This is a genomic window from Vogesella oryzae (assembly GCF_902829295.1).
In the GTDB taxonomy this organism is placed as follows: domain Bacteria; phylum Pseudomonadota; class Gammaproteobacteria; order Burkholderiales; family Chromobacteriaceae; genus Vogesella; species Vogesella oryzae.
On sequence record NZ_CADEPL010000010.1, the window covers coordinates 108,263 to 152,192 of the forward strand.

Sequence of the window (43,930 nt, forward strand, 5' to 3'; positions counted from 1 at the left end):
CTTACCGTGCCGACATCGATGGCTTGCGTGCCATTGCCGTGCTGGCTGTTATTGCCTATCACATCGGGATTCCCGGCCTGTCTGGCGGTTTTGTCGGTGTGGACATCTTCTTCGTGATTTCCGGCTACCTGATCAGCGGTCTGTTGCAGCAGGAGTTGCTGGCGCACGGGCGGGTGCAATTCGCGGCGTTCTTTGCGCGCCGTATCCGCCGGCTGGGGCCGGCCCTGGTGCTGGTAACCCTGTGTACCCTGCTGGCTGGGTATGTGCTGTTGCTGCCGGACAATGCCAATTCGCTGGGACGCGAGGCGCGGGCGGTGGTCACCCTGTCGGCCAACCACCACTTTCTGGCGCATGCCTTCGACTACTTCAATGCGGCCACCGATCTGAAGCCGCTGCTGCATACCTGGTCGCTGGCGGTGGAGGAGCAGTATTACCTGGTCTGGCCATTGCTGATGCTGGCGGCCTGGCGCTGGGGCGGCAACAGTTTGCGGGTAGTACGCCTGACCCTGGCTGCGGTGTTGCTGTCTTCCTGGCTGCTATGTCTGTACCTGTCATGGCACAACATGCCGATGGCGTTCTACCTGATGCCAACCCGGGCCTGGGAGTTTGCTGCCGGCGGCCTGCTGGCTCTGGCACCGGCTACCCGCTGGCGCGGCGAGGGCATGCTGGCCCTGCTGCTGGGACTGGCCGGCGCCGCGCTGACACTGGGTGCCATCCTGCTGTTTGACGAGCATCGCATGGTGTTTCCGGGTCTGGCCGCCAGCCTGCCGGTACTTGGCGCCGTGCTGCTGATTGCCGCCGGCGAGCTGTCTCCGCGCAACGCGGTCAGCCGGCTGCTATCAACCCGGGTGCTGACTGCCGCCGGTTTGCTGTCCTACAGCTGGTACCTGTGGCACCAGCCATTGCTGGCGCTGGGGCGCAGTTACAACGTCGGCGAGCGGGCATTGGGGCAGGATCTGTTGCTGGGCGGCGGGCTGTCGCTGCTGCTGGCCTGGCTGACTTATCGCTGGCTGGAGCAGCCGTTGCGCCAGCGGCGGCCCGGCGCGTTCCGTACCGACAAGCAGACGCTCAAGGCCGGTCTGGCGATGTCGCTGGCGGTGTGGCTGGCGGGAACGGCGGCAATGTATCTGCCGGCCAAGTACCCGTTGCCGGCGCAGCAGAAACTGATGCGGATGATGGCGGATGGACCGGCATTGCCTGGCGGCTGCGGCATGCCCAAGGACGGTGTGCCGCTGCCGGCGGCCAGCAGCTGCCGGGTAGGTGCGGCCAACGCCCCGTTGCGACTGCTGGCATGGGGGGATTCCCATACCGACCACTCGTTCCCGATGTATCAGCGTCTGGCCGAGCAGCAGGGCATCGCCATCCTGCGCCGCGTCTATCACGGTTGCCCGCCGCTGCCGGATGCGGTGCCGGTGGGCGAGGGCAAGGTGCGCAGCTGGTGCCTGCGACATAGTCGTGCCGTTATGCAGGAGCTGTCGCAGCTGGCGGCAAGCGGCGTGACCGGGGTGCTGATGAATGTGCGCTGGAATGGTTACACGGCGTTGCCGGTGGCCGGCAGCCTGTCGATTACCGGTCTGGCGGCGGCAAATGCCGACGGTAGCGCCAGGATCAGCGGCGCCATGCTGGCCGGCAGTGGCGAACTGGATCGCCCGCATTCATTGCAAGTGCTGCAGGCGAGTCTGGACAAGCTGGCCGGCGAACTGGCACAGCGGCGGCTGAAGCTGGTGCTGCTGGCGCCGGAGCCGGAATTCCGCCTGCCGGTGACCGAGTGCGTGCTGCGGCGCGGTGCCGATGCCTGCAACGTTGGCCGCACCGAAGTGGATGCCCAGCGGCGGGACATTGTCGCCATCCTGCAGCGGGTAGCCGCCAGGCATGCCAATGTGCGTGTGTGGGATGGCATAGCCCGTTTCTGTGATGCGACCACCTGTTATGCCGCCGATGGCGGGGTGCCGCGGTTCAGCGACCGCAATCACATGCTGGCGACCATGTCGCGCAGCCTGGCCGGCAGTTTTGCCGAGGATTTTTCCTGGGCCAGCCGCTAGATTGATATTTATCCGCTATTATCTGATGAAGTAATTCAATTTTGGCTATTGATCTATGTTGGCTATCATCGACTTGTGTTTGATAGCCAGCAAAGGCGCCGCCATGATCAAGACCATCACCTTCGCCATCTGCCATTTCAGCGTGGCATTCAGTGTGGCCTATCTGCTCACTGGCAGTTTCGGTGTTGCCAGCTTGCTGGCGCTGGTGGAGCCCATGGTCAATACCGTGGCCTACTATTTTCACGAAAAAGCATGGGACAAGCTGCGCGCCGGCAAGCGGCGGGTTGCGGATGACGGCACTGCGGGGCATCGCGGCCTGTTTCATGCACACTAAGCGCCGGGATCTCGGTTTAGTTAAATCGATAACTGCAAGCTTGCGTGCTTGCTAGTATGGCCATTCGTTCCTAGCGGATAGTTACCATGCTTGTTCCCGTTTCCTCTTCACCGGTCGCTCTCATCATCATCGACATGCAGCAAGGCATGCGTCGCATGCCGGCCGAGTCGCGCAACAACCCGCAGGCCGAGGCCGTCATCCTGCGTCTGCTGAGCGCATGGCGCGCGGCCGGGCAAACCGTGGTACATGTGCGGCATATGTCGCTGACACCCGGCTCGCCCTTCTGGCCTGGGCAGGATGGCGCCGAGTTCCAGCCGGAGCTGCAGCCGCTGCCGGGCGAGCATGTGCAGGAAAAGAATGTGCCGGATGTTTTCACCCACAGCCAGTTGGAACGCTGGTTGCGCGTGCGCGGCATTCAGCGCATCGTCATTACCGGGGTCAGCACCAACAACTCGGTGGAGGCTTGTGCCCGCAGCGCCGGCAATCTCGGCTTTGACACCCTGGTAGTAGCAGATGGCTGTTACGCCTACGCCAAAACGGATTTCGACGGCGTGCCGCGCAGCGCGCAGGAGGTGCATGCCATGGCGCTGGCCAATCTGCATGGCGAGTATGCGCAGGTGATCGGCAGCGAGGCGGCGCTGGCACTGCTGGCTTGAGCCAATAGCGACCAAGGTTGGCCGCAGGGGGGCAGTGGCGCTGGTGTAGAATGCAACAATTGTTTCTCTACCCGCCCGTGCCCCATGAACGACAAGCTGCTCGCCGGCCTTAATCCCGAACAACTCTCCGCCGTTACCTGGCCCGCCAAGAGCGCGCTGGTGCTGGCTGGCGCCGGCAGCGGCAAGACGCGGGTGCTCACCACCCGCATCGCCTGGCTGCTGTCCACCGGCCAGGCCAGTCCGGCCAGCGTGCTGGCGGTGACCTTTACCAACAAGGCGGCGCGCGAGATGCAGACCCGCCTGGCGGCGATGATTCCGGTCAACGTCAAGGCGATGTGGATCGGCACCTTCCACGGCCTGTGCAACCGGCTGCTGCGCATCCACTACCGCGATGCCGGCCTGCCGCAGACCTTCCAGATTCTGGACTCCGGCGAACAACAGTCCGCCATCAAGCGGCTGCTGAAGGCGCTGGATGTGTCGGACGAAAAATTCCCGCCCAAGGCGGTACAGCAGTTCATCAATGGCAACAAGGAAGCCGGTGTGCGCGCCCATGCGCTGCCGGCGGCGATGAACCCGTACGAGGCCAAGCTGATCGAGCTGTATGCCGCCTACGACGCGCAGTGCAACCGCGAAGGCGTGGCCGATTTCGCCGAGCTGCTGCTGCGCAGTTACGAGCTGCTGTCGCGCAACGAGGCGTTGGCCGCACACTACCGCGAGCGCTTCCGCCATGTGCTGGTGGACGAATTCCAGGATACCAACCGCCTGCAGTACGCCTGGCTCAAGCTGCTGGCCGGCAGCGACAACGCGCTGTTTGCGGTCGGCGACGACGACCAGTCGATCTACGCTTTCCGCGGTGCCGAAGTCGGCAATATGCATGCGCTGCTGCGCGATTACGGCATCAGTGCGCCGATCCGGCTGGAACAGAACTACCGCTCCGCCGGCACCATCCTCGATGCGGCCAACGCGCTGATCGAGCACAACGACGGCCGCCTCGGCAAACAGCTGTGGACCGATGCCGGTGCCGGCGATCCGATCCGCGTGTTCGAGGGATTCAGCGACGGCGAGGAAGCGCAGTTCATTGTCGACGAGGTGAAGTCCTTGCAGCGCGACGGCTGGAACCTGTCCGATATGGCGGTGCTGTACCGCTCCAACGCGCAGTCGCGGATTCTGGAGCACGTGCTGGTGCAAGCTGGCGTGCCGTATCGCATCTACGGCGGACTGCGCTTTTTCGAGCGCCAGGAAATCAAGCATGCGCTGGCCTATCTGCGGCTGGCGGTAAACCCGGATGACGACAACGCGCTGCTGCGGGTAATCAACGTGCCGGCGCGCGGCATCGGCGCGCGCACGGTGGAAAACCTGCAGACCGCCAGCCGCGAACGCGGCATCAGCCTGTGGCAGGCGGCTTGCGGTGCCGGTGGTGGCCGTACCGGCGGCAAGGTGGCCGAATTCGTACTGCTGGTGGAACAACTGCGCGCCCGTTGCGAGCATCTGTCGCTGGCGGAGCAGATCAGCCTGGTGGTGGATGACTCCGGTCTGCGCGCGATGTACGAGGCCGACCGCAAGGAAGGCGAAGAGCGGCTGGCCAACCTCGACGAACTGGTGAATGCCGCGCTGGGTTTCCTGCCGCACGAGCCGGAACTGGCGGTGGTGGAGTTCCTGACCCAGGCCAGCCTGGAAGCCGGCGACCATCAGGCCGATGCCAGCGAGGACGCGCTGCAGCTGATGACGGTGCACGCCTCCAAGGGCCTGGAATTCGATGCGGTATTCATCGGCGGGCTGGAAGAAGGGCTGTTCCCGCACGAGAACAGCTTCAGTGACAGCAAGGGGCTGCAGGAAGAACGCCGGCTGATGTATGTCGCCATCACCCGCGCCCGCAAGCGGCTGTATTTCTCCTCGGCACAGAGCCGCATGCTGCACGGGCAGAGCCGTTACCCGATCCGCTCGCGCTTTGTCGACGAAGTGCCGGCCGCGCTGTTGCAGCACTTGTCTGCTACGGTAAAAACAGCAGCGCCGCGGCGCAATGCCTGGCAGGACGAACCGGCACCGGCTTTCGTGCGTAACAACAGCATTGCCGGCTGGCGCATCGGCCAGGCGCTGAGCCACAGCAAGTTCGGCAGTGGCGTGGTGATCAGCGCCGAAGGCGCCGGCGACGATGTGCGCCTGCAGATCAATTTCGCCGAGCATGGCATCAAGTGGCTGGATTTGCGCTACGCCGCCGACAAACTGACCCCGGCCTGATGCGGCCAACCTTCTAGCAACGAGACGCACCATGAGCCAGCAGCCGCGCCCATCGACGACCTTTCATGCCATTACCGGCCAGCGCGACCCTGCCGGCCGGCAGGAATACAGCAATCCGTTCGCCAAGAAGATGTTCCTGGTGGTGGACAGCGTGCCGGAAATGCAGCGGGCGATGGCGATGACGCTGAACTCGTTCGGTGCCGAGAAGGTGGAATACGCCGGCAAGGCCAGCGACGCGCTGGTGAAGATGATGCGCTACGACTTCGACGTGGTGCTGTGCGACTACGATCTGGGCACCGGCAACGACGGCCTGTACCTGTACGAGGAGGCCAAGGAGCGCAACCTGCTCAAGCAGTCCTGCGTATTCATGATCGTCAGCGGCGAGCGGCGCGCCGCCAAAGTGGTGTCGGCCGCCGAGCTGGCACCGGATGGCTATCTGCTCAAGCCGTTTACCGGCGACGAGCTGGGGCGGCGGCTGGAAGTAGCAATGCGCCGCCGCGCCGCCTTCGCGGTGGTGGATGACGCGCTGATGGGGCACGACTATCTGGGCGCCATCGACGCCTGCAACAAGAAGATCGCCGAGCGCGGCGAGTTCACCCTGGATTTCATGAAGCTCAAGGGCAGCCTGGCGCTGAAGATCGGTGATTACGACAGCGCGCAGGCGCTGTACCGGCAGGTGCTGCAGGTCAAGGACCTGCAGTGGGCCAAGCTGGGCATGGCCAAGGCGCTGGTGGGACTGAAACAGCCGGAACCGGCGCTGGCGATGTTCGAGCAGGTGGTGGAAGACAACGATCGCGTGATGGAAGCCTACGACTGGCTGGCCAAGCTGTACCAGGACAATCACGAGCTGCAGAAGGCGCAGGATGTGCTCAAGCGTGCCACCGAGATCGCACCGGCCACGGTGCGCCGCCACCAGGTGCTGGCGCAGGTAGCGGAGGAAAACGGCGATCTGGCGCAGGCGCGCAGTGCCTACAGCACCACGCTGGAGCTGGCAAAAGCCAGCTGGCATCGCAGCCCGTCGCATTACGCCTCGCTGGTGCGCGTGCAGCTGGCCTGCAATGAGAAGACCGAGGCAGCACGGACGCTGGCGTCGCTGCGCCGCGACTACAAATTCAACCCGGAAGGCGAATGGATGGCGGACGTGGTGGACAGCACCATCCAGAGCCAGTCCGGCAACAAGCAGGCCGCCGAGCGGCTGCTGTACGAGGCGGCGGAAAAACTGGGGCAGCTGGGCAAGCTCAAGGACGACGACAAGCTGGAGTTCGCGCGCGCCTGCTATGCCCAGGGGCACCACGAACTGGGCAACCAGGTGGCGCGCGACATGGTGCGCAACCACCACGATAACCAGGCCTTGCTGCAGAAACTGTCGGCGATGTTCGACCAGGTGGGGCTGGGCGACGCCGGCCGGCAGCTGATTGCCGGCAGCGTGCAGGACATCATCGATCTGAACAACCAGGCGGTACGCATGGCGCAAAGCGGCGAGCATGATCGCGCCATCGAGCTGTTCCACCAGGCGCTGGAGGAAATGCCGCACAACATCCAGCTGATGCTCAACCTGGTCAATGCGGTGATTGCGCAGAGCCATCGTCACGGCTGGCACGAAAGCCACGTCCATCTGGCGCACCAGCTGCTGCAGAAAGTGCGCGAGGCGGAGCCGGCCAACAGCAAGTTCCAGAAACTGTTGCAAGCCTGGCGCCAGCTGATCGACCAGCATCAGAAACGGGAATACATGCTGTGATCGGCCGCGCTTCTCGTTGGCCGCACCGATTGCTGTTTCTGGCCCTGGCAGTGTGCTGGCTGCTGATGGCGGTGACCGGCGGTGGCTGGCTGCTGGCCTACGAGCGTGCCCGCAGCTTGGCCGCGCTGCAAGAACAGGCACAGCAGTTGGCGACACAGGTCGGGGGCCGGCTGCGGCAGCTGCAGGCCGCCGGCGAACAATTGCTGCAGGACCTGGATAATCTGCAGCAGGAGTCCGCCGGTAGCGACCCCGGGCGTTACCTTGCCAGCCTGCATCGGGAGTTTCCGCTACTGCAGAAGGTCGCCTTGCTGCAGGGGAGCGAGCGCAGCCGGCAACTGCAGGTGCGCTGGGTGGTGCCGTTCCTGCTGGGGGGCGATGTATTGCCGACGCAGGATCTGGCCCGGCAACCGGCGGTCGCTAAAATCATGCCTCTGCTGTTGGCCGGGCAGGCGGTGGTGGTGCAGTGGGCAGATCGTGCCGACTCGCCGTTGCAGCTATTGCTGATGCCGGGGCGTGGCGGAAATTATCTGGCGCTGTGGCTGCAGCCCGCGGCGCTGGTGCCATTGCCGGCCGACGAGCAGCTGCGCCCCAGTCTGGTACCGCTGCAGAGCGCCCTGCCGCAGGAGGGCAGCTGGAGCAATAACCTGCATGCCAGCGTCGAGGTGCGCAGCGGGCCTTTCGCGTTGCGGCTGGATTTGTCGCAGCAGCTGGGCTGGGGCGATATCCACTCGCCGCGGCTGTGGCTGCTGCTGGTGTGGCTGCTGCTGAGTCTGCTGCTGTGCTGGCTGAGCTATCTGCAATTTGCCGGCTGGCGCCGCCGGCAGCAGGTGGCGCTGTTGCAGCGCGAGATGTGGCTGCAGCGCCATCTGCCGCCGCCGGCCGATTCACCCTAGCGTGTGGCCGGCTGCCGGAGGCACGTTTTTGCAGTACAATCGCCGCCATCTTTTGCCGGGAGTAACAGATGTATCAGTCCGAATTCACCCAATTCATGAACGACTACCTGGACAAGCACCCGGAAGTCGATACCGAACGCCGCGAGCTGCGCCTGACCTGGTGGGATCGCCCGCAGAACCTGGACGATCTGCAGCGCTGGAAAGAATCGCGCGTACCGCAGAAAGCCTATGTGTACCAGCCGGAATAAGCCGGTCAGTGATACTCGCCATGACGCCCGCAAGGGCGTTTTGTTTTTCCGAGCCAGATCATGACTAGACAAACCATGACATTCGGCCCGCAGGTGGCCGAGTACCTGTTCGAGATCGGGGTGCAGGAGCACCCGGTGCAACGCGAGCTGCGCGAGTTTACCGCCGGCCATCGCATGGCCAAGATGCAGATTGCGCCGGAGCAGGGGCAGTTTCTCGGCTGGCTGGTGCAGCTGCTGGGGGTGCGCCGTTATCTGGAGATCGGCACCTTTACCGGCTACAGCGCGCTGACGGTGGCGCTGGCCATGGGCGAGAGCGGCCGCACCGTGGCCTGCGACATGAGCGTGGAATTCAGCCACATCGCCATGCAGTACTGGCGGCGTGCCGGCGTGGACGGCCGCATCCAGCTGTATCTGCAGCAGGGCCTGCTGACCCTGCACCAGCTACTGGCCGATGGCGCGGCCGGCAGTTTCGATCTGGCGTTCATCGATGCCGACAAGACCAATTACCCCGACTATTACGAAGCCTGCCTGCAGCTGGTGCGGCCGGGCGGGGTCATCGCCATCGACAATATCCTGCTTAACGGGCGGGTGGTCGAGCCGCAACCCGGCGACCCGCGCAGCGTGGAAGTGCTGCGTGAATTCAATGCCAGCCTCAAGCATGACCGCCGTGTCGACCAGTGCATCCTGCCGATGGGCGACGGTATGACCCTGCTGCGTCGCCGCTGACGGGAACCCTGCCGCTTGCGGCAGGTCGTTACACAGCCGAAACCATTCGCCGGATGCAGGTGCTACCATCCTGCATCCGCTGTCCAGGAATACTGCCAATGCTGCAACGCCGACCCCGTCGCATGATGAACCAGATGAACGTAGTGCCATACATCGACGTGATGCTGGTACTGCTGGTGATCTTCATGGTGACCACCCCGCTGTTTACGCCGGGGGTGATCGAAGTGCCCAGTGTCACCCGCGCCGCGCAGGTCGATACCACGCCGCTGGAAATCAGCATCGAGGCCGATGGCCGCTATTTTGTCGGCGAAGGCGGCAAGCGCCAGCCGGAAGCCGATCTGGATACCCTGATTGCCGATGTGCAGGCACGGGTGCGCGATAACCGTCCGGTGGTGGTGACCGCCCATCGCGACCTGAAATACAGCGTGGTGGTGGCCGTGGCCGACCGCCTGCATGAAGCTGGCATCCAGCGCGTGGCCTTGACCGTGCGCCAGCAAGGGAGCTGATGTTGGCCGCACGTCAACCGGGGGGCGCCGCCTGGCTGCTATCGGCACTGCTGCATGTCGCGGTGATCGCCATGCTGTGGTGGTCTGCCGCGCCGGCGGTATTGCAGACGCCGCCGCCGCTGGCGGTCGAACTGTGGGCCGGTGGAGGCCCGGTGGTACGGGAGGCGGTCAAGGCCGCGCGGGCCGCCGTCAGCAAGCCGCAGCCGGCAGCCCCGGCACCGACGCCCGCCCCGACGCCGGCAGCACAGGCGCAACTACCCGCGCTCAATAGCGCCGACATCACCGTCAAGGGCGGCAAGCCCGCCCCCGAACCGGCCGCGCCGCCGCCAGCAAAGACCCCCGCCAAGCCGAAGCCGGCGCCTGCGGAACCGGCAAAAGCAACGCCACCGGTGCCGGCCAGCAAGCCTGCCGTCACGGCAGCGCCCACGGGCAAGCCTGCAGCCAAGCCCGTTGCGCCGCGTGCCGATGACTTGCTGTCCGAGCTCGATGACCTGCCGCCAGGGCCCGGCAAGGGCAAGGTGACACAGTCCGGTAGCAAGCAGGGTGTACAAGGGGGCAGTGCCAATGGTGTGCTCGATCTGCGCGCGCAGTATGTCGATGCGGTGCGTAACCGCATCCGTCCCTACGTGATGGTGCCCGATGGCATCGCCGGCAATCCGGAAGCGGTGGTGGAGGTGGAGATTCTGCCGACGCTGGAAATCCGTAGCAGCCGACTGCTGCGCAGCAGCGGCGTTGCCGGCTATGACCAGGCGGTGCTGGCGGCGTTGCGCGATGCGCGCCGCTTCCCGCCGCTGCCCAAAGGCGCCGACTTTGCCGACTTCCGCCGCATTACGCTGAAATTCCGTCCCAAGGAGTAAGCCTTGTATTCCTTCTTTGCTGTTGCCCGCCGATTTTTGTTGTGCTGCCTGCTGTTGGCCGCACCACTGGCCCGTGCTGACCTGACTGTGGATATTGTCGGTGGCGGCATCAACCGCTATCCGCTTGCCATCCTGCCGTTGACCAACGAGGAGTGGCTGCCGGATGCCGTCACCTCCACGGTGAAGAGCGATCTGGCGATGACCGGCATGTTCAATCTGCTGAATGTGCCGGCCACTGGCGCCCCGCTGGATGCCAGCTACTGGCAGCAGCAGGGGGCGCGCGCCATGGTGTATGGCCGCGTCACGCGGCTGGATGGCGGCATGCTGCGGGTGACATTCTGGGCCGATGCGCTGGCGCCGCGCGAACAGAAGCTGGCCATGGAGTTCGACGTGCATCCATCGCAGCTGCGCGATGTGGCACACCGCATGGCGGACATGGTGTACGAAGCGCTGCTGGGCGGGAAAAGCCTGTTTGCCAGCCGCATCGCCTTCGTGATCCAGGTCGGCAAGGAGTGGCGACTGCAGGTGGCGGATGTCGATGGCCGCCGGGCGCAGACCGTGCTGCGCTCCAACGAGCCGATCATCTCGCCGGCATGGAGCAACGATGGCGGCCGTCTCGCTTATGTGTCGTTCGAAAACAAGAAGCCGATCATCTACGTGCAGGATCTGTCTACCGGTCAGCGCAAGGTGCTGGCCAACTTCAAGGGCAGCAATTCCGCACCGGCGTGGAGCCCGGATGGCCGCCGGCTGGCGGTGGTGCTGACCACCAGCGGCAATTCGCAGATTTACCTGCTCAATGCCGACGGCAGCGGCCTGCAGCGCTTCTCCTACAGCAGCGCCATCGATACCGAACCGGTGTGGAGTCCGGACGGCCGCAGCATCGCCTTCGTGTCCGATCGCAGCGGCAGCCCGCAGCTGTATGTGCAGCCGGTGGATGGCAGCCGCAATGCGCGCCGCGTTACCTTCCAGGGCAGCTACAACGTGTCTCCATCGTATTCGCCGGACGGCCGCCAGCTGGTGTACGTGCAGCGCGAGGCGGGGCGCTTCAAGGTGATGCTGCTCGAACTGGCCAGCGGCGATAGCCGCCAGCTGAGCACCAGTGCCTATGATGAATCACCCAGCTTCGCGCCCAATGGCAAGATGGTGCTGTATGCCAGCGACCAGGGCGGGCGCAGCGTGCTGTTTGCCGCCTCGGTCGAACACCCGGGCCGGGTACGGCTGGGGGTGATTGAAGGTGAAGTACAGGATGCAGCCTGGGGGCCATACAATCCGTAACCAGTCCGGCTGAACTCTCGCGCAGATGGCAGGTCTTTATTTTTGTGCAAAAATAACTTCCGATCTGCCATTGCCCAACAGAACCGCAACAAGGAGATTCGCATGAAAGTCGTTCCGTTTATTGTTACCGCCAGCGTGGTATTGCTGAGCGCCTGCGCTTCCACTCCCCCGGCTGCACCCAGCGATACGATGGGTGGCGCGGCACCGGTAACCGCCGGTAACGGTACTGCCGGTAGCGGTTCCGAGCTGAAACCGGCACAGACCCTGCCGGAAGTGGATGCCCGCGCCGCCGAAGCTGCCGCTTTTGCCGGCGTGAATGGCAAGAGCGTGTTCTTCGACTTTGACCAGTCCAGCATCCGCGATGCCGACAAGGCCACCGTGCAGGCGCATGCCGGTTACCTGAACAAGTACAAGACCAAGGTGCTGATCCAGGGCAATACCGATGCCCGCGGCAGCCGCGAATACAACCTGGCGCTGGGCCAGCGCCGTGCCGAAAGCGTCAAGCAGGGGCTGGAAGTGCTGGGCGTGAAGCCGGAACAGATCGAGGCGGTGAGCCTGGGCAAGGAAAAACCGCGTGCCACCGGTACCACCGAGCAGGACTACGCCGAGAACCGCCGCGCCGACTTCCTCTATCAGTAAGCGTAGCGGCTTGACCCTGATCCGGGATCGCGGCACGCTGTCCCGGATTTTTATTTGACGCGATGGGCGATCACACCATGCAAAACCGATTGTTGATGCTGTTGCTGCCCGTGCTGCTGGGCGCCTGTGCCACCTCGACCGATCTGGAAGAAACCCGCCGCCAGCTGCAGAGCCAGATGTCGAGCAATGCGCAGCAGGCCAGTGCGCGGCTGTCCGATGTGGAGGCCAAACTGGCCAACCAGCGCCTGTTGGACCTGGTGAACGAAGTCAGCGACATGAAGGCGGCGATGGCCAGCCTGCGTGGCCAGAACGAGGTGATGCTGCACCAGCTGGAAGAAACGCAGAAACGCCAGAACGACCTGTATGCCGACCTGGATATGCGTCTTGGCAAGCTGGAGCGCCCACATGGGGATGCCAGTGCGCCGCAGGGCGAGGTCGCGCCATCGGCGGCGGTGGCACCGGTCGATGCGGCGCTGGCGAAAGCGCTGGATACTTTGCGCAAGCGTGATTTCGGCGCGGCAGTAACCCAGCTCAAGGCGGTGATGGATGGCTACCCGGGCAGCGCGCAGGGCATCGAGGCCAACTACTGGCTGGGCGTGTCGCACACCATGCTGCAGCAGAACGATGCCGCCATCGACATCCTGCGCCGTTTCGCCAGCCAGTATCCGAAGAATGCGCATGCCGCCGATGCGCTGCGGCTGGTAGCGGATAACCAGATCTCGCTGCAGCAAAAAGACGAGGCGCGTGTGACGCTACGCCAGCTGATCAAACTGTACCCGGGCACGCCGGCAGCACAAAAAGCCAAACAGCGGCTGGGCGCGCTGTAAACATGGCAAGGTTGGCCGCAGGCGCTGCGGCCAACCTGGTGCTGTTGCCGGCACCGCAGCCGGCGGCGTCTGCCGGCCCGACTGCGATGCAACATCCGGCGGGCAAGCCCTTGCCGAATCAGGTAAAATCCCGTTTTTCCTCTCCTTGACGGGACTCGCCTCCATGATCGAAGTTGGCATCGTGATGGGTAGCAACAGCGACTGGGAAGTCATGCAGAACGCCGCGCGCGTACTGAAAGACTTCGGCATCGCGTTCGAAACCCGCGTCGTTTCCGCCCACCGCACTCCTGACCTGCTGTTCCAGTACGCCGAAGAAGCCGAAGCGCGTGGCCTGAAAGCCATCATCGCCGGCGCCGGCGGTGCTGCCCACCTGCCGGGCATGCTGGCAGCCAAGACCCACATTCCGGTGCTGGGCGTGCCGGTACCGTCCAAATACCTGCGTGGCGAAGATTCACTGCTGTCCATCGTGCAGATGCCCAAGGGCATTCCGGTGGCCACCTTTGCCATCGGCGAAGCCGGTGCGGCCAACGCCGGCCTGTTCGCCATCGCCATGCTGGCGACCACCAAGCCGCAGCTGGCCGAACAGCTGAAGGCTTTCCGCAAGAAACAGGAAGCAACCGTACTGGCGATGACGCTGCCGGAGGTGAACTGATGCGCGCCATCCTGCCGCCCGCGATGCTGGGCATCCTCGGCGGCGGCCAGCTAGGCCGCATGTTCGTGACCGCCGCCAAGCGCATGGGCTACCGCGTGACCGTGCTGGACCCGGATGCCAGTGCGCCGGCCGCCGAGTTTGCCGATGTGCATCTGTGCGCGCCGTTCGATGACGCCGCCGCGCTGAAAACCCTGGCCGATAGCTGTGCCGCGGTGACCACCGAATTCGAGAACGTCAACGCCGACGCCATGCGGCTGCTGGCCAAGACCACGCGCGTGTCGCCGTCCGGTGACTGCGTGGCCATCGCCCAGGACCGTATCGCCGAGAAGAGCTGGGTGCGCAAGGCCGGTCTGCCGACCGCGCCGTATCTGGCCATCGAAAGCGTGGACGACATCCAGGTTGATCTGACTCCCTACCTGCCGGGCATCCTCAAGACCGCGCGTCTGGGCTATGACGGCAAGGGCCAGGTGCGGGTGAAAACCGCCGACGAGGCCCGCGCCGCCTTCGCCAATCTGGGCGGCCAGGCCTGCGTGCTGGAAAAGATGCTGGACCTGAAGCTGGAAGTATCCGCCATCGTCACCCGTGTCAGCACTGCCCAGGTGGCAGTGTTCCCGGTCGCCGAGAACATCCACAAGGACGGAATCCTCGACGAATCCATCGTGCCGGCGCGCATCGCGCCGGAACTGGCCGCCCGCGCGCAGCAGTTCGCGGTGCAGCTGGCCGAGGCACTGGATTACATCGGCGTGCTGGCGGTGGAGTTCTTCGTGCTGGGCGACGACAGCCTGGTGGTGAACGAGATCGCGCCGCGGCCGCACAACTCCGGCCACTACACCATCGATGCCTGCGCCACCGATCAGTACCAGCAGCAAGTGCGCGCCATGTGCGGCCTGCTGCCGGGCAAGACCGAGCTGCTGTCGCCGGTGGTGATGGTGAATCTGCTGGGCGATGTGTGGCAGGAAGACGGCGGCGAGCCGAACTGGTCGGTGCTGATGGAAGCGCCGAACGCCCACCTGCACCTGTACGGCAAGAAGCAGGCACGGGTTGGCCGCAAGATGGGCCACTACTGCGTGCTGGCGGCCAACGTCGACGACGCGCTGGAGCAGGCGCGCGCGCTGAAAGATACCCTGTAAGGATTCAGGCGATGCCCATAAGGCATCGCCTTTTGTTTTTGTGAAGGAAGTTTCATGAGCCAACTGACCAGCCTGAAGAAAATCTACTCGGGTAAAGTGCGCGACCTGTACGAGATCGACGACAAGCGCATGCTGATGATCGCCAGCGACCGCCTGTCGGCGTTCGACGTGATTCTGGACGACCCGATCCCGGGCAAGGGCCAGATTCTGACCGCCATCTCCAACTTCTGGTTCGAGACGCTGAAAGACGTGGTGCCCAACCACCTGACCGGTGACAAGCCGGAAGACGTGGTGTCGGCAGAAGACCTGCCGCTGGTGGCCGGTCGCGGCGTGGTGGCCAAGCGCCTGAAACCGGTAATGATCGAAGCCGTGGTGCGCGGCTATCTGGCCGGCTCCGGCTGGAAGGAATACCAGAAGTCCGGCACCGTGTGCGGCATCCAGCTGCCGGCCGGGCTGAAGGAATCCAGCAAGCTGCCGCAGCCGATCTTCACCCCGTCTACCAAGGCGGCGGTAGGCGATCACGACGAGAACATCACCTTCGCGCAGTGCGAGGCCATCGTCGGTGCCGAACTGGCGGCCAAGGTGCGCGACACCGCCATCCTGCTGTACCAGACCGCGTCCGAATTCGCCGCCAAGCGCGGCATCATCATCTGCGATACCAAGTTCGAATTCGGCCTCGACGAAGACGGCACCCTGGTGCTGATGGACGAGGCGCTGACCCCGGATTCCAGCCGCTTCTGGCCGGCTGACAGCTACGCCGAAGGCAGCACCCCGCCGTCGTTCGACAAGCAGTTCGTGCGCGACTGGCTGGAAGCCTCCGGCTGGAACAAACAGCCGCCGGCCCCGGCCGTGCCGCTGGAGGTGCGCGAGAAGACCGCTGCCAAGTACCGCGAAGCGCTGGAGCGTCTGACCGGCAACTGAACGTTGGCCGCAAGCTGACTTGAAAACCCGTGCGCGCAACCGCACGGGTTTTTTGTTGCTGCCCGTCAGGCTGCAGACTGGTGCGGAATCAAACCGCGGACAGTCGCTTGATGGCATACTTGCGCCTTTCCGCCGTATCCGGAGTTTTTCGATGGCGACATCGCAGCCCCCCCTGTCTACCGAACGTTTGCAACTGTTGCCGGCCGAGTCCGCCTGGGCCCGCGCGGTGCTGGATTACCAGCTGCGCAACCGCGAACATTTCGCGCCGTGGGAGCCGACGCCGGGCGGGATGTATTACTCCGAATTCTTCTGGTCGATGCGCATGCGCCAGCGCGAGGAAGACTGGCGTGAAGGTCGCGGCGCCACCTTTCTGCTGATGCGCGACAAGGAGCCGGGGCGGGTGATCGGCATGATCACCATCAGCAATATCGTGCGCGGGGTGTTCCAGGCCTGCCATCTGGGCTACGGGCTGGACAAGGATTGTGAAGGCCAGGGCCTGATGCGCGAGGCGCTGGAGGCGGTGGTGCAGTTCGCCTTTACCAATCTTCGTCTGCACCGGGTACAGGCCAATTACCAGCCGCATAATGTGCGCAGCGCCGGCCTGCTCAAGCGGCTGGGCTTCCAGATCGAAGGCCAGGCGCGGGACTACCTGTTCCTCAACGGTGCCTGGCGCGACCACGTGCTGACCTCGCGCTGCAATCCCGACTACGACGCCCGTCCGCTGCAGGCCTGATCCTGCCGGTGCGCAGCGTTGGCCGTAGGGCTTATCTCGCGCGCTAAATTCTGCCAAACTGGGGGCATCATGCGGTCAACGTTGTTGATTGGCCGCGATCTTGTCTAGCGAGAACGCCGCCCCGATGCAAACCTTCACCCTGCAAGCCAGTGACGACAGCACCATCCACGGCCAGTGCTGGCTGCCAGATGGCACGCCGCGCGCGACGGTGGTGATCAGCCACGGCATGAGCGAGCACGCCGCCCGTTACGCGCCGCTGGCCGCCGAGCTGGTTGCCGCCGGCTACGCGGTGTATGCCCACGACCATCGCGGCCACGGCCGCTATGCGCCGGTGCCGGGCTGGTTTGCCGCCCGCGGCGGCTGGGAGCAGGTGGTGGATGACCTGCGCTGCGTGGTGGATTACGCCCGTGGCCAGCACGATTGCCCATTGATCCTGTACGGCCACAGCATGGGCAGCTTCATCGCGCGCAGTTTCCTGCTGCATTACGGCCAACGTCTGGACGGCCTGGTGCTGTCGGCGACCGGCTACCGCCAGAGCTGGCTGGCGCGGCTGATGCGGCGGGTGTCCCGGCTGGTCGGCCGGCTGAACGGTACGGCACGGCCCAGCCCGTTCATGACCGCACTGGTGTTCGGCAGCTTCAACCTCGGTTTCATGCCGACCCGGACCAAGCTGGACTGGCTCAGCCGCGATCCGGCGGCGGTGGATGCCTACATCGCCGACCCGCTGTGCGGGCAGTTTCCCACCCCGCAACTGTGGAGCGACCTGTTCGGCGGCATCGTGGCGATGGAGGCCGGCGAGGCCGACGGCACGGCGCTGCCGAAAGATTGCCCGGTATGGTTGCAGGCCGGCAGCCGCGATCCGGTCAGCCTCGGCAAGTTCGGCTTGGGGCAGTTGGCCGCACGCTATCGCCGCGCCGGCATGCGCGATGTCACGGTGACGGTGTACCCGGGCGGGCGTCACGAGATGCACCACGAGACCAATCGCGACCAGTTCCGCGCCGATCTGCTGGCCTGGCTCAACCGGGTCAGCGCGCACTGAGCGCATAAGCGCAGCCGCATGCGACAAGCGCCTGCCACGTGAGGTGGACAGGCGCTGGTGGTTGCCGGGCCGATCTAGCTGCGCGGCACGATCTGCTGCACGCTGCCGTCCAGCGCCATCAGATAGGTTTGCACCTGCAGCTGCGGGTACTTGGCCAGAATCTGTTGCCGCAACTGCATCAGCGTTTCGGCATGCACCTTGGTCTCGACATCCGGCAGCTGGCCGAAGTCCTGGCCGAGCACCACCTTGTAGGCGCCGCAGTCGCGATGGTCGAGGATGATGACCTGGTGGATATGGTGCAGATCGATGGCGACCTGCAGGTGCTCCCAGAACGCGGTATTCCACGCCGGGAACTTGGGGGTGATCGCCCCCAGCGCCGCACCGGCCAGCACCACGTGATCGTACTTGTTGCGCATGCCCATGCCGGCCATGAAACGCTCGGTATCATCCACCAGCCGGTAGTCCATGCACGACAGCAGCAGCGCGTCGGTGCCGCCGGCAGCCAGCGCGGTCCGTGGCAGGAAACTGCCCAGCAACACGGCGCCACCACCCAGCGCGCCCAGGCGCAGGAACTCGCGGCGACCGAGTGTCTGTCGTTCGGCGTTATCGGTATGGCAGCTTGGCTGGCACATGGTCACTCCCTGTTCGCGTTATGGTGCTTAATTGTAAGCCAGTGTCGTGGCCGGCACAGTACGGCCGTTGATTAAACGATCGTTTGACAACTTACTGACCAGTAAGTATCGTCGCCGACAGGCCAAGGCCATACCGATAATCAAGGGCTTGCACGCGCAGACGGGCAGCCGCACGACACAAGCGACACGAGGAAAAACATCATGACGGCTTATCCGCATCTGCTGGCGCCACTGGATCTGGGCTTCACCACCCTGAAAAACCGTGTGCTGATGGGTTCGATGCACACCGGGCTGGAGGAGGCGCCGGGCGGCTTCGAGAAAATGGCGGCGTTCTACGCCGAGCGCGCGCGCGGCGGCGTCGGGCTGATCGTGACCGGTGGCGTGGGCCCCAACGAGGAAGGCCGCGTGGCCGAAGGCGCCTCGATGCTGGCGGACGAGCACGAAGTGCCGCAGCATCGCATCGTCACCGAAGCGGTACATGCCGCCGGCGGCAAGATCGCGATGCAGATCCTGCACACCGGCCGCTACAGCTTTCAGGAAAGCCTGGTGTCGGCATCGCCGATCTGCGCGCCGATCAACTTCTACCGTCCGCGCGAAATGTCGGAAGACGACATCCAGCGCACCATCGCCGATTTCGCCCGCTGCGCGAAACTGGCGCAGCGGGCGAAATCGGCGCTCGTTTCATTGCACGTCTACTTCACACCTGATCATTATCATTACTCTTCTACGACCTTCCCTGCCTATGTTACTGTGCTTTACTCTGATTGCATGTATCACCAAGATGATCTTATTTTTTTTTTTTTTTGAATGCGCCGCCACCCCCAGATATCTACACACTGCATGTCGTCGGCAGCGTCGGATGTGTATAAGAAAAAGACCAACCAGTTCATCGCCCGCCACACCAACAAGCGTACAGACCGCTGGGGTGGCAGCTTCGAAAACCGCATCCGTTTTGCGCTGGAAGTGCTGCGTGCGGTGCGTGCCGCGGTTGGCCGCGAGTTCATCATCATCTACCGGCTGTCGATGCTGGATCTGGTGCAGGACGGCAGCAATTTCGACGAGGTGGTGGCGCTGGCGCAGGAAGTGGAACAAGCCGGCGCCACCATTATCAACACCGGCATCGGCTGGCACGAGGCGCGGGTGCCGACCATCGCCACCAGCGTGCCGCGCGGCGGCTTTGCCTGGGTCACCAAAAAGCTGATGGGCAAGGTGGGCATCCCGCTGATCACCACCAACCGCATCAACACCCCGGAAGTGGGCGAGCAGATTCTGGCTGACGGCTGTGCCGACATGGTGTCGATGGCGCGGCCGTTCCTGGCCGATGCCGAGTTCGTGCTGAAAGCGGCACAGGGCCGCAGCGACGAGATCAACACCTGTATCGGCTGCAACCAGGCCTGCCTGGACCACATCTTCCAGGGCAAGCTCACCAGCTGCCTGGTCAACCCGCGCGCCTGCCGCGAGACCGAGCTCAACTACCTGCCGGTGACCACGCGCAAGAAACTGGCGGTGGTGGGGGCCGGCCCGGCCGGCATGGCGTTTGCCACCATCGCCGCCGAGCGCGGCCACGATGTCACCCTGTTCGATGCGGCTGGCGAAGTCGGCGGCCAGTTCAACGTCGCCAAGCGTATTCCGGGCAAGGAAGAGTTCCACGAGACGCTGCGCTACTTCGCGCGCCGCATCGAGCTGACCGGCGTAAAGTTGCGGCTGAACACCCGCGTGGCGGCGGCCGATCTGACCGGCTTCGATGAAGTGGTGCTGGCGACCGGCATCGCGCCGCGCACGCCGGACATTCCGGGGGTCGACCATCCCAAGGTGCTCAACTATCTGGACGTGCTCAAGCACGGCAAGCCGGTTGGCCGCAAGGTCGCCATTATCGGTGCCGGCGGCATCGGCTTCGATACCGCCGAGTTCCTGACCCACGAGGGCAAGTCGCCATCGCTGGATACTGCCGCCTTCATGCGCGAATGGGGGGTGGACATGGACATCGCCACCGCCGGCGGTCTGGCGGCAGGCGGCCCGCAGCCGCATCCCAGCCCGCGCGAGGTTTACCTGCTGCAACGCAAGAGCAGCAAGGTGGGCGAGGGCCTGGGCAAGACCACCGGCTGGATCCATCGCAGCAGCCTGCAGATGAAGCAGGTGAAGATGATTCCGGGCGTCAGCTACGAGCGTATCGACGATGCCGGCCTGCACGTGACCATCAAGGGCGAGCCGCAGCTGCTGGCGGTGGACAACATCATCATCTGTGCCGGCCAGGACCCGCTGCGCGAACTGCAGCAACCGCTGCTGGCTGCTGGCAAGCCGGTGCATCTGATCGGCGGCGCCGATGTGGCAGCGGAGCTGGACGCCAAGCGCGCCATCGATCAGGGCGCAAGGTTGGCCGCAAGCATCTAAGCCAGCACGCGGTAAGCAAAGCGGCCGGGAATCCCGGCCGTTTTGCATTTCTGCCGTGCCGGCGACAGCGGCTCATGCTGTCGTCGGGATACGACAGCAGCGCGTGCCATGGGCATAGAACCGGACATGTTTGCGTTTTGTCATAAACCGCGTTTATCGAATAGATACAGTGATCTGCCGCTTTGCTATTAGCGGCAGTGCATGGCCCCCAGTGCGGGCTGACGACCCGATTTTTAAAATGGCTGGCATGCAGTGCATCTGCCTGCCAGTGGCCAAGGATTCCGTGCCGCCATGTGGCGGCCTGCCTGGCGGCAACCGCCGGAATTTCGCTGATCATGATTCGACTCTTGAGCGCTTACCTCACGTCATGGCAAATGCTTCCGCGCTTGCTCTGGACGCAGCTGGCTGTGCTGCTGTGGCTGCAATGGCAAGGTTGGCCGCATGGCGTGCCGGCCTGGTCCTGGCCGCTGCTGCTGGCCGCAACCCTCTGGCTGGGCATGCTGTTCCGGCGGCAAGACTGGCGTATGCGAGTGCTGGCAAGCAAAGCGCAGGCGCAGGCAGCAGGGGCATTGCTAGAGCGTTTGCCGGAAGCCGGTGCCGATGCGCTGGCGCAGCTGGCCGCGGCATGTAATGCCATGACGGCCCAGCGCCAGGATGCGCGTCATGGGCTGTATCAGGGGCGCAACTTCGCCGACCTGTTGTTGCAGGGTATTCCGTTGCCGGTGTTTTACCAGGATCTGCATGGCCGCTATCTGGGCTGCAACGAAGCCTTCAGCCGCGCTACCGGCCTGTCGCCGCAGGCTATCAGCGGGCGCAATGCCGACGAGCTGTGGGGCGAGGCGCAGGCAGCGCTACACCGGCAGCACGATGCTGCGCTGCTGCGCGGCGAGCCGCGCCAAGAATACCCGGGCGAACTGTGTGACGGCGATGGCCGCGTGCGCCAGGTGGTGTTTTCCAAGAACGTGTTCTACGACGCCGACGGCCACGCGGCCGGCGTCATCGGCGTCTGGAACGATATCAGCGAGCTGCGCGCGGCGGAAAACCGGCTGCGCTTGCTGGCCGGGGTGTTCAAGCATACCCGCGAAGGCATCGCCATCATCGACCGGCGCGGCGTCATCCTGGATGCCAATCGCGCCTTGTGCGATATCAGCGGCTTTGCCCGCGAGGCCTTGCTGGCAACCCGCCTGCAGCAGTTCTATGCCGGTGGCAACGAGGCGCATTTTTACGGCCAGCTGCGGCAGGGGCTGCGGGAAGGCGGCTACTGGCATGGCGAAGTGCTGACCCGGCGCAGCAACGGCAGCTGCTATCCGGTATTGCTGTCGGTGTCGCGGGTGCAGGATGCCGATGGCCGCCTGCGCAACTACATCGCGGTGTTTACCGATATCAGCATCCTGAAAGAGCAGGAGCAGCGGCTCGATCGCATGGCGCATCACGACCCGCTGACCCAGCTACCCAACCGCGTGTTGCTGGCCGAGCGCATGCAGCTGGCGTTTGCCCATGCTCGCGACAGCGGCCTGTACCAGGCCATCTGCTTCATGGATCTGGATGGTTTCAAGCGCGTCAACGACCGCTTCGGCCACGAGCACGGCGACCAGCTGTTGATCCAGGTTGCCGGCCGGCTGCGCGATGCGCTGCGCGGCAGCGATACCGTGGCGCGGCTGGGGGGCGACGAGTTCGCGCTGGTGCTGACCGCATTGCCGGATGTGGCCGCCTGCCATCGCAGCCTGCAGCGCTTGCTGGACATCGTGGCGCAGCCGTATGACCTGTCCGGTATCCAGGTGCAGATTACCGCCAGCATCGGCGTGGCGCTGTATCCGCAGGACGAGGACGACCCGGACACCCTGCTGCGCCATGCCGACCAGGCGATGTATCAGGCCAAGGAACAGGGGCGTAACGGCTACCGCATCTTCGATGCCGAGCATGACCGCCGCCGCCGCAGCCGCAAGGAAAGCCAGGACCGGCTGCAGCAGGCGCTGGCGCACAACGAACTGCAGCTGTACTACCAGCCCAAGGTAAATATGCGCAGCGGCCAGGTGGTGGGGGCGGAAGCGCTGCTGCGCTGGCATCACCCGCAGCTTGGCGTGCTGGCGCCGGGAGCGTTTCTGGCCGACATTGAGGACAGCGAGCTGGATATTCCGCTGGGCGAGTGGGTGCTGCGCACCGCGCTGGCGCAGATGCAGGCGTGGCGTAGCCGCGGTCTGCTGCAGGGGGTGAGCGTGAATATTTCCGCCTTTCATTTGCAGCAGCCGGACTTTGCCAGCCGCATGGCGCAGATCCTGCTGGATTACCCGGATGTGCCGCGCGACATGCTGGAGATCGAGGTGCTGGAAAGCACCGCGCTATCCGATCTGGAGCGGGTGATCGCGCTGATGCGCGAATGCCAGGCACTGGGGGTGCGCTTCGCGCTGGATGACTTCGGCACCGGTTACTCCTCGCTGCTGTACCTGAAGCGGCTGCCGGCGGACAAGCTGAAGATCGACCAGTCCTTCATCCGCAATATGCACGAGGACACCGACGATCTGGCCATCGTGCAAGGCATCATCGGCCTGTCCGGCGCCTTCAACCGCCACCAGGTGGCGGAAGGGGTGGAGACCGAAGAGCACGGCAAGCTGCTGCTGTATCTGGGCTGCGAGGTGGCGCAGGGCTACGGCATTGCCCGACCGATGCCGGCGGACAGTTTCTTTGACTGGGTACGCAAGTGGCAGGGTAATCCGGTGTGGGAATATGCCGGCCGCCAGCGCTGGTCGCAGCAGGATATCGCGCTGTTCCGGCTGGAGCTGGCCTACCGCGCCACGCTGGGACGACTGCTGGAGTTGGCCGCCGGCGACGGCGGCCCCGGCGACTGGGATGCCGCCAGCTATGCCGATTTCGCCTGCTGGTATCTGGAAGAAGGCCAGCGGGGCTATGGACAGAATCCGCACTATCGCGAGCTGGGCGAGCAGCTACAGGCGATCGGCAGCCATAGCTTTACCCTGTGGCAGGCCTTGCAGCAGGGTGATGCCGCCGAGGTGGCCAGCAGCGTGCCGGAACTGATGCGCTTGCGCGATGCGCTGACCGCGACGGTGCGTTGTCTGTTGCCCGGCCACAGCGTCTCCAGCCGGCACAACGAGCATTTCGATATCTAGTGGCGGCTAGCGTAGCGGCAGTGCCAGTTGCAGCGTCTTTTCGTCCAGGATGCCGAGAATGCGTTTTACCGGCTGGCCCTGTTCGTTGAGGATCACGGTAAACGGCAGGCCACCGGCCTTGTTGCCCAGCGTGTGCATCAGTTCGATGCCATCGCCATCGGCCAGTACCACCGGGTAGCTGACCGGCGTCTGCTTCAGGTAGCCCTGCACCTGCTCCGGCTGGTCCAGCGCAATACCGACAAAGCGCACGCCGCGTGCGGCCAACCTTTTTGCCTCTGCCGACAGCAGCGGCATCTCGATGCGGCATGGCGCGCACCAGGTGGCCCAGAAGTTCACCACCGTGATCTTGCCCTGCAGGCGGGAGAACTGCGCCGGTTTGCCATCCGGGGTGTTCAGCGGGATGGTGCCGAGGCTGGTCGCGGCATGCGCCAGCACGGGGAACAGCAGTGCCAGCGTGGCGGCGTGGCGGCGAAAATTGATTGTCATGATTATTCCGGAGTAATGCCTAAAAGCTGTTAGTTATCTGCAAGTTGGCCGCTGTTCGCGGCTGACTGTCATCTGCGCTTCATGATAGACTTGTCGATTGCCTTTTAGTTTGCGCGCGAGTCATGTCGATTCTGGTTTGCGGGGCGCTTGCCTACGATACCCTGTTTTCTTTCAAAGGCCGTTTTGACAGCCAGATCCTGCCGGATCAGCTGCACAAGATTTCCACCACCTTCCTGGCGCCGTCGATGCGCCGCGAATTTGGCGGCATGGCCGGCAATATTGCCTACAGTCTCAGCCTGCTGGGCGAAAAGCCCATGGTGATGGGCGTGGTGGGGGAGGACTTCGAGCCTTACCGCCAGCACCTGAAGCGCAACAACGTGGATGATCGCTTCATCCGCACCATCCGCGGCCAGTACACCTCGCAGTGCTTCGGTATCTCCGACAAGGACGGCAACCAGTTGATGGCCTTCCATCCGGGGGCGATGGATTTTGCCACCGATAACCACATTGCCGATATCCCGGACCCGATCGAGCTGGCGATTCTGTCGCCGGGCGGCCACCAGGCCTTCCTGCAGCACTCGCGCGAACTGCACGCCGCCGGCATCCCGTTCATTTTCGACCCGGGCCAGGAGCTGCCGCTGCTGTCGCCGGACGAGCTGCACGAGATCGTGACGCTGGCCGATTACGTCGCCATCAACGATTACGAGAGCGAGCTGATGCGCGAGCGTGCCGGGCTGACCATCGACGCGCTGCGCCAGCAGGTGAAGGCGCTGGTGGTGACGCGTGGCTCCAAGGGCGCCGAGATTTATACCGGCGACAGCATCCACCTGATTCCGCGCGTGCAGATGCCGATCAAGCCGGTGGATCCGATGGGCTGCGGCGATGCCTTCCGTGCCGGCCTGCTGTACGGCATCAAGTATGGCCTCGACTGGAAAGTCACCGGCCGGCTGGCCAATGTCATCGGCGCCATCAAGGTGGCCACCCATGGTTGCCAGAACCACCATTTCGATTGGGACAAGCTGCGCAGCCTGTACCAGCAGTCGTACGGCGAGGCCTGGCCGCTGTAAGCGCAGGCCCTGACGATACCCTTCACACCCGGCCACGGCCGGGTGTTTTCATTGCGGCTATTGCCGGCGCTACCCCTGCCGGAATGGCCGGGCTGTAGCCGGCGTCAGGGTTTGCTACCCTGTTACTGCGGGGGCTGTGCGAAATCCCTGCTGCCGGCAGGCTTGAATCTCGCCATGCACGGCCCCACCATTGATAGATTCCGCATCCCCCGGCAGAAAGGGCAACATGACCGTACCGCATCTCACTACCGCGCTGACCGGCCCGCTACGCGAGCTGGAAAGCCGCATCCTGGTTGCGCAACCGCATATCGAACACTGGTTCCGCAGCCAGTGGCACAACCATGTCGCGCCGTTCTATGGCTCGGTGGATCTGCGTAACAGCGGCTTCAAGCTGGCGCCGGTGGACATGAACCTGTTCCCGGGCGGGCATAACAACCTGAATCCGGAATTCCTGCCGCTGGCGGTACAGGCGGCGCAAAGCGCGGTGGACCGCGTTTGTCCGGAAGCACGCAATATCCTGCTGATTCCGGAAAACCATACCCGTAACAGCTTCTATCTGCAGAACGTGGCGGCGCTGGTACATATCTTCGAGCAGGCCGGGCTGAAAGTCCGTCTCGGTACCCTGAATCCGGAAATTACCGCCCCGACCGAATTGACCGCGGCCAACGGTGCGGTGATTACCGTGGAGCCGCTGGAGCGCCGCGGCAACCGCCTGGTGCTGGCCGATGGCTTCAGCCCCTGCATCGTGCTGCTGAACAACGACTTGTCCGGCGGCATTCCGGACATCCTGAAAAATCTGGAACAGAATCTGATGCCGCCGCTGCATGGCGGCTGGGCGGTGCGCCGCAAGAGCAACCACTTCGCCGCTTACGACAAGGTGGCCGCCGATTTCGCCTCGCTGATTTCCATCGACCCGTGGCTGATCAACCCGTATTACAGCACCGCTACCGGCCTGGATTTCCACACCCGCCAGGGTGAGGACGAGTTGGCCGCCAAGGTGGAAGACGTGCTGGCGCGTACCCGCGCCAAATACCGCGAATACGGCATCGACCACGAACCGTATGTGATCGTGAAAGCCGACGCCGGCACCTATGGCATGGGCGTGATGAGCGTGAAATCGCCGGAAGAGGTAATCGGCCTCAACCGCAAGGCGCGCAACAAGATGTCGGTGGTGAAGGAAGGGCTGGAAGTGTCCGAGGTGATCGTGCAGGAAGGCGTCTACACCTTCGAATCGATCAACGAAGCGGTGGCCGAACCGGTGGTGTACATGATGGACCGCTACGTGATCGGTGGCTTCTACCGCGTGCATACCGGCCGCGGCGTGGACGAGAACCTCAACGCGCCCGGCATGCACTTCGTACCGCTGTCGTTCGAGAAGCCGTGTCTGCCGGACCGCCAGGCCGGCCCGGATGCCCCGCCGAACCGTTTCTATGCTTATGGAGTGATTTCGCGCCTGGCGCTGCTGGCCGCAGCGCTGGAGCTGGAAGCCACCGACCCGGACGCCTGAGCCTGCGGCCAACCTGAGGACATTACGTCATGCACATTCTGTTCATTGCCGACCCGCTGGAGCATTTCAAACTCCACAAGGACACCACCTACGCCATGATGGAAGAGGCGGCCAAGCGCAGCCACGGCATCTGGTTCTGCGAGGCGGGCGACCTGTACGTGGAAGGCGGGCGCATCCTGGCCGAGGCGGTCCCGGTACATCTGACCGGCAGCAAGGACAAGGACTGGTTCCGCAAGGGCAATCTGCAGGCACAGGCGCTGCAGAATCTCTCCGCCATCGTGATGCGCAAGGACCCGCCGTTCGATCTGGAATACCTGTACGCCACCCAGCTGCTGACGCTGGCGGAGCAGCAGGGGGCACGGGTGTTCAACCGTGGCCAGGCGCTGCGCGACTACAACGAGAAGCTGGCGATTCTGGACTTTCCGGAACAGATCACGCCGACCATGGTCACCTCGCGCCCGGATCGCCTGAAGCGCTTCGTGCGCCAGCATCAGGACGCCATCCTCAAGCCGCTGGACGGCATGGGCGGCAGCGGTATCTTCCGCGTGACTCCGGACGACCCGAACCTGAACGTGATCATCGAGACCGTCAGCCACAATGGCACCCGCACGGTGATGGCGCAGCGCTTCATTCCGGAAATCCGCAATGGCGACAAGCGCATCCTGGTGATCGACGGCGTGCCGGTGGAGCACTGCCTGGCGCGCATCCCGCAAGGTGGCGAAACCCGCGGCAACCTGGCTGCCGGTGGTCGCGGCGAAGCCCGCCCGCTGACTGAGCGTGACCGCGAGATCGCGCTGGCGCTGGCGCCGGAGCTCAAGCGTCGCGGCATCCTGTTTGCCGGGCTGGACGTGATCGGCAACTACCTCACCGAGGTCAACGTCACCAGCCCGACCTGCTTCCGCGAAATCATGGACCAGACCGGTATCAATGTCGCCGGCCTGTTCATCGACGCGCTGGAGCGGGCGGTGGAACGGGCACTGGCGGGCCAGGCCGGCTGATGTCGCGCTGGCGTGGACAAGGGGCGGCGCTGGCCGCCCTTTTCGTTTGCCTGCTAGCCGGCTGCAGCCGTGCGCCGGAAGCCTACCGCCAGGAAAGCTATGTATTCGGCACCCGGGTGGAGCTGACGCTGTACGCCGATGACCAGGCGTTGGCCGCACGCGCGGCAGCCGCGGTACTGGCCGATCTGGATCGCCTGCATCGCCAGCTGCATGCCTGGTCAGCGGACAGCGAAGTGGCGGCGGCCAACCTTGCGCTGGCCAGTGGCCGGCCGTTCCGGCCGTCGCCGGAACTGGCCGAGCTGCTGCACAAGGGACAGCGGCTGGAAGCGCAGTCGGACGGGCTGTTCTCGCCGGCCATCGGCGCGCTGGTGGCGGCCTGGGGCTTTCATGCCGACAGCTATGCGGCGCGGTTGCCGGACGCCGGCAAGTTGGCCGCACTGGTGGCCGCCCGGCCGCGGCTGGCGGATATCGGCTGGCAGGACGGAGAGATGGTTGGCCGCAACCCGGCAGTGCAGCTGGATTTTGGCGGCATGGCCAAGGGCTGGGCGCTGGATCGGGCGCGGCGGCAGCTGCTTGCGGCCGGCATCCGCTCGGCTTTGCTGAATATCGGCGGCAATATCATGGCACTGGGGCACAAGCCGGACGGCTCGTCGTGGCGGGGCGGGATCCGCCATCCGCGGCAGGCCAGCGCCATGGCCAGCCTGGAACTGCATGATGGCGAGGCACTTGGCACCTCCGGCGATTACCAGCGTTATTTCGAGTTGCACGGCAAGCGCTATTGCCACCTGATCGATCCGCGCGATGGCAACGCCGACTGTCGCGTACAATCCGTGTCCGTATTGTCCCGGCCGGGGCCGGATGCCGGCTTGCTGTCCGATGTGGCCAGCAAACCGCTGTATTTTGCCGGTGCGCGGCAGGCCGCCGCGATGGCGCGGCGCTTTGCACTGGCCGGCTGGATGCTGGTAGATGCGCAGGGCGCGGTCTGGCTTGACCCGGCGCTGCAGCAACGGCTGCAATGGCGACTAACACCCGATAGCTTACAGGTAACAGGAACACCATGACCCCTTCGCAGGAAAGTCCGTTCAAGGGCAAAACCGGTTTCAAGCGGCTGATCAATGCGTTTGGCTATTCGCTGGACGGGCTGCGCGCCGCCTTGCGGCACGAGGATGCCTTCCGCCAGCTCAGTCTGCTGGCGGTGGTGCTGATTCCGCTGGCGCTGTTTGCGGCACCGGCCAGCGGGGTGGGCAAGGCGATTCTGGTTGCCGCTTCGCTGGCGACGCTGGTGATCGAGCTGCTCAATTCCGCCATCGAGGCGGCCGTGGACCACACCTCGCTGGAGCACCATCCGCTCGCCAAGCGCGCCAAGGACATGGGCAGTGCCGCGCAGCTGCTGGGGCTGATCAACCTGCTGGCAATGTGGCTGCTGGTGTTGTTCGGCTAGCCGTTGCGGCGGCGGTATAGCAGGCCGGGCACCACGCGGATCATGTCCCGCTCGCTGACGGTTTCGCCATCGCGGCCGGCCAGCTCCCACTCGCAGTCGCCGGCGCGCAGTACGCGGTACACCGGATAGCCGGCCTCGTAATGCAGCAGCTCCTGGCCGTGGAAGTGCTCCAGTGGCAGTAGCGGCAACTCCTGACGCGCCAGGAACATTGCCAGCGTTGAGGGTGCCAGCTCGCTGATCTGCTCGCGATCGGCGCGCCAGATGCCGGTAAACATCACCAGTAGCGAAAAGGCCAGCATCGGCCAGGCGCCATCCAGCGCAAAGACCACGCTGAGAACACTGGCTCCGGTAAAGAAGAATTGACTGTTAGGCATGGCGTCGCGTCCCGCTGGCCCATTCCGTTCCGGACGGGGAACAATGAAAAACGCCGCCTTGCGGCGGCGTGCTGTCTGTCGGGCAGGGGTCCGTCGGGAATGGAGCGCGATCATCGCTCCGTATGCAGTGCAAACCTTACAATCTCCGACGTTCCCCCTAAGTTGAATCATAGTGCTTGCCCCAGCAGTTGCCAGACGGAAAATGCTCCGCCGGCCATGAAAAAACCGCCCGAGAGGGCGGTTTTTATTGGCGGCCAACGTTGGCCGCGGCTCAGCTTTCCTTGCCTTCCGGCGGGGCGATCTGCTCGGCGTAGCCACACTCCTTCTGCGGGCACACCTTCTCGGTGCCGCGGCGTTTGGTGACCTTGATGGTCAGCACCGGCCATTGGCACTTGGGGCAGGTCTCGGCGATCGGCGGGTTCCAGGTGGCGTAGGTGCACTTGGGGGAGGTGTTGCAGCTGTAGAACAGCTTGCCGTAGCGGCTCTTGCGCTCGATCAGGCTGCCGGCCTTGCACTGCGGGCAGGTCACGCCGGTGTCGCGCGGTTTTTCCAGCGGCTCGATGTGCTTGCACTTCGGGTAGTTGGCACAGCCGATGAACTTGCCGTAGCGGCCCTTCTTGATGTGCAGCTCGCCGCCGCAATCCGGGCAGGTGCGATCCTCGATCACCGTCGGCGCTTCGGCTTCCGCCGCGGCCTGCTCGGCGGTTTCGCCGACGTTGCGGGTGTAGTCGCAGTCCGGGTAGCCGGTACAGGCGATGAAGCGGCCGCGCTTGCCGAACTTGATCGATAGCGGTTGGCCGCATTTCGGGCAGGCTTCGTCCAGGCTTTCAGTGGTGACTTCAGCGCGGCTGATGCCTTCCTTCTCGACGATCTGCTTGTGGAAGCCCTTCCAGAAGCTGTCCATCACCGGCACCCACTGCCGTTGGCCGCTGGCGATTTCGTCCAGCTGGTTTTCCAGCTTGGCGGTGAAGTTGTAGTCCACGTACTGGGCGAAGTGTTCGGTCAGGAACTTGTTGACGATGTCGCCGGTGTCGGTGGGGAAGAAGCGCTTCTTGTCCAGGATCACGTACTCGCGATCCTTCAGCGTGGAGATGATGCTGGCGTAGGTGGAAGGGCGGCCGATGCCGAACTCTTCCAGTGCCTTCACCAGGCTGGCTTCGGAGAAGCGCGGCGGCGGCTGGGTGAAGTGCTGCTCGCTGTACAGTTTGTCCACTGGCAGGGTTTCGCCTTCTTCCAGCAGCGGCAGCTTGGCGTTTTCCTCGTCCTCGGCGTCGTCGACGTCTTCCTCGTACACCGACAGGAAGCCGCCGAATACCAGCACCTGGCCGGTGGCGCGGAACACGCCTTCGCCGACATGGATGTCGATGCTGGTGGTGTCGAACTTGGCCGGCGCCATCTGGCAGGCCAGGGTACGCTTCCACACCATCTCGTACAGCTTGAACTGGTCGGCGGTGAGGAAGGCTTTCACCGATTCCGGCGTGCGCAGGATGGAGGTCGGGCGAATCGCCTCGTGTGCTTCCTGCGCGTTCTTGGACTTGTTCTTGTAGGTCACCGGGTTCTTCGGCAGGTGGTCGCCGTCGAAACGTTCGGCAATGTAGCCGCGGATTTCTTCCACCGCTTCATTGGCCAGCGCTACCGAGTCGGTACGCATATAGGTGATCAGACCGACAGTGCCCTGACCGATGTCGATACCTTCGTACAGCTGTTGCGCGGTACGCATGGTGCGGTCGGTGGTCATGCCCAGCTTGCGCACTGCCTCCTGCTGCAGGGTGGAGGTGGTGAACGGTGCCGCCGGGTTGCGGGTCTTCTTTTTCTTTTCGATGCGGCCAACCTGGGCGCTGTGGCCCTGCAGTGCCGCTACGATGCGCGCCTGTTCGGCATCATCCGGAATATCGAACTGCTCCAGTTTCTTGCCGCCGAACTCGTTGAGCTTGGCGCTGAACTTGGTGCGGCTCTTGTGGCTGTCCAGGTGCACTGTCCAGTATTCCTGCGACTCAAAGGCCTTGATCTCGTGCTCGCGCTCGCAGATCAGGCGCAGCGCCGGGCTCTGCACGCGGCCGGCGGACAGGCCTCGGCGGATTTTCTTCCACAGCAGCGGCGACAGGTTGAAGCCCACCAGATAGTCCAGCGCGCGGCGTGCCTGCTGCGCATCCACCAGCTCCTGCGAGATGTCGCGCGGGTTGGCGATGGCGTCCAGCACCGCGTTCTTGGTGATCTCGTGGAACACCACGCGTTGCGCGGTCTTGTCCTTCAGCAGCTTTTTCTTGTTGAGGATTTCCACCAGATGCCAGGAAATCGCCTCGCCTTCGCGGTCCGGGTCAGTTGCCAGGTAGACGTGGTCCACCTTGGCCACTGCATCGACGATGGCATCGACATGCTTGCTGTTGCGCGCGATCAGCTGGTACTTCATGGCGAAGTCTTTTTCCGGATCCACCGCGCCGTTCTTGGGGACCAGGTCGCGCACGTGACCATAGGAGGCGAGGACTTCGAAATCCCCTCCCAGATATTTTTTCAGTGTTTTCGCTTTTGACGGCGATTCGACAATCAGCAGGCTAGTGGGCATGTGCGGGTCGTTTCTGCAGAAGTCCAAGGTTCAGGACGACAATATTGTGTATTCATCAAACAAAACAAGAGCGCAAGTTTGGCGCTCTTGTCTGTGGCATGCGTTGCGGCCAGCGCCATGCTGGCCGTACGGCTTACTGCATGGTGGGCTCACCATGCAATGCAGTCAGCAGATCCTCGCCAACCAGTACCGGCAGCTCGGCGCGTTGTGCCCACAGCACCATCAGTGCCGCCAGTTTGGCGGTGGGCAGCGAGATCTCGTCGTCGGGCATCGCCAGCAGGCGGTCGATCAGCATCTCCCGCTGTGCCGGCGACAGCGCGCCGTTTTCTTCCAGGAACATGATCAGGCCGCGTACCTCGGTGGGCAGGCGGGCAGCCTCCTCGTCGTGGTACACGCGCAGGCCGGTGCTGTCATTGGCACCCAGATAGGCCCCTTCGCTGAGGCTGTTCAGGCCGTCCAGCCATTCCAGCGCGCTGCTGATTTCGTCATTTTCGAAACCGGCGGCCGCCAGCTGGCGTCCCAGATCGTCATGCGCAGGGCAGGCGTCCGGGTCGCTGAATTCTTCAAGCAGGTAGGCTAGGACATCAAACATTCAGGGGAATCAACCGGTTAGCAGATCGTGTCGGCAGCGTTGCCGCGGCGCTGGTAGCGGCCGCCGTGCATGCTGTCAACATGACCCTGTATTTCAAGCTCGAGAAGCATCGCGTAAACCTCCCCCGGCGTCAACCCGAGCCGGGCGGCGAGGGTGTCGGCATCCACCGGATCGAAGCCCATTGCCTGCAACAAAGGGGCAGCGACCGGCGTATCGGCGACGGCGGCCGGACTGGCAGCGGTCATGGCAGCGGTCATGGCGGCGGGTAGCGGCAGTCTGCCCACTTCATCCAGTACATCATCCACGGTTTCCACCAGCCGGGCACCGTCTTTCAGCAGCCGGTGGCAACCGCGTGCCTGCGGGTTGAGGATGGAACCAGGAATGGCCATCACCTCGCGGCCGGCCTCCAGTGCCAGTCGCGCGGTGATCAGCGAGCCACTTTGCAAGGTGGCCTCCACCACCAGGCAGCCACGCGCCAGGCCGGCGATGATACGGTTGCGACGCGGAAAGTTCTGCGCCAGTGGCGGCGTGCCCAGCGGAAATTCCGACAGGATCAGCCCTTGCTGGGCAATGCGATGCGCCAGTTCGCGGTTGCGTGCCGGATAGACGCGGTCGATGCCGGTGCCGATGACTGCCACGGTGCTGGCGGCCTGGGGCAGCGCGCCTTCGTGGGCGGCGGCGTCGATACCGTCGGCCAGCCCGCTGACAATGCTGTAGCCGTTGGCCGCCAGATTGCGGGCGAAGCTGCGGGCGTTGTCGTCACCCTGCGGGGTGGAGTTGCGACTGCCGACAATCGCCAGCATCGATGCGGCCAACAGCTCGCGGCGGCCGCGGGCAAACAGTAGTGGCGGTGCCGCGCCGGCCTCGGCCAGCTGGCATGGATAGTCGTCGTCCTGTAGGGTGAGCAGGTGGCAGCCGTCCGCCTCGGCCCAAGCCAGCGCCGCCGCCGCACTTTGCTGTGCCAGCTCACCGCCGAGGGTGGTGGCGATGTCGGCATCCAGCACGCCGGCCAGCTGTGCCGGTCGCGCCGCCAGCGCGGCAGCGGCGCTGCCAAAGCGCTGGATCAGCTGCAGAAAGCGCTGCGGGCCGATGCCGGGCGACAGCGCCAGCGTGGCCCAGGCCAGCAGGCTGTCACTCATTGCGGCGCGGCGATGCGGTCACCCACCATCACCGACTGGGAACTGCGCAATACCAGCGCGTAGGACGCTTTCCTGAACACGCGGTAGACGATCAGCTGGCCCAGCTCCTCGGAGGGCATCGCCAGCTGCTGTTTTTCGCCATTGTTTTCCACGCTGACGATCTTGGGCGCGCGATAGATACCGAATACGTGGCCGATCTCGACGCCTTCACGTTGGCCGCGGTTGATCACCACGCTGTACAGCTGGCCGATCTCGTTGACGCCACTGACGCTCTGCACGATCTTGCCCTGCAGTTCCGGCGGAGGTTCGTGCGGGATGTACTGCAGGTCTTCATGTTCGGTTTTCTTGGCCAGCCGGTCGCCGATCAGGATCTCCTCGTTGACCTTGCCGACCTGCAGGCTGCTGACCTTGTCCAGCTTGCGCACCTGCAGCTCGCCGCCGTAGATCACCTCGTAACCGAGCAGTTCCTTGGTATCCGGGTCTTCCACCGGGCGGCCGAGGCGGTAGGCCTGCCAGATACCGCCGGAAGTCAGGCCGGTGGCGTAGGCCGGGTCCAGCGAGGACAAGATCACGCGGTTTTCCTGGGTGGCCACCAGTTGTGGCGCGCGCTCGTAGTCGGCGGTGTCATCCACCAGCAGCGGACGCTTGAGGAACGGCTCGATCGCCTTGGCCGGGATCATGGTGATCGCCTCATCCAGCGGCGTGCTGCGTACCTGCGGCGACAGTTTCACCACGCGGTTGCTGCCGAAACGCAGTACCGGCTGGCCATTGACGTAGTCGAGGTACAGCACATCACCGGGATAGATCCAGTGCGGGTTCTTGATCTGTTCGCGGTTCATGCGCCACAGCTGCGGCCACTTCCACGGCGCAGTCAGGTACTTGCCGGAGATATCCCACAGCGTGTCCCCCTTTTTCACCACATAGCGTTGCGGGGCATCGGGGCGCAGTTGCAGGGTATCGGCAATGGCCGGGGCGGACAGGCCAATGGCCAGAACAAGAGATATAATAGGTTTTAACATCTGGACATGACCCCATCTATAGCCGGCACTGGAACGGAGAAGCACTTAAAACCGGGCTGATGACAACATTATTGTCAGCCGTGCCGGCATCCTCAACTGAAACGGTTTTGATTATGGCATTACTCAATATCCTTCATTATCCCGATCCGCGCTTGCACAAGGTAGCCAAGCCGGTAGAAGTTTTTGACGCGGCACTGCAACAGCAGATCGATGACATGTTCGAAACCATGTACGAAGCGCGCGGTATCGGCCTGGCGGCGACCCAGGTGGACTACCACCACCGCCTGATCGTGATCGATATCTCGGAAGACAAATCCGAGCCCTACGTCTTCATCAATCCGGAGTTCCTGCAGAAAGACGGCGAGACGGTGTACGAGGAAGGCTGTTTGTCGGTACCCGGCATTTACGACAAGGTGACCCGTGCCGAGCACGTGAAAGTGCGGGCGCTGGGCCGCGACGGCAAGCCGTTCGAACTGGACACCGGCGGCCTGCTGGCGATCTGTCTGCAGCACGAGGTGGATCACCTCGACGGCAAGGTGTTCGTCGAATACCTGTCGGAGCTGAAGCAGGCGCGCATCAAGACCAAGATGAAGAAGCGCGAAAAGCACACCATGTAAGCGTGCGGCCAACGTTGGCCGCAGCCTGATACGGGGCACGCCAGTCGTGCCCCGTCGCATTTGAGGATTCCCGATGAAACTGATTTTTGCCGGTACCCCGGTGTTCGCCGCCCAGGCCCTGCAGGCCTTGATTGCCGCCGGTCACGATATCGCGCTGGTGTTGACCCAGCCGGATCGCCCGGCCGGCCGAGGCATGAAACTCAAGCCCAGTCCGGTGAAGGAGCTGGCGCTGCAGCATGGCCTGCGCGTGGAACAGCCGCTGACGCTGAAAACCCCGGAAGCGCAGGCGCTGGTGGCCGAAGTCGGCGCCGAGGTGATGGTGGTGGCCGCCTACGGCCTGCTACTGCCCAAGGCCGTGCTGGAAATGCCGGCGCGTGGCTGCCTCAACATCCATGCCTCGCTGCTGCCACGCTGGCGCGGTGCCGCACCGATCCAGCGCGCCATCCTGGCCGGCGATGCGGAAACCGGCATCACCATCATGCAGATGGACGTGGGTCTTGATACCGGCGACATGCTGTCCATCCACGCGTTGCCGATTACCGCGGACGACACCGCGACCACGCTGCACGACAAGCTGGCGCAACTGGGCGCCGAAGCCATCGTCAGCACGCTGGCCACGCTGGGCAGCTGCGTGCCGGTGAAGCAGCCGGAAGCCGGTGTGACTTACGCCGCCAAGCTCAGCAAGGAAGAGGCGCGCATCGACTGGCACCTGCCGGCCGCCGACATCGCCCGCGCCATCCGTGCCTACAATCCGGCGCCGGGTGCACACACCCTGCTGGCCGGCGAGGCGCTGAAGCTGTGGTTTGCCGAGGCCATCGATGGCCAGGGGGCGCCGGGCGAGGTGCTGCGTGCCGATGCCGACGGCGTAGTCGTGGGCAGCGGCAGCGGGCTGGTGCGCATCACCGAACTGCAGGCTGCCGGCGGCAAAAGGTTGGCCGCACGCGATTTTGCCGCCGGGCGCAGTGGCCTGGCGGGAACCGTGCTGGGGGCTTGAGCCTCCAACACCTGCCCTCATCTGGGTAGGGATGCCTGAAGGAAAGGGAACGACATGGGCTTTAACTGGTTGAAAACCACGGTGTTGATGGCGGCGATCGTGGCGTTGTTCGCCATGATCGGCGGCATGATCGGCGGCAAGGGCGGCATGCTGCTGGCGCTGCTGTTCGGCGGCGCGATGAATGTGTTTGCCTACTGGAACTCCGACAAGATGGTGTTGCGTATGTACAACGCCCAGGAGGTCGACGGCCAAAGCGCGCCGGAACTGTACGGCATGGTGGCCGAGCTGGCGCAGCGCGCCGGTCTGCCGATGCCGCGGGTCTACGTGATTCACGAGGACCAGCCGAACGCGTTTGCCACCGGTCGCAATCCGGAAAACGCGGCGGTGGCCGCTACCACCGGCATCATGCGCATGCTCAGTTACCAGGAGCTGCGCGGGGTGATGGCGCACGAGCTGGCGCATGTGCAGCACCGTGACACGCTGATTTCCACCATCAGCGCCACCATGGCCGGTGCCATTTCCGCGCTCGCCAACTTCGCCATGTTCTTCGGTGGCCGCGACGAAGAGGGCCGGCCGGTGAACCCGATTGCCGGCATCGCGGTGGCGATCCTGGCGCCGTTGGCCGCCAGCCTGATCCAGATGGCGATCTCGCGCGCCCGCGAATTCGAGGCCGACCGTGGCGGTGCCGAGATCAGCGGCGACCCGCTGGCGCTGGCCGCCGCGCTGCAGAAGATCGAGTACTACGCCCAGGGCCGGCCGCTGTATGCCGCCGAGGCCCATCCGGAAACCGCGCAGATGATGATCATCAATCCGCTGTCCGGTAGCGGCATCAGCGGGCTGTTCCGTACCCACCCGCATACCGAGGAACGCATTGCCCGCTTGCAGGAGATCGCCCGCGGCATGCGCTGAACCGGTATCATTCGGCCTGTCGAATCACGGCCACCGTCCCATCTGCGGGACGGTGGCCGGTTTTCTTGTTGGAACACATACATGCACCGTATCCAGGAACTGGCGGCCGGCCTGCTCGAGCGTATCGAGCAGGGGCGCACCCTGACCGAGGCGCTGGGTAATCTCCAGCGTAATCATGAGCTGACCCCCGCCGAGCGCGGCGCGTTGCAGGACATTGCCTATGGCAGCTTGCGCCGCCTGGGGCAGCTGCGTTTTGTGCTGCGCCAGCTGGTGCCGCGGCCGCTGCCGGCCGCCGAGATCGAGCGGCTGTTGCTGGTGGCGCTGTACCAGCTGTTGCACACCCGCGCCGCCGACTATGCGGTGGTCGATCAGGCGGTCAACGCGGCTGGCAAGCTGGCGGGCGGCAAGTTCAAGGGGCTGGTCAACGGCGTGCTGCGCAATGCCTTGCGTCAGCGCGAGCAGCTGTTGGCCGCCGCGCAGCGTGACAACGAGGCGCGCTACAACCATCCGCGCTGGTGGCTGCAACGCCTGCGTGCCGCCTATCCGGCGCAGTGGGCCGACATTCTGGACGAAAGCAATCGCCATCCGCCGATGACACTGCGGGTGAATGCCCGCCACGGCGATGCTGCTACATACGTTGCCGAGTTGGCCGCGCAGGGCATGGCGGCACGCGCGCTGGATAGTCACGCGGTGCTGCTGGAGGTGCCGTGCAATGTGCGCGAGCTGCCGGGTTTTGCCGACGGCCGCGTATCGGTGCAGGACTGGGGCGCGCAGCAGGCGGCGCGCTGGCTGGACGTGCAGGCTGGCATGAGGGTGCTGGATGCCTGTGCCGCACCCGGCGGCAAGAGTGGCCACCTGCTGGAGCTGGCGGATATCCGGCTGACGGCGCTGGATGTCGATGCCAGCCGCCTGACGCGGGTAGAGGAGAATCTGGCGCGGCTGGGGCTTGCGGCCAACGTGGTGGCCGCCGATGCCGCGCAACCGGGCAAGTGGTGGGACGGGCAGTTGTTCGACCGCATTCTTGCCGACGTGCCGTGCTCGGCCAGTGGCGTGGTACGCCGCCATCCGGACATCAAGTGGCTGCGTCGTCCTGCCGACTTTGCTGCCCTTGGGCAGCAGCAGGGATCGCTCAGCGATGCGCTGTGGCCGCTGCTCGCCGCCGGTGGCAAAATGCTGTACGCACCCTGCTCCATCATGCCGGAAGAGAACCGCCAGCAAGTGGATGCTTTCCTGACGCGTCATCCTGACGCCCAGCTATTACAAGACGAACAATTGCTGCCTACTCCGGAACATGACGGCTTCTACTACGCGCTGTTGGCAAAACGTCCTTAGCCTGCTGCTGTTGCTGGCGGCCTGCCTGTTGCCGGTTACGGCACAGGCGGCCGATGGCATCACGATGCTGCGCGCGCGCGCGGAGGTGGAAGAGCAGGCGCTGGCCATCTCCACCCGTTACCAGATTGTCTTGCCCGCTGCCTTGCAGGATGCGGTGCAGCAGGGCGTACCGCTGACCTTCCGCCTGACTTTCGAGCTGACCCATCCGCGCAGCAGTGCCTACTGGCTGCGTCTCAAGCATTTCTTCGAGCCGACTGCCAGTATCAGTTTCAAGTTGATGTACTACCGGCTGACCAATCGCTACCGGGTGGCAATCGGTGGCCTGGCCAACAATTACAGCACCCTGCAGGAAGCGATCGCCGCGGTCGGCAGTATTGCCGGCTGGCGGGGGCTGGATGTGGCGGAATGGGACGAGAGCGATCGCAAACTGCTGCGTGGGCGTGTGCAGCTGGAGCTGGATATCGGGCAGCTGCCGCGGCCGTTCCAGCTCAATGCCCTGGGCACCAGTGACTGGTCGCTGGAGTCGCCCTGGTCGCAGGTTGCCGTCGAGGGGGGTAACTGATGCGCTATCCCGCCATTGCCGCCGCGCTGGGCGTGGTACTGATGTACCTGCTGGCGATTTCTACCGGCAATACTTCCAAGCTGGCCGAATACTACTGGTGGGTGTTCGGCCTCAATGCGCTGGGACTGGCCGGTCTGGTCGGCGTGGTGGTGCGGCAGGTGCTGCGCCTGCGCCGGCGGGTAAAGAGTCGCGAGTTCGGTGCCAAGTTGACCCAGAAAATGGTGGTGGTGTTCACCGTGGTGGCCTTGCTGCCGGGCATGCTGGTGTTCACCGTATCGGCGCAGTTCCTGACCCGCAGTATCGAGAGCTGGTTCAATGTGCAGGTGGAGACCGCGCTGGATCGTGGCCTGGAGCTGGGGCGCAATGCGCTGGGCTATGTACTGAACGACCTGTCGCGCAAGGCACGGGTGGTATCCAACGATATTGCCGACCAGAGCGCGTATGAACTCACCAGCCGGCTGGCGCGTTTGCGTGAACAGCTGGGGGTGGAAGAGGTCGCGATCTATACCCGCCAGGGCAAGCTGGTGAGCTTTGCCGGGCCGGACGAGGTGCGCTACCTGCCGCGGGCACCGGACTACGAGCTGCTGCGCTCGCTGCAGGGGCGCAAAGCGCACGAGAGCATCGACAACGACGCGCAGAGTGGCCTGCTGCTCAAGGTGCTGCTGCCATACCGCAGTTATGCGACCGACGAGACGCTGGTGCTGCAGGTGATCCAGCCGGCTCCGGCGCAGATTGCCCGTGATGCCGAGCTGATCGAGGAAGCCCGCACCGATTACCGCCAGCTGGTACTGGCGCGCGACGGGCTGAAAACCTTCTACATGCTGACGCTGGCGCTGGTGTTCCTGCTGGCGTTGACGGCGGCGCTGGCGTTTGCGCTCTTCATTTCCGAACGGCTGTCGGCGCCGCTGTCGGAGTTGGCCGCAGGTACCCGTGCGGTGGCACAGGGCGATTATTCCAAGCGTCATCCGGTATACCGCAAGGACGAGTTGGGCATCCTCACCACCATGTTCAACCGCATGACGCAGCAGCTGGACGAGGCGCGCCATGCCGCGGACGAGAACCGTCGGCTGTTGGAAGCCGGCAAGCTGTATCTGGAAAGTATCCTTGCCAACCTGTCTGCCGGCGTAGTGGCGTTCGACAGCAACTGGAACCTGCGTGCCGCGAATACCAGTGCCGGCCGTATTCTTGGCGTCAATTTCGAAGAGCTGGCCACAGAGGAATTGCAGGTCTGGCCGGTGCTGCGCCCAGAGCTGACGCCGCTGGTGGATACCATCCTGCGCGAAGCGGCCAACGTCAATCCCCATGACTGGCAGCAACAGATCGATTACAGCGGTGCCAATGGCCAGCGTCAGCTGGTGGTGCGCGGAGCGGTACTGCCGGAGCGCTCGGGTACTGGCTATGTGGTGGTATTCGATGATATTTCCGAGCTGGGGCGAGCGCAGCGTGATGCCGCCTGGGGTGAGGTCGCCAAGCGGCTGGCGCATGAAATCCGCAATCCGCTGACGCCGATCCAGCTCTCGGCCGAACGGCTGGCGATGAAGCTGGCGGACAAGCTGGAAGGCGCCGATGCCGAGATGCTGCGCCGTGCCACCGATACCATCATCAAGCAGGTCACCGCGCTGAAAGGCATGGTCGATGCGTTCCGCGATTATGCGCGCGCACCGCGCACCAAACTCGGTCCGCTGGAGCTTAACACCCTGATTCGAGAGGTGTTGACGCTGTACGAAAGCAACCCGGCACTACGGGTAGAGCTGTGCGCGGAGCCGCTGCGGGTAATGGGTGATGCGGCGCTGCTGCGCCAGGTTCTGCACAATCTTCTGCAGAATGCACAAGATGCAGTCCTTGACGCTGACATCCCGATGATTCACATTAGCAGCCGACTAGAAGGAAGGAACGCGCTCGTCTGTGTACAGGACAACGGCGCAGGGTTCAGTGCAGACATACTGCACCGGGCCTTTGAGCCTTACGTTACCAGTAAGGCCAAGGGCACCGGGTTGGGCCTTGCGGTGGTGAAAAAGATAGTGGAGGAGCACCACGGTCAGGTTCAACTGGCCAATGGAGACAGCGGCGGCGCGCGGATCCTTCTCACCCTGCCAATGCTGGAGGCTTAATGCGAAGCAGCGATATTCTGATTGTTGATGACGAAATCGGTATCCGGGAGTTGCTCTCGGAGATCCTGCAGGACGAAGGTTTTACCGTAGCAGTTGCCGAAAACGCCGAAGTGGCCCGCCAGTTGCGCAGCCAGACCCGGCCGGCGCTGGTACTGCTGGATATCTGGATGCCGGACTGTGACGGCGTCACCCTGCTCAAGGAGTGGGCCAAGTCCGGGCTGTTGAACATGCCGGTAGTGATGATGTCCGGTCATGCCAGCATCGATACGGCAGTCGAGGCCACCCGCATCGGTGCCTTCGATTTCCTGGAAAAGCCGATTGCGCTGCAGAAGCTGCTGTCTACCGTGCAACGGGCACTCAAGTACGGCGACATGCAGGCCAACACTTCGCTCAACCTGGACAAGCTGGGTAAGAGTGCACCGATCCAGGAGCTGAAACGCCAGCTGGATCGTGTTTCCAAAGTGAAGTCGCCTGTGCTGCTCACCGGCGAGCCCGGTGTCGGCTTCGAGCTGGTGGCGCGCTTCTTCCATCATGGCAACATGCCGTGGGTGATGCCCGCCAAGCTGGAGCAGTTGGCCGATGCGCCGCTGGAACTGCTGCAGAAAGCCAATAATGGCGTGCTGTTCCTGCCGGATATCGGCCAGTACAGCCGTCGTACCCAGCAGGGCCTGCTGTTCCTGCTGTCCAAGCTCGATCGCTTCAACGTGCGGCTGGTTTGTTCCTGCAGCCGTCCGTTGCAGGAGCTGCTGGTGGACCCTGAGTGCGACAACCGCATGCTCACCGCGCTGTCCAGTGTCATCGTGCCGATTCCGCCGCTGCGCGAGCATGCCGAAGACATCATCTTCATTGCCGAGCAGATCCTGCACGAGCTGGTGGAGTCCAAGCAGATTCCGGCGCGCAAGCTGACGACGGCCGCGCTGAACGCGATGCGCCAGTATGACTGGCCGGGTAACCTGGAACAGCTGCGCAGCATCATCAAGAGTCTGGGCCTGACCACCGAGGCAGAAGAGATTGACGCCGCCGAGGTAAACAAGGTGCTGGCCCAATTCCGCCACGAGAAACCGGTGGAGGAAACCGGTTTCGATTTCAATCTGCCATTGCGCGAGTTGCGCGAACAGCTGGAGCGCCGCTATTTCGAGTACCACATCGTGCTCGAGAACGGCAATATGAGCCGGGTAGCGCAGAAGGTCGGGCTGGAACGTACCCACTTGTACCGCAAGCTCAAGCAGCTGGGCGTGAAATTCAGTCGCAAGACCGCCGAAGAGTAAACGGCGTAACAACTGACGGGACGGCCGCCTTGGCGGCCGTTTTTGCATCATGAGCAAAGAACTGGATGACGCAGCCTTGCTGCGCTATAGCCGGCACATCCTGCTGCCGGAGATCGACGTAGAGGGACAGCAGCGGCTGATGGCCGCCAGGGTACTGGTGGTGGGTGCCGGCGGACTGGGCGCACCGGCGCTGCTGTATCTGGCCAGTGCCGGTGTCGGCCAGCTGACGCTGGTGGATGACGATACGGTGGAGTTGACCAATCTGCAGCGCCAGATCATTCACGACATGACGACGCTGGGGCGGCAAAAAGTGGCATCCGCGGCCACACGGCTGGCAGCGATCAATCCGGAAGTGCAGTTGCGGCTACTTGCCGAGCGCTTACAGGGCGACAAGTTGGCCGCAGAGGTCGCGGCACATGATCTGGTACTGGATTGTTCCGACAACTTTGGCACCCGTCACGCCATCAATCGTGCCTGTGTGGTGGCCGGGGTGCCGCTGGTATCCGGCGCGGCGGTGCGCTTTTCCGGGCAACTGGCGGTCTACGATACGCGTGATGGCGCCTCACCCTGCTATCACTGTCTGTTTCCGGAAGAGGGCGAGGCAAGCGATGGGCCGTGTGCCACGTTCGGCGTGCTGGCACCGCTGGTGGGGGTGATCGGCAGTCTGCAGGCCGTAGAGGCGATCAAACTGCTGGCGGGACTGCGGCCAACCCTGGGGCAGCTGACGCTGTACGACGCGCTGGATGGCAGCTTCCGCCAGCTGAAGGTACCGCGTGACCCGGACTGCCCGGTGTGTGCGCAGCGGCCGTCATCGTTGGCCGCCACATGAAAAAAGCCGCTTTCCATGGAAAGCGGCTTTTTTGTACGCCTGGATCAGGCCTTGAGGTTCTGCTCAATCAACTGGTGCAGCTCGGCAAAGTCCGGCTCACCGACAAAACGTTTGACGATATTGCCCTGCTTGTCGATCAGGATCGAGGTCGGCGTCAGCTGGATATCGCCAAAGGCCTTGGCAATGCTGCCCTGGCTGTCCAGTGCCACAAAGAACGGCAGCTTCTTGTCGTTGACATAGCTTTGCACGTAGTTTGGCGGATCATAGCTCATGGCCACCGCCACGGTCTGGAAGCCCTGTGCCGCGTACTTCTGCTGCGTTGCGACCAGCTTGGGCATTTCCGCCATGCAGCCGCTGCAGCTGGTGGCCCAGAAGTTCACCAGCACCACCTTGCCCTTCAGGCTGTCGGTGCTGGCCTGCTGACCGCTCAGGCTGGTGTATTGCACGCCGGGTGCGCTGTCGGTGAAACAGCCGCTTAACGCCAGCGTGGCGCCAAGCGCGGCAATGATCAGGGCTTTGT

Annotated in this window: 42 protein-coding genes (1 of these 42 only partly in view); 34 read left to right on the forward strand and 8 right to left on the reverse strand. The window is 64.0% G+C overall.

Translation table 11 applies throughout. The annotated features are described in order from the left end of the window. The 18 genes from HU218_RS04240 to HU218_RS04325 form a co-directional block, all read left to right on the forward strand. On the forward strand, positions 1-2,042 hold the 3' portion of the coding sequence (locus HU218_RS04240; protein WP_174873693.1) for an acyltransferase family protein. The gene continues 34 nt to the left of window position 1, outside the view; the window shows 2,042 of its 2,076 coding nt (coding positions 35-2,076); its start codon lies off the left edge, out of view; it ends in the stop codon at positions 2,040-2,042. Between the two features lie 103 nt (positions 2,043-2,145). Then, positions 2,146-2,376, forward strand: coding sequence for a DUF2061 domain-containing protein (locus HU218_RS04245; RefSeq protein WP_174873694.1), 231 nt, complete (start codon positions 2,146-2,148; stop codon positions 2,374-2,376). 86 nt (positions 2,377-2,462) lie between these two features. Next, entirely contained in the window at positions 2,463-3,032 is a 570-nt protein-coding gene (locus HU218_RS04250; RefSeq protein WP_174873695.1) for a cysteine hydrolase family protein, read from the forward strand. Between the two features lie 84 nt (positions 3,033-3,116). After that, a complete protein-coding gene (locus tag HU218_RS04255) occupies positions 3,117-5,270 on the forward strand; it encodes a UvrD-helicase domain-containing protein (RefSeq protein ID WP_174873696.1) in 2,154 nt (717 codons plus the stop codon). A gap of 31 nt (positions 5,271-5,301) precedes the next feature. After that, positions 5,302-7,008, forward strand: coding sequence for a tetratricopeptide repeat protein (locus HU218_RS04260; protein ID WP_174873697.1), 1,707 nt, complete (start codon positions 5,302-5,304; stop codon positions 7,006-7,008). Between the two features lie 29 nt (positions 7,009-7,037). Continuing rightward, the gene (locus tag HU218_RS04265; protein ID WP_174873698.1) at positions 7,038-7,901 is read left to right on the forward strand and encodes a hypothetical protein; all 864 of its coding nucleotides are present in this window, start codon (positions 7,038-7,040) and stop codon (positions 7,899-7,901) included. A gap of 68 nt (positions 7,902-7,969) precedes the next feature. Next, entirely contained in the window at positions 7,970-8,149 is a 180-nt protein-coding gene (locus HU218_RS04270; RefSeq protein ID WP_174873699.1) for a DUF3460 family protein, read from the forward strand. A gap of 60 nt (positions 8,150-8,209) precedes the next feature. Further along, a complete protein-coding gene (locus HU218_RS04275) occupies positions 8,210-8,875 on the forward strand; it encodes a class I SAM-dependent methyltransferase (RefSeq protein WP_174873700.1) in 666 nt (221 codons plus the stop codon). Positions 8,876-8,973: 98 nt separating this feature from the next. After that, positions 8,974-9,381, forward strand: a complete 408-nt coding sequence (locus HU218_RS04280) for a biopolymer transporter ExbD (protein WP_174873701.1) — start codon at positions 8,974-8,976, stop codon at positions 9,379-9,381. Further along, positions 9,381-10,238, forward strand: a complete 858-nt coding sequence (locus HU218_RS04285; protein ID WP_174873702.1) for an energy transducer TonB — start codon at positions 9,381-9,383, stop codon at positions 10,236-10,238. Before HU218_RS04280 ends, HU218_RS04285 begins: the two co-directional genes overlap by 1 nt. A gap of 3 nt (positions 10,239-10,241) precedes the next feature. Further along, positions 10,242-11,513: a Tol-Pal system beta propeller repeat protein TolB gene (gene tolB, locus HU218_RS04290; protein ID WP_217450708.1), complete on the forward strand. Its 1,272-nt coding sequence runs from the start codon at positions 10,242-10,244 to the stop codon at positions 11,511-11,513. Between the two features lie 102 nt (positions 11,514-11,615). After that, a complete protein-coding gene (pal, locus tag HU218_RS04295) occupies positions 11,616-12,152 on the forward strand; it encodes a peptidoglycan-associated lipoprotein Pal (RefSeq protein WP_174873703.1) in 537 nt (178 codons plus the stop codon). A 77-nt stretch (positions 12,153-12,229) separates the two neighbouring features. Continuing rightward, a complete protein-coding gene (locus HU218_RS04300) occupies positions 12,230-12,979 on the forward strand; it encodes a YbgF trimerization domain-containing protein (RefSeq protein WP_174873704.1) in 750 nt (249 codons plus the stop codon). Between the two features lie 163 nt (positions 12,980-13,142). Next, complete coding sequence (purE, locus tag HU218_RS04305) at positions 13,143-13,631, forward strand: 5-(carboxyamino)imidazole ribonucleotide mutase (RefSeq protein WP_174873705.1); 489 nt, start codon at positions 13,143-13,145, stop codon at positions 13,629-13,631. Beyond that, positions 13,631-14,761: a 5-(carboxyamino)imidazole ribonucleotide synthase gene (locus HU218_RS04310; RefSeq protein ID WP_174873706.1), complete on the forward strand. Its 1,131-nt coding sequence runs from the start codon at positions 13,631-13,633 to the stop codon at positions 14,759-14,761. The genes purE and HU218_RS04310 overlap by 1 nt, the downstream gene beginning before the upstream one ends. 54 nt (positions 14,762-14,815) lie before the next feature. After that, complete coding sequence (locus HU218_RS04315; RefSeq protein ID WP_174873707.1) at positions 14,816-15,682, forward strand: phosphoribosylaminoimidazolesuccinocarboxamide synthase; 867 nt, start codon at positions 14,816-14,818, stop codon at positions 15,680-15,682. Between the two features lie 151 nt (positions 15,683-15,833). Further along, a complete protein-coding gene (locus HU218_RS04320; protein ID WP_174873708.1) occupies positions 15,834-16,415 on the forward strand; it encodes a GNAT family N-acetyltransferase in 582 nt (193 codons plus the stop codon). Between the two features lie 124 nt (positions 16,416-16,539). Further along, on the forward strand, positions 16,540-17,454 hold the full coding sequence (locus tag HU218_RS04325) for an alpha/beta hydrolase (RefSeq protein ID WP_174873709.1): 915 nt from the start codon (positions 16,540-16,542) through the stop codon (positions 17,452-17,454). 74 nt (positions 17,455-17,528) lie between these two features. Here HU218_RS04325 and HU218_RS04330 read toward each other — a convergent pair whose 3' ends face one another. Continuing rightward, complete coding sequence (locus HU218_RS04330; RefSeq protein WP_174873710.1) at positions 17,529-18,086, reverse strand: carbonic anhydrase; 558 nt, start codon at positions 18,084-18,086, stop codon at positions 17,529-17,531. Positions 18,087-18,287: 201 nt separating this feature from the next. On the opposite strand from HU218_RS04330, the gene HU218_RS04335 reads away from it, so the two are divergent. From HU218_RS04335 to HU218_RS04345, 3 genes are all read left to right on the forward strand, one after another. Continuing rightward, positions 18,288-18,893 (forward strand): oxidoreductase, encoded by a 606-nt coding sequence (locus tag HU218_RS04335; RefSeq protein WP_281357112.1) that lies wholly within the window; start codon positions 18,288-18,290, stop codon positions 18,891-18,893. A 54-nt stretch (positions 18,894-18,947) separates the two neighbouring features. After that, on the forward strand, positions 18,948-20,477 hold the full coding sequence (locus HU218_RS04340; RefSeq protein WP_281357113.1) for an oxidoreductase: 1,530 nt from the start codon (positions 18,948-18,950) through the stop codon (positions 20,475-20,477). Positions 20,478-20,851: 374 nt separating this feature from the next. Beyond that, the gene (locus HU218_RS04345; RefSeq protein WP_174873711.1) at positions 20,852-23,602 is read left to right on the forward strand and encodes a putative bifunctional diguanylate cyclase/phosphodiesterase; all 2,751 of its coding nucleotides are present in this window, start codon (positions 20,852-20,854) and stop codon (positions 23,600-23,602) included. 6 nt (positions 23,603-23,608) lie between these two features. Here the strand turns inward: HU218_RS04345 and HU218_RS04350 are convergent, their stop codons facing one another. Beyond that, positions 23,609-24,088, reverse strand: coding sequence for a TlpA disulfide reductase family protein (locus HU218_RS04350; RefSeq protein ID WP_174873712.1), 480 nt, complete (start codon positions 24,086-24,088; stop codon positions 23,609-23,611). A 122-nt stretch (positions 24,089-24,210) separates the two neighbouring features. Between HU218_RS04350 and HU218_RS04355 the strand changes: the two genes are divergently transcribed. The 5 genes from HU218_RS04355 (at position 24,211) to HU218_RS04375 (ending at position 29,101) form a co-directional block, all read left to right on the forward strand. After that, a complete protein-coding gene (locus HU218_RS04355) occupies positions 24,211-25,155 on the forward strand; it encodes a carbohydrate kinase family protein (RefSeq protein WP_174873713.1) in 945 nt (314 codons plus the stop codon). Between the two features lie 226 nt (positions 25,156-25,381). Further along, positions 25,382-26,662 carry a glutamate--cysteine ligase gene (gene gshA, locus HU218_RS04360; RefSeq protein ID WP_174873714.1) on the forward strand — a complete coding sequence of 427 codons (1,281 nt, stop codon included), beginning with the start codon at positions 25,382-25,384 and terminating at the stop codon, positions 26,660-26,662. Between the two features lie 29 nt (positions 26,663-26,691). Continuing rightward, positions 26,692-27,660: a glutathione synthase gene (gene gshB / locus HU218_RS04365; protein ID WP_174873715.1), complete on the forward strand. Its 969-nt coding sequence runs from the start codon at positions 26,692-26,694 to the stop codon at positions 27,658-27,660. Then, positions 27,660-28,721: an FAD:protein FMN transferase gene (locus tag HU218_RS04370; protein ID WP_174873716.1), complete on the forward strand. Its 1,062-nt coding sequence runs from the start codon at positions 27,660-27,662 to the stop codon at positions 28,719-28,721. Before gshB ends, HU218_RS04370 begins: the two co-directional genes overlap by 1 nt. Next, positions 28,718-29,101: a diacylglycerol kinase gene (locus HU218_RS04375; RefSeq protein WP_174873717.1), complete on the forward strand. Its 384-nt coding sequence runs from the start codon at positions 28,718-28,720 to the stop codon at positions 29,099-29,101. The genes HU218_RS04370 and HU218_RS04375 overlap by 4 nt, the downstream gene beginning before the upstream one ends. Here HU218_RS04375 and HU218_RS04380 read toward each other — a convergent pair. From HU218_RS04380 to HU218_RS04400, 5 genes are all read right to left on the reverse strand, one after another. Then, positions 29,098-29,475 (reverse strand): hypothetical protein, encoded by a 378-nt coding sequence (locus HU218_RS04380; protein WP_174873718.1) that lies wholly within the window; start codon positions 29,473-29,475, stop codon positions 29,098-29,100. The genes HU218_RS04375 and HU218_RS04380 overlap by 4 nt on opposite strands. Positions 29,476-29,746: 271 nt before the next feature. Beyond that, the gene (topA, locus tag HU218_RS04385) at positions 29,747-32,038 is read right to left on the reverse strand and encodes a type I DNA topoisomerase (RefSeq protein ID WP_174873719.1); all 2,292 of its coding nucleotides are present in this window, start codon (positions 32,036-32,038) and stop codon (positions 29,747-29,749) included. Between the two features lie 133 nt (positions 32,039-32,171). Further along, entirely contained in the window at positions 32,172-32,630 is a 459-nt protein-coding gene (locus tag HU218_RS04390) for a Smg family protein (RefSeq protein WP_174873720.1), read from the reverse strand. 17 nt (positions 32,631-32,647) lie between these two features. Next, positions 32,648-33,769 (reverse strand): DNA-processing protein DprA, encoded by a 1,122-nt coding sequence (gene dprA / locus HU218_RS04395; protein WP_174873721.1) that lies wholly within the window; start codon positions 33,767-33,769, stop codon positions 32,648-32,650. Then, positions 33,766-34,788 (reverse strand): LysM peptidoglycan-binding domain-containing protein, encoded by a 1,023-nt coding sequence (locus HU218_RS04400; RefSeq protein ID WP_174873722.1) that lies wholly within the window; start codon positions 34,786-34,788, stop codon positions 33,766-33,768. Before HU218_RS04400 ends, dprA begins: the two co-directional genes overlap by 4 nt. 113 nt (positions 34,789-34,901) lie before the next feature. Between HU218_RS04400 and def the strand changes: the two genes are divergently transcribed. The 8 genes from def (at position 34,902) to HU218_RS04440 (ending at position 43,410) form a co-directional block, all read left to right on the forward strand. Continuing rightward, positions 34,902-35,405 (forward strand): peptide deformylase, encoded by a 504-nt coding sequence (gene def, locus HU218_RS04405; RefSeq protein ID WP_174873723.1) that lies wholly within the window; start codon positions 34,902-34,904, stop codon positions 35,403-35,405. A 73-nt stretch (positions 35,406-35,478) separates the two neighbouring features. Beyond that, a complete protein-coding gene (fmt, locus tag HU218_RS04410) occupies positions 35,479-36,399 on the forward strand; it encodes a methionyl-tRNA formyltransferase (protein ID WP_174873724.1) in 921 nt (306 codons plus the stop codon). A gap of 54 nt (positions 36,400-36,453) precedes the next feature. Further along, on the forward strand, positions 36,454-37,308 hold the full coding sequence (gene htpX / locus HU218_RS04415; protein ID WP_174873725.1) for a zinc metalloprotease HtpX: 855 nt from the start codon (positions 36,454-36,456) through the stop codon (positions 37,306-37,308). Positions 37,309-37,389: 81 nt separating this feature from the next. After that, positions 37,390-38,640: a 16S rRNA (cytosine(967)-C(5))-methyltransferase RsmB gene (rsmB, locus tag HU218_RS04420; RefSeq protein ID WP_174873726.1), complete on the forward strand. Its 1,251-nt coding sequence runs from the start codon at positions 37,390-37,392 to the stop codon at positions 38,638-38,640. Continuing rightward, positions 38,600-39,202, forward strand: a complete 603-nt coding sequence (locus HU218_RS04425) for a DUF4390 domain-containing protein (RefSeq protein WP_174873727.1) — start codon at positions 38,600-38,602, stop codon at positions 39,200-39,202. Before rsmB ends, HU218_RS04425 begins: the two co-directional genes overlap by 41 nt. Beyond that, positions 39,202-41,313 (forward strand): sensor histidine kinase, encoded by a 2,112-nt coding sequence (locus tag HU218_RS04430; protein WP_174873728.1) that lies wholly within the window; start codon positions 39,202-39,204, stop codon positions 41,311-41,313. The genes HU218_RS04425 and HU218_RS04430 overlap by 1 nt, the downstream gene beginning before the upstream one ends. Further along, positions 41,313-42,581, forward strand: a complete 1,269-nt coding sequence (locus HU218_RS04435) for a sigma-54-dependent transcriptional regulator (protein WP_174873729.1) — start codon at positions 41,313-41,315, stop codon at positions 42,579-42,581. Before HU218_RS04430 ends, HU218_RS04435 begins: the two co-directional genes overlap by 1 nt. A gap of 49 nt (positions 42,582-42,630) precedes the next feature. After that, positions 42,631-43,410, forward strand: a complete 780-nt coding sequence (locus HU218_RS04440; RefSeq protein WP_174873730.1) for a HesA/MoeB/ThiF family protein — start codon at positions 42,631-42,633, stop codon at positions 43,408-43,410. Positions 43,411-43,454: 44 nt separating this feature from the next. Here HU218_RS04440 and HU218_RS04445 read toward each other — a convergent pair whose 3' ends face one another. After that, the gene (locus tag HU218_RS04445) at positions 43,455-43,922 is read right to left on the reverse strand and encodes a TlpA family protein disulfide reductase (RefSeq protein ID WP_174873735.1); all 468 of its coding nucleotides are present in this window, start codon (positions 43,920-43,922) and stop codon (positions 43,455-43,457) included. Between the last annotated feature and the right edge of the window lie 8 nt (positions 43,923-43,930).

Excerpts from the sequence above, each read along its gene's own strand:
- HU218_RS04245 (WP_174873694.1), top strand. The coding sequence starts at position 2,146 with ATGATCAAGACCATCACCTTCGCCATCTGCCATTTCAGCGTGGCATTC.
- HU218_RS04250 (WP_174873695.1), top strand. The coding sequence starts at position 2,463 with ATGCTTGTTCCCGTTTCCTCTTCACCGGTCGCTCTCATCATCATCGAC.
- HU218_RS04255 (WP_174873696.1), top strand. The coding sequence starts at position 3,117 with ATGAACGACAAGCTGCTCGCCGGCCTTAATCCCGAACAACTCTCCGCC.
- HU218_RS04260 (WP_174873697.1), top strand. The coding sequence starts at position 5,302 with ATGAGCCAGCAGCCGCGCCCATCGACGACCTTTCATGCCATTACCGGC.
- HU218_RS04270 (WP_174873699.1), top strand. The coding sequence starts at position 7,970 with ATGTATCAGTCCGAATTCACCCAATTCATGAACGACTACCTGGACAAG.
- HU218_RS04275 (WP_174873700.1), top strand. The coding sequence starts at position 8,210 with ATGACTAGACAAACCATGACATTCGGCCCGCAGGTGGCCGAGTACCTG.
- HU218_RS04280 (WP_174873701.1), top strand. The coding sequence starts at position 8,974 with ATGCTGCAACGCCGACCCCGTCGCATGATGAACCAGATGAACGTAGTG.
- HU218_RS04285 (WP_174873702.1), top strand. The coding sequence starts at position 9,381 with ATGTTGGCCGCACGTCAACCGGGGGGCGCCGCCTGGCTGCTATCGGCA.
- pal (WP_174873703.1), top strand. The coding sequence starts at position 11,616 with ATGAAAGTCGTTCCGTTTATTGTTACCGCCAGCGTGGTATTGCTGAGC.
- HU218_RS04300 (WP_174873704.1), top strand. The coding sequence starts at position 12,230 with ATGCAAAACCGATTGTTGATGCTGTTGCTGCCCGTGCTGCTGGGCGCC.
- purE (WP_174873705.1), top strand. The coding sequence starts at position 13,143 with ATGATCGAAGTTGGCATCGTGATGGGTAGCAACAGCGACTGGGAAGTC.
- HU218_RS04310 (WP_174873706.1), top strand. The coding sequence starts at position 13,631 with ATGCGCGCCATCCTGCCGCCCGCGATGCTGGGCATCCTCGGCGGCGGC.
- HU218_RS04315 (WP_174873707.1), top strand. The coding sequence starts at position 14,816 with ATGAGCCAACTGACCAGCCTGAAGAAAATCTACTCGGGTAAAGTGCGC.
- HU218_RS04320 (WP_174873708.1), top strand. The coding sequence starts at position 15,834 with ATGGCGACATCGCAGCCCCCCCTGTCTACCGAACGTTTGCAACTGTTG.
- HU218_RS04325 (WP_174873709.1), top strand. The coding sequence starts at position 16,540 with ATGCAAACCTTCACCCTGCAAGCCAGTGACGACAGCACCATCCACGGC.
- HU218_RS04330 (WP_174873710.1), bottom strand. The coding sequence starts at position 18,086 with ATGTGCCAGCCAAGCTGCCATACCGATAACGCCGAACGACAGACACTC.
- HU218_RS04335 (WP_281357112.1), top strand. The coding sequence starts at position 18,288 with ATGACGGCTTATCCGCATCTGCTGGCGCCACTGGATCTGGGCTTCACC.
- HU218_RS04345 (WP_174873711.1), top strand. The coding sequence starts at position 20,852 with ATGCTTCCGCGCTTGCTCTGGACGCAGCTGGCTGTGCTGCTGTGGCTG.
- HU218_RS04350 (WP_174873712.1), bottom strand. The coding sequence starts at position 24,088 with ATGACAATCAATTTTCGCCGCCACGCCGCCACGCTGGCACTGCTGTTC.
- HU218_RS04355 (WP_174873713.1), top strand. The coding sequence starts at position 24,211 with ATGTCGATTCTGGTTTGCGGGGCGCTTGCCTACGATACCCTGTTTTCT.
- gshA (WP_174873714.1), top strand. The coding sequence starts at position 25,382 with ATGACCGTACCGCATCTCACTACCGCGCTGACCGGCCCGCTACGCGAG.
- gshB (WP_174873715.1), top strand. The coding sequence starts at position 26,692 with ATGCACATTCTGTTCATTGCCGACCCGCTGGAGCATTTCAAACTCCAC.
- HU218_RS04370 (WP_174873716.1), top strand. The coding sequence starts at position 27,660 with ATGTCGCGCTGGCGTGGACAAGGGGCGGCGCTGGCCGCCCTTTTCGTT.
- HU218_RS04375 (WP_174873717.1), top strand. The coding sequence starts at position 28,718 with ATGACCCCTTCGCAGGAAAGTCCGTTCAAGGGCAAAACCGGTTTCAAG.
- HU218_RS04380 (WP_174873718.1), bottom strand. The coding sequence starts at position 29,475 with ATGCCTAACAGTCAATTCTTCTTTACCGGAGCCAGTGTTCTCAGCGTG.
- topA (WP_174873719.1), bottom strand. The coding sequence starts at position 32,038 with ATGCCCACTAGCCTGCTGATTGTCGAATCGCCGTCAAAAGCGAAAACA.
- HU218_RS04390 (WP_174873720.1), bottom strand. The coding sequence starts at position 32,630 with ATGTTTGATGTCCTAGCCTACCTGCTTGAAGAATTCAGCGACCCGGAC.
- dprA (WP_174873721.1), bottom strand. The coding sequence starts at position 33,769 with ATGAGTGACAGCCTGCTGGCCTGGGCCACGCTGGCGCTGTCGCCCGGC.
- HU218_RS04400 (WP_174873722.1), bottom strand. The coding sequence starts at position 34,788 with ATGTTAAAACCTATTATATCTCTTGTTCTGGCCATTGGCCTGTCCGCC.
- def (WP_174873723.1), top strand. The coding sequence starts at position 34,902 with ATGGCATTACTCAATATCCTTCATTATCCCGATCCGCGCTTGCACAAG.
- fmt (WP_174873724.1), top strand. The coding sequence starts at position 35,479 with ATGAAACTGATTTTTGCCGGTACCCCGGTGTTCGCCGCCCAGGCCCTG.
- htpX (WP_174873725.1), top strand. The coding sequence starts at position 36,454 with ATGGGCTTTAACTGGTTGAAAACCACGGTGTTGATGGCGGCGATCGTG.
- rsmB (WP_174873726.1), top strand. The coding sequence starts at position 37,390 with ATGCACCGTATCCAGGAACTGGCGGCCGGCCTGCTCGAGCGTATCGAG.
- HU218_RS04425 (WP_174873727.1), top strand. The coding sequence starts at position 38,600 with ATGACGGCTTCTACTACGCGCTGTTGGCAAAACGTCCTTAGCCTGCTG.
- HU218_RS04430 (WP_174873728.1), top strand. The coding sequence starts at position 39,202 with ATGCGCTATCCCGCCATTGCCGCCGCGCTGGGCGTGGTACTGATGTAC.
- HU218_RS04435 (WP_174873729.1), top strand. The coding sequence starts at position 41,313 with ATGCGAAGCAGCGATATTCTGATTGTTGATGACGAAATCGGTATCCGG.
- HU218_RS04440 (WP_174873730.1), top strand. The coding sequence starts at position 42,631 with ATGAGCAAAGAACTGGATGACGCAGCCTTGCTGCGCTATAGCCGGCAC.